This is a genomic window from uncultured Porphyromonas sp. (assembly GCF_902489635.1).
Classification (GTDB): Bacteria; Bacteroidota; Bacteroidia; order Bacteroidales; family Porphyromonadaceae; genus Porphyromonas.
Genome location: NZ_CABUAN010000016.1, coordinates 1 through 43,404 on the forward strand (window position 1 = coordinate 1; position 43,404 = coordinate 43,404).

General features: G+C 54.2%; 33 protein-coding genes and 1 tRNA gene. 18 read left to right on the forward strand and 16 right to left on the reverse strand.

Going from position 1 to position 43,404, the window contains the following annotated elements; genetic code table 11:
- The first annotated feature begins 203 nt into the window (after positions 1-203).
- The 14 genes from feoB (at position 204) to RDM37_RS04535 (ending at position 21,704) form a co-directional block, all read left to right on the forward strand.
- On the forward strand, positions 204-2,726 hold the full coding sequence (gene feoB / locus RDM37_RS04470; RefSeq protein WP_308555429.1) for a ferrous iron transport protein B: 2,523 nt from the start codon (positions 204-206) through the stop codon (positions 2,724-2,726).
- An 11-nt stretch (positions 2,727-2,737) separates the two neighbouring features.
- Positions 2,738-2,920, forward strand: coding sequence for a FeoB-associated Cys-rich membrane protein (locus RDM37_RS04475; protein ID WP_308555373.1), 183 nt, complete (start codon positions 2,738-2,740; stop codon positions 2,918-2,920).
- 305 nt (positions 2,921-3,225) lie between these two features.
- Positions 3,226-4,185 carry a FimB/Mfa2 family fimbrial subunit gene (locus RDM37_RS04480; RefSeq protein WP_308555375.1) on the forward strand — a complete coding sequence of 320 codons (960 nt, stop codon included), beginning with the start codon at positions 3,226-3,228 and terminating at the stop codon, positions 4,183-4,185.
- Positions 4,186-4,218: 33 nt separating this feature from the next.
- Complete coding sequence (locus tag RDM37_RS04485; RefSeq protein WP_308555377.1) at positions 4,219-5,442, forward strand: hypothetical protein; 1,224 nt, start codon at positions 4,219-4,221, stop codon at positions 5,440-5,442.
- A 43-nt stretch (positions 5,443-5,485) separates the two neighbouring features.
- Positions 5,486-10,105 carry a hypothetical protein gene (locus tag RDM37_RS04490; RefSeq protein ID WP_308555379.1) on the forward strand — a complete coding sequence of 1,540 codons (4,620 nt, stop codon included), beginning with the start codon at positions 5,486-5,488 and terminating at the stop codon, positions 10,103-10,105.
- A gap of 78 nt (positions 10,106-10,183) precedes the next feature.
- Positions 10,184-10,342: a FeoB-associated Cys-rich membrane protein gene (locus RDM37_RS04495; protein WP_308555381.1), complete on the forward strand. Its 159-nt coding sequence runs from the start codon at positions 10,184-10,186 to the stop codon at positions 10,340-10,342.
- Positions 10,343-10,468: 126 nt separating this feature from the next.
- Positions 10,469-11,716, forward strand: a complete 1,248-nt coding sequence (locus RDM37_RS04500; protein ID WP_308555383.1) for an MFS transporter — start codon at positions 10,469-10,471, stop codon at positions 11,714-11,716.
- 113 nt (positions 11,717-11,829) lie between these two features.
- The gene (locus RDM37_RS04505; protein WP_308555385.1) at positions 11,830-13,296 is read left to right on the forward strand and encodes an MFS transporter; all 1,467 of its coding nucleotides are present in this window, start codon (positions 11,830-11,832) and stop codon (positions 13,294-13,296) included.
- A gap of 29 nt (positions 13,297-13,325) precedes the next feature.
- Positions 13,326-14,477, forward strand: coding sequence for a M20 aminoacylase family protein (locus RDM37_RS04510; protein WP_308555388.1), 1,152 nt, complete (start codon positions 13,326-13,328; stop codon positions 14,475-14,477).
- 44 nt (positions 14,478-14,521) lie between these two features.
- Positions 14,522-15,874, forward strand: coding sequence for a tRNA (N6-isopentenyl adenosine(37)-C2)-methylthiotransferase MiaB (miaB, locus tag RDM37_RS04515; protein WP_308555390.1), 1,353 nt, complete (start codon positions 14,522-14,524; stop codon positions 15,872-15,874).
- A gap of 230 nt (positions 15,875-16,104) precedes the next feature.
- The gene (locus RDM37_RS04520) at positions 16,105-16,269 is read left to right on the forward strand and encodes a DUF362 domain-containing protein (protein ID WP_004331495.1); all 165 of its coding nucleotides are present in this window, start codon (positions 16,105-16,107) and stop codon (positions 16,267-16,269) included.
- A gap of 695 nt (positions 16,270-16,964) precedes the next feature.
- A complete protein-coding gene (gene dxs, locus RDM37_RS04525; protein ID WP_308555392.1) occupies positions 16,965-18,866 on the forward strand; it encodes a 1-deoxy-D-xylulose-5-phosphate synthase in 1,902 nt (633 codons plus the stop codon).
- Entirely contained in the window at positions 18,857-20,200 is a 1,344-nt protein-coding gene (gene trkA / locus RDM37_RS04530; protein ID WP_308555394.1) for a Trk system potassium transporter TrkA, read from the forward strand. The genes dxs and trkA overlap by 10 nt, the downstream gene beginning before the upstream one ends.
- Positions 20,201-20,249: 49 nt before the next feature.
- The gene (locus RDM37_RS04535) at positions 20,250-21,704 is read left to right on the forward strand and encodes a TrkH family potassium uptake protein (protein ID WP_308555396.1); all 1,455 of its coding nucleotides are present in this window, start codon (positions 20,250-20,252) and stop codon (positions 21,702-21,704) included.
- An 8-nt stretch (positions 21,705-21,712) separates the two neighbouring features.
- Here RDM37_RS04535 and RDM37_RS04540 read toward each other — a convergent pair whose 3' ends face one another.
- The 4 genes from RDM37_RS04540 to RDM37_RS04555 all read right to left on the reverse strand — a co-directional run bounded on the left by RDM37_RS04540 (position 21,713) and on the right by RDM37_RS04555 (position 25,364).
- Positions 21,713-22,798, reverse strand: coding sequence for an LptF/LptG family permease (locus tag RDM37_RS04540; RefSeq protein ID WP_308555398.1), 1,086 nt, complete (start codon positions 22,796-22,798; stop codon positions 21,713-21,715).
- 108 nt (positions 22,799-22,906) lie between these two features.
- Positions 22,907-24,535, reverse strand: coding sequence for a ribonuclease Y (gene rny / locus RDM37_RS04545; protein WP_374043027.1), 1,629 nt, complete (start codon positions 24,533-24,535; stop codon positions 22,907-22,909).
- 173 nt (positions 24,536-24,708) lie between these two features.
- Positions 24,709-25,041, reverse strand: a complete 333-nt coding sequence (locus tag RDM37_RS04550) for a cell division protein ZapA (RefSeq protein ID WP_308555400.1) — start codon at positions 25,039-25,041, stop codon at positions 24,709-24,711.
- On the reverse strand, positions 25,041-25,364 hold the full coding sequence (locus RDM37_RS04555) for a hypothetical protein (RefSeq protein WP_299369435.1): 324 nt from the start codon (positions 25,362-25,364) through the stop codon (positions 25,041-25,043). The genes RDM37_RS04550 and RDM37_RS04555 overlap by 1 nt, the downstream gene beginning before the upstream one ends.
- Before the next feature lie 209 nt (positions 25,365-25,573).
- Between RDM37_RS04555 and RDM37_RS04560 the strand changes: the two genes are divergently transcribed.
- Positions 25,574-25,645, forward strand: a tRNA-Met gene (locus RDM37_RS04560).
- Between the two features lie 289 nt (positions 25,646-25,934).
- Here RDM37_RS04560 and RDM37_RS04565 read toward each other — a convergent pair.
- Complete coding sequence (locus RDM37_RS04565; protein WP_004330764.1) at positions 25,935-26,198, reverse strand: type B 50S ribosomal protein L31; 264 nt, start codon at positions 26,196-26,198, stop codon at positions 25,935-25,937.
- A 422-nt stretch (positions 26,199-26,620) separates the two neighbouring features.
- Between RDM37_RS04565 and RDM37_RS04570 the strand changes: the two genes are divergently transcribed.
- Positions 26,621-27,184: a peptidylprolyl isomerase gene (locus RDM37_RS04570; RefSeq protein ID WP_297168481.1), complete on the forward strand. Its 564-nt coding sequence runs from the start codon at positions 26,621-26,623 to the stop codon at positions 27,182-27,184.
- 11 nt (positions 27,185-27,195) lie between these two features.
- Positions 27,196-28,284, forward strand: a complete 1,089-nt coding sequence (gene aroC, locus RDM37_RS04575) for a chorismate synthase (protein WP_308555402.1) — start codon at positions 27,196-27,198, stop codon at positions 28,282-28,284.
- Here aroC and hemG read toward each other — a convergent pair.
- The 7 genes from hemG to upp form a co-directional block, all read right to left on the reverse strand.
- Complete coding sequence (hemG, locus tag RDM37_RS04580; RefSeq protein WP_308555404.1) at positions 28,261-29,634, reverse strand: protoporphyrinogen oxidase; 1,374 nt, start codon at positions 29,632-29,634, stop codon at positions 28,261-28,263. The two genes, aroC and hemG, sit on opposite strands and share 24 nt — an antisense overlap.
- Positions 29,635-29,646: 12 nt before the next feature.
- Positions 29,647-30,960, reverse strand: a complete 1,314-nt coding sequence (bioA, locus tag RDM37_RS04585; RefSeq protein WP_308555406.1) for an adenosylmethionine--8-amino-7-oxononanoate transaminase — start codon at positions 30,958-30,960, stop codon at positions 29,647-29,649.
- A gap of 3 nt (positions 30,961-30,963) precedes the next feature.
- Positions 30,964-31,968 carry a biotin synthase BioB gene (bioB, locus tag RDM37_RS04590; protein WP_308555408.1) on the reverse strand — a complete coding sequence of 335 codons (1,005 nt, stop codon included), beginning with the start codon at positions 31,966-31,968 and terminating at the stop codon, positions 30,964-30,966.
- Between the two features lie 143 nt (positions 31,969-32,111).
- Positions 32,112-34,151 (reverse strand): peptide MFS transporter, encoded by a 2,040-nt coding sequence (locus tag RDM37_RS04595; RefSeq protein WP_308555410.1) that lies wholly within the window; start codon positions 34,149-34,151, stop codon positions 32,112-32,114.
- Between the two features lie 39 nt (positions 34,152-34,190).
- Positions 34,191-35,300: a DUF4831 family protein gene (locus tag RDM37_RS04600; protein ID WP_308555412.1), complete on the reverse strand. Its 1,110-nt coding sequence runs from the start codon at positions 35,298-35,300 to the stop codon at positions 34,191-34,193.
- A gap of 361 nt (positions 35,301-35,661) precedes the next feature.
- On the reverse strand, positions 35,662-37,599 hold the full coding sequence (locus tag RDM37_RS04605; protein ID WP_308555415.1) for a U32 family peptidase: 1,938 nt from the start codon (positions 37,597-37,599) through the stop codon (positions 35,662-35,664).
- Positions 37,600-37,612: 13 nt separating this feature from the next.
- Positions 37,613-38,272 carry a uracil phosphoribosyltransferase gene (gene upp / locus RDM37_RS04610; RefSeq protein WP_308555417.1) on the reverse strand — a complete coding sequence of 220 codons (660 nt, stop codon included), beginning with the start codon at positions 38,270-38,272 and terminating at the stop codon, positions 37,613-37,615.
- Positions 38,273-38,362: 90 nt separating this feature from the next.
- On the opposite strand from upp, the gene RDM37_RS04615 reads away from it, so the two are divergent.
- Positions 38,363-39,127 carry a porin family protein gene (locus RDM37_RS04615; RefSeq protein WP_308555419.1) on the forward strand — a complete coding sequence of 255 codons (765 nt, stop codon included), beginning with the start codon at positions 38,363-38,365 and terminating at the stop codon, positions 39,125-39,127.
- A 16-nt stretch (positions 39,128-39,143) separates the two neighbouring features.
- Here RDM37_RS04615 and lpxB read toward each other — a convergent pair whose 3' ends face one another.
- The 4 genes from lpxB to RDM37_RS04635 are packed head-to-tail and all read right to left on the reverse strand — an operon-like array spanning position 39,144 to position 43,187.
- Entirely contained in the window at positions 39,144-40,280 is a 1,137-nt protein-coding gene (gene lpxB, locus RDM37_RS04620) for a lipid-A-disaccharide synthase (RefSeq protein ID WP_308555421.1), read from the reverse strand.
- Between the two features lie 19 nt (positions 40,281-40,299).
- Positions 40,300-41,064 carry a 5'/3'-nucleotidase SurE gene (gene surE, locus RDM37_RS04625; protein WP_308555423.1) on the reverse strand — a complete coding sequence of 255 codons (765 nt, stop codon included), beginning with the start codon at positions 41,062-41,064 and terminating at the stop codon, positions 40,300-40,302.
- A 34-nt stretch (positions 41,065-41,098) separates the two neighbouring features.
- Positions 41,099-41,644: an FKBP-type peptidyl-prolyl cis-trans isomerase gene (locus tag RDM37_RS04630; RefSeq protein ID WP_308555425.1), complete on the reverse strand. Its 546-nt coding sequence runs from the start codon at positions 41,642-41,644 to the stop codon at positions 41,099-41,101.
- Positions 41,634-43,187 carry a glycine--tRNA ligase gene (locus RDM37_RS04635; protein WP_308555427.1) on the reverse strand — a complete coding sequence of 518 codons (1,554 nt, stop codon included), beginning with the start codon at positions 43,185-43,187 and terminating at the stop codon, positions 41,634-41,636. The genes RDM37_RS04630 and RDM37_RS04635 overlap by 11 nt, the downstream gene beginning before the upstream one ends.
- Positions 43,188-43,404 lie beyond the last annotated feature (217 nt).

The following is a 43,404-nucleotide window of genomic DNA, read 5'->3' on the forward strand; positions in this document are numbered from 1 at the left end:
GATTAGAAGTTAGAGATTAGAGATCCGATCACTCTGATAGCTCCGATGGTTCCGATAGCTAACAGCCAATAGCTAACAGCTAACAGCCAATCCATGGGCTGACACATTTTATATATAATGAGCCCCTCAGAAAAAGAAAGTACCTACTATTAGGTAGTATCTAGATCTGAGCACTCGGTCAGCTTTTGCTAACTTTGTGGCACATGAAATTGTCGGAGTTACATAATGGCGACCGGGCTCGTATCCTATCGGTCGGTGGGCATGGAGCCTTTCGCAAGCGTATCCTAGAGATGGGCTTCGTGCAGGGGCAGGTCGTGGAGGTGATCCAAGCGGCTCCGCTGAGGGATCCTATCTACTATCGACTGATGGACTACAACGTCTCGCTGCGTCGCAAAGAGGCGGGACTCATCACGGTAGAGCTCATCGACCAGTCGTCCCCTGTGGAGGAGCTGCCGCCGCTGGCACATGCGTTCGTACATAGAGGTGCGGGGTCATCACTTACAGAGAGTGCAGCCTCCGATCGTGTCGCCATCTCTCGCTCGATACGTGTCGCCCTCATAGGCAACCCGAATAGTGGCAAGACGACCCTCTTTAACCATGCCAGTGGGGCGCATGAGCGCGTCGGCAACTACAGCGGGGTGACCGTCGAGGCAAAGGAGGCACACTTCGACTATCAAGGCGTTCGCTACGAACTGATAGATCTCCCCGGCACCTATTCGCTATCGCCCTATTCGCCAGAAGAGCTTTACATACGTGACTATTTGACCAACGAGGAGACACGTCCCGATGTGGTCATCGATGTGCTCGACGCGACCAACCTAGAGCGTCAGCTATACCTAGCTGTGCAGGTACGCGAGATGGGCATCCCAATGGTTACGGCGCTCAACATGTGGGACGAGTTCGAGCAGAAGAAGAATCAGCTCGACATACAGCAACTCTCCCACCTTCTAGGTACCCCGATGGTACCGACCATCTGCCGCAAGGGTGTGGGTGTTTTTGAGCTTTTTGATAAGGTGCGTCAGCTCGTTGATGAAGATCTCTATGCCGATCGGCGCTTCCTGCAGATCAACTACGGGACAGACCTCGAGCAGAGCATAGCAACCCTGCAGACGAAGCTCACCGAGCATGCGACCTTCCCCGACCACCTGTCTCCGCGCTACTTAGCGGTCAAGCTCCTCGAGGACGACCCGCACACGCAGAGCTTTATCAAGCAGCAAGCAAAGGGTGAGTACCTCCTCACCGCCACAGCCTATGAGGAGGACAGACTGCGCAAGAACCACTTCAGCGAGGAGGATCTGGAGAACTATATCATCAATCAGCGGTACGGCTTCATAGCAGGCGCGCTCAGAGAGACCTACCGTCCGAACAAGCGGCGCATACGCACCATGACGGATCGTATAGACAACCTCCTCATACACCCCATCTGGGGCTATCCGATCTTTCTCGTCTTCCTCTTTATCATGTTTGAGGCGACTTTTGCCTTGGGAGCCTTCCCGATGGACTGGATCGAGGCGGGCGTAGATGCTTTTGGCGCTTGGATCCACGGGTTGATGTCGCCAGGGCCTCTACGTGACCTCCTGGTGACGGGCGTCATAGGCGGCGTGGGCGGTGTGCTCGTCTTCCTACCAAACATCCTCATCCTCTACCTCTTTATATCTATCATGGAGGACACGGGCTATATGGCTCGAGCCACCTTCCTGATGGATAAACTAATGCACCACATGGGACTGCACGGCAAGTCCTTCATCCCACTCATCATGGGCTTCGGGTGCAACGTCCCTGCCGTGATGGCATCCCGCACGATCGAGAGCCGGCAGAGCCGCATCATCACGGTGCTAGTCACCTCGCTGATGAGCTGTAGCGCTAGACTACCAGTTTACATCCTCATTGCGGGGACCTTCTTCCCACAGAGTGCTGGGCTGGTACTCTTCGGGCTGTACGCACTGGGTGTGCTACTGGCCTTCCTACTGGCGAAGCTTTTCCGCCGGGTACTCTTCAAGTCGGAGGATCTCCCCTTCGTCATGGAGCTACCTCCGTATCGTATCCCGATGGCGCGTGCCGTGGGCATACACATGTGGGACAAAGCGCGTGAGTACCTCCACAAGATGGGATCAGTGATCCTCGTGGCGTCGATTGTCATCTGGGCACTGGGCTACTATCCTCGTGAGGAGGTGATGTCTCGGGCTGATGAGCAGATAGCTCAGGTGCAGCAGCAGAGCACGCTCTCTGAGAGTGAGCGCAGTGAGCAGGTCGCCGAGATAGAGCGTCAAGCGTACATGGAGCAGCAAGAGGGCTCTTACCTAGCACGCATCGGGCAGACGGTGCAGCCGGTCCTAGCACCACTCGGCTTCGACTGGAAGCTCAGCGTGGCGCTTGTGGCTGGTCTACCGGCCAAAGAGGTGGTCGTCAGTTCCCTCAGCGTCATCTACACGGGCAATGAGACGGTAGACGAGGATAGCGAAGACTTTGCCGTGGGTAGCTCAGCACTCTCCCGACAGATGCGCCAAGAGAAAGATCCCGTCACGGGAGAGCCACTCTACACACCGCTGATAGCGATCTGCTTCCTCATCTTCGTGCTCATCTACATGCCTTGTGTTGCCACTGTGGTCGCTGTCTCAAAGGAGCTCAACAGTGCCTGGTGGGGACTCTTTGTGGTCGTCTACACCTGCGTGCTGGCCTGGATCGTTGCTTATCTGGCACGACTGATAGGGCTACTCATTATATAATAGGTGTCGCTATGGATCTGCAGACAGTCATCGTACTACTCATCATCGCTGTCACGCTGCTCTACATCATTCGTAGCGTGTGGCGACTGATACGCCGACCGCGAGGAGCCGCAGGCTGCGCCGGATGCTCTGCCTGCCACCATAGCAAGCCCGCTACGCCGAAGAAGTCTTCCAAGAGAGACTGCTGCGCTTAAGTCTGCACAGCATCTCGCAACTCTTCCTTCGGAGTCCTATTGAGGCTGTTGCATAAAGGCGAATCGCTGTGTTGCTTTCGGGGTTCGACTTCGGTCACTCCGATAGCTCTGCTCTCTAATCGCTATTCCCGTGAGGGAATACCGATTATGTCAAAAGAAATACCGATTATGTCAAGTCTTTTAAGGAAGAACTCGCTACATTATAGCTAACTTTGCACGGATACTCCCCAATGGCATCTTAGCCTTGCGATCTACTCTTTTCCTCTAAACCGACATCCCTGATCTCTCAATCTCAGCTACAACTCATGAAGCGACACACTATATATAGTATACTCCTGCTGCCCCTCCTCCTCTTATCACTCGTCAGCTGTGATAAGTTTGTATATGATCGAGGCGAGTGCCCTACGATACTGGTCTTCACACCCTATATGCAGACGCCCTGTATGTCTGACTCGGCTTACATAGGCAAGGCTGCAGATCTACACTTACTCATCAGTGACCCCTCATCAGGAGAGATCGTCGCTTATAAGCATCTAGAGTCTGTCGATCTGACTGCAGCCTCTAGGATAGAGGTCCCCGTATCGAACAAGGACAGTGAGACCTATCGCTACACCATCTGGGTGGGAGCTACCCCCCAGCACTACACCATGAGTGACCTGGCTCCAGCCTCAGGCAATAAGCATCCCGACTGCCGCCTAGCACTCCAGCTCACTGAGCAAGATAGACACGAGGGTCTACTGCCCGAGCCACTCTACTTTGCCACAGACACCTTCGTTTGCCCCGCTTCACCAGAGGGCTCAAGTATCAGAGTGCCTGTCGCGCCAAACCTCACGCGCTACAGCAACGACTTTGACATAAGCCTTACCGAGCTACCCAGCAAGATCATCTATCCGCTCCATATAGAGATCGAGGATAACAACGCTGCTTACGACTTCATGGGTCAGCTGACCAATCCTACGAAGCATGTCATCTACCAGGCGCCACTACCCAACGAGGGTACGACGCGCAGCACGCGTCTGAGCACGCTACGACTAGATGATCCTAAGACCCTTCCTCAGCTGAGCCTCGTGCGCTCCGATACGGGTGCTAAGATCTTTACCTATGATCTCAAGAAGCTGCTCGCTAAGAAGCCTGACTACCGCCCCGAGTGCCAGTTTGAGTACGGCGTAGAGATACGTCTCAAGACGCTTCCCGACAACACGCACTACGCTGTCGATATCTTTGTCGATGGCTGGAGGGTACACTCCTACGAGATAGAACTTTAAGCATTTCCCCCTAATCAACGCTGTCACATCACTATGAATAGACTACGACATACCAACATATATACGCTCCTCCTCATCTTGGGGGCACTCCTCACCAGCACCAGTTGCGTGCGGGACTACAACAGTCTTGAGGGAGAGGATGAGACAGGTTATGTATCGATTCAGTTTGACTTACTTCATGCCCTGCACTCCAACGGTCTCAGAGGAAACTCGATGGAGGAGCTAGACAACAAGCTCCAGGAGCTCCGTATGATCGTCTTCCCTGAGGGTGAGAATGCCTCGGTTATCAATCTCCTAGCGACCAACCAGCAACGAGAAAATAAGCGCATTATCTTCAAGCTTAGCAAGCTACAGAAGTATGACTTCTACTTCATCGCCAATGAGTCTGCTTCAGGACAGAAAGGCTCTGACCTGGCATTTCTCGACAATCAGGAGGTGATACTGCGGAGTCAGCTCGAAGAGATGAAGACGGTAAAAGCTCCCAACATTGTCTCCGAAAAGGAGTTGACCGGTGTCGGCACTTCGATTATGATGACGGCACTGTATAAAGGGGTGCTCATCTCGGAGTCTCTGCAAGGAGCGGGCACTCAGAGCTCTCCCTATATTGTTGACCTGACTAAGTTCAATGAAGTCCAGCGCCCCAATCTTACCGCCACAAATAGAGCTCCTGCCGAGCTGATGCGCTCCCTAGCCAAAGTGGAGCTAACACTCAAGGGGATCGTAGCTATCCGCACTAAGCCAGGCTCCACAGCCAGCAACCCTCAGTACAACTACTCTTGGGTACTTCCATACGGCTACAAAGAAAGTTCGAAGCTCCTCATCGAGATCCTCAATATGCCGAAGAGCTACACGCTCTTCCCGAGCAATCGGCTGACTGATATAGCGACGGTGGGTACACAGCCTCCTTATCAGTTTAGCTTTAATGGAGATCCCAATCCAGATTATATCGTTCCACCTACTATGACAGGCCCCTCTATCGGAGGTATCTATATGGGCGACTACAAGATCACGCTCTATCTACCCGAGTATCTAGCCTCTTCACAACTCGCAGAGGCGCAGAGACCCGCCATCAAGATCACCTATCAGGTGGCAGGCTCCGACGATAAGCTGAGCAAGATCTACCCCATTCAAAACGGCACACCTGCTTCTACCGACTACGAGACGGTGCTGGCTGGGTTGACTGATCGACCCGACTGGAACGTCTACCGCAATCGCTTCTACCAGATTCAGGTCAATATAATGGGCAAGCAGTTCTAAGTCGCCCATATCTCTAACACCTATGTTCGCTTGTACTATGATTATGAATACCCCTTCACCACATATTACGCTCAGTGCCGTAGCTAGACGCTTTAGTCTAGTCTGGCTGATGCTCCTCTTGGGTACGCTCTCCATCTTTGCGCAGAGTGCCTCCGACTTTTCCGTTACGGTGGTCTCGACTCCGTCTACCTGCGTACAAAATGGTCAGGTCGAGATAAAAGTAAGCAAAGTCCCTGGGGCTCCTACCAACTATACTTACAAAGCTTACTACGATCTCCTCAATTCTAAGGGAACCTCGGTTACGACACCTCAAGGCTATGTTGCAAACAATGTCATCACGAACCTCTATCCAGGCACCTATACGGCTCTCGTACGGATCGAGGTACAGGAGACAGGCCTTAAGATAGATTTGCCATCTAAAAAGACTACAGTCACCTCCACTTACAAGAATCCAACCATCAAGGTTCGTGAGGTGCGTAAGTCTCTTAACAACTATCGCCCCAATGGTAGTAGTACGCCCGTTCCTACCGGCATCCTCTCCGTCACGGTGCTGGATGGCAATGGCCCCTATACGCTCACGATCGAAGCGGCACCGACAGCTTATAAGGGAAAGAAGGAGTTCTCCTTGGAGAAGGGTAAGGAGCTCTTCTTCTACGAGGTGCCCTCAGGGCAGTATCGCCTCAAGGTCACTGATGCTTGTGGAGTCGCTCCTGTTCAGACATTTGAGATGACGAACGTTCGTAGAGATCTGCCCAACGCCAACATAAGTTATTATAATATGCCATTTAGGAAATGGCTCACTATGACATCCGATATGCGTATGCGTCAGTGCGGATGGTTGAGACTTAACTATGAGAGTACGGAGAGTGATACGAATGAGCCTGACTTAAGGCCTTATTTTGATCATAAAGATACCTTGGCACGTTACTATGAATATGCTTGGCAGACTTGGTCTGATTGGAAAGCTAGTAAGCCGAGAGTGTATCATGAGTTCCAAAAGACAGCACCTTTTGGTGCCACTAATTATGGCTCTGACGAAAATGCTATTTACTATAAGCTTCCCGATGGAGTGACCTATAAGATGATGGGTCAACAATCTAGTTTATATCATCCTCTAGCATTCATCCGTGTCAAGGGTTCTTCAGAGGAGTTGCCCAGAGGTTATTCTGCGGAGAATTATAGATGGTATGATGTTGACGTTGATTATGAAAGAGTTTCAGATCCTTGTAGTCCTACTTATGTACTTCAAGTAAAACCTCGTGGGGATCATGATAGACTCTCATGTCTCCCCATCACCGTTCGTGTAGTCTCTAAGACAAATCCTAATGATAAGCAGGAGCTCACGCTGACCGAAGATGTTTCTTCCTATACCGATTTTCCTAAACCGCTAAAGTATAGCGAGAACTATACATTGACTACGATCGCTGGCAATGGACAGACCAAAACCGAAACAATAGAGGCCATAACATGGCGGTATGGATTTTCCATCTCTACTAGTGACGATCATTGTATGGGTATAAAAAAGTATGCATCCCTCATAAGGAGACTCCCTTCTACTACTTCGCTTGCTGGATATAAAATACGGTTCGTGTCGGCACCAGCAGATTTTACACCAGAAGAGGGAGCCTTAGCCGTCGGGGAGGAGTACACAATACCTAAAAACATGACGAGTAGTTATGTTTATCCATTCTCACCCAAAGCGAAAATAAATAGTGGTATCTACTACTATCTACCCGTAGGTGAGTACCGCTTTGAGCTTACGGATCCTTGTGGTACTAAGTACGATGTTAGACTGACTATAGGTTCGAATAAAGTACCACGCTATGCTGGAGATATAAGTCGCTTTGCCCCTCGCACTGTCAAAGAGGAGTGTGGTCGTGTACGTATCTATCCATTTGCAGGTGGATCGGAGGGGATACTTACTTGCGATGGAGTTTCTGCGCAACCTTACTTTAAGATAACAAAACTCCCAAAGGGCGTTTCATATAGTGATATTAGATCCAATATTTCAGATGATTATGCTGAGTGGCGTAACTACAAGACATTTACCTCTTCCTATAGTAATATAGCTGATTCGAAGTCGATCTATATAGACTTCCCTGCTACGGATGGAAGTGTAGATATCAAATTGTACTATGAAAAGTATTCTTCAGCACCTTGTCTACCAGCGACACAGCTGTCGCTAGAAAATCCTCCTCTGACTTTTGATCGAGACTCTTATATTGGTTATAGCTGTCCGTCTGGCACTTCGGGCTTGTTGCATATCGTCCCAGTAAACTGCGTAGGAAATGCGACCATCGAGATCTACGATACTGAGACCGGAGAGCTGAAGTATAGCTATACTAACGTGGATAAGACTGCGGGAATCACTCAAGAGCTCAAAGGTACTGCCGAGAATCCTGTCCCATCAAGTTACCGCATTAAGATTACCGATCAGCAGTGTGACAACACCTCAGAAGAGGTTATCGCCATATACTCTCTGGCATCGCCATCAGCCATACGCTCTAAAGAGCAGCAGCGTAAGTTCTGCGTTGGCGATCGGATACAGTTAGAGGTCATCAACTTAGGCGATAAAGTTTACACGTGGACCTTGCCTAATGGTGAGCAGAGGACTGGCCGTAAGCTCGTCATAGATCAAGCTGAGCTAGGGCATACTGGTACGTATACAGTCTCGGTATCAGCGGTCAAGTGTGATGGGGCTGAGACTAAAATCACTCTTACCACCGAGATCTCTGTCTCTCCTCGCGAGCTGTGGTGGAGACAAGAGGCTGAGGATCAGAACTGGAACAATCCTAACAACTGGTCTCAAGCTGATGGCACAGTCATCCAGGCTGTTCCCACCTCCTGTACTGATGTTCATATCCCAGCACAGGTAGACAAGGGTTACCCCGACCTATCAGCACAGGGCACTGATAGAGATGTCTTTGGTGATCCAGTATGTGGTGATATCTACTTCCACTATGGAGCGCAGCTAGGTAGTCCTCAGTTACTTACTTATGAGCGAGCTTTCGTCGATTACAACTTTGGTAAGATGAGTAATGGTGGCACTGTCGTAGCGCATCAACAAACTGGTCATACGACTGCCGATAGTAAGCTCCTAGATCGTGATCGCTGGTACATGATAGCTACCCCGCTAAATAATATGGTCTCAGGAGACTTCTCTCTAGCAGGCTACCCGAAGACCTATCAGCGTTACTTTGTTGCATCACAGAGTCCTAGTAGTGCTACGGACGTAGCTTTTACACAGCCCTTTAATACTATGACGCAGACCTTTGCTCCCACAGCATATTACCACGGATTCGCACTCAAGGTGGCTGGCTGGGAGTCTGGACGTAAGGGCTATGATGATCATAAGTATCTGAATCAGATCGAGGGTATCATACGCATCCCCTTCTTTGCAGATGCTAGTCGTGCTGCAGCTTATCCGCTGCACAGCTACGATGAGGCTGCGGGGGTTAGCACCTTCCGATATTACAATGAGGAGACGCTTGCTCCACTAGCTTATACAGAGCAGGCCAATCGAGGCAAGGGAGTCTATCCCTACCGCTTCGTATATGAGCGCTACAACGCGGCGAAGCCTACATCCAGCCAGATCGCCACGATTACGGATGGTGGCGTGACGATGCAGGGATATGCGTTGCCAATCAGTGGCGTTGCTGCTGGATCCTACTTTATGGTAGGTAATCCCTTTATGACGCCAGTAGACTTTGACAAGCTTTGGGAGTTCAATAAGGATGTCATCTATCCTTACTACTACGTATTTGAGGGTAATCAGTGGCGGGTCTATAGCCTCGAGGCTTCTATCGCCTCGACCCGCGGTAAGATCATAGCTCCACTGCAGGCCGTCTTACTACGCAGTAAGTCTGGTAGCTCGTCACAGCTACGCTTCCCCACTTCAGGAGACAAGTCCGTACTACTCGCTTCATGGAGTTTTACTAGTGGAGATCTAGTCTCCGTACAGAGTGCAGAGATGCCTCACAAGAGTACCACGCTGCCTATACATCTCCAGATGGGACATGGTAGCGATGCGCCACTAGCCTCAGCCTATGTCATGTGGGATGCCGAGGGCGACAATGTCCCAGCACTAGGCAATAATGAGTATAGTGAGTCTCCTCTTGTGTACGTTGTCGACGCAGACTGCGGTGAGGGTGAGATGGTCCTCTATCCCAAGAGAGAGACCGGGCGACTAGATGTCGGTGTACGCGCTAGTTACGCATCTGAGATGGTGCTAGACTTCAGTGACATGGATAGGAGTCTCTACGAGTATATGACACTGACCGACCGCAAGAGTGGTCGCGAGCAAGACCTCTTGCGTCAGCCTCAGTACCGCTTCGTGCACGAGCTGGGCGTCGCCGATCCTCGCTTCAGCTTGCAGCTCAAGCGCTATGGCGTACCCACGGCTGTAGAGGAGCCTGCTCATGCAGTTGTCACGCCAGAGATCTCTATCCACGCGGTCGAGGAGAGCTGTATAGTCCAGGCCAATCAGCCTATTGCGCTCATCGAGGTGTACGATCTCTCAGGGCAGCAAGTCTACCGCTATGCCTCAGAGGCCAATGCGCAGACCCTCGAGCATGCGATCTCACTACGTGAGTTGCCGCGCTCTATGGTGGTCAAGGTCTATCTAGAGAATGGATTTATGGATATCCGTAAAGTCCAGTTCTAGCCGACTGAGACCTCAATAGGTGCCAGTCTCAATCGATTTCATTACGCTCCGATAGCAGTTATAGAGCTAGAAAAGTCTATGGATCTACAGGCCATCGTCGTACTCCTCATACTGCTTGTCGCGCTACTCTACATCGTCCGTAGCGTGTGGCGACTGATACGCCGACCGCGAGGAGCCTCAGGCTGTGCCGGTTGCTCTGCCTGCGATCACAAGCCGAGAGCGAAGTCGAGAGACTAGCAGAGAGTGCTACAAATAGTGCTGTCAAGGTGGAAGGTATAGGATTATAGTCGTAACTTTGACCTCGCGATGTAATCAGACAGCCTAGCAGGTCAACTACTAGACTGAGCACTAGTAGTATAAGCAGTGACTAAGCAACGAAGAAAGATAGGTTTGCGGGGTAGCTCTCCTGCGCTGACGATCGTACTCCTCTTTGGGGTAATCAGCATGCTGGGAGATCTCGTGCATGAGTCCGCTCGCAGTGTCAACGGGCAGTACCTCAGCTTGGTAGGGCTCTCGGCGACACAGGTGGGGCTAGTCTTCGGGCTGGGTGAATTCCTAGGCTATGCGCTGCGCCTGCTCTCAGGTGCCTGGCTGGACAAGAGCAAGCGCTACTGGCTCTTCCTCTTTGTGGGCTATGGGGTGCATCTGGTGATTCCGTTGATGGGCTTGACCACCTCGTGGGGGTGGCTCTACACCTTTATCCTACTCGAACGAATAGGCAAAGCTTTACGCAGCCCAGCTAAAGACACGATCCTCTCAGCCGTCGCAGAGAATCAGATCGGCTTGGGATACGCCTTCGGCATTCAGGAGGCCCTGGATCAGTTGGGCGCATTCTTGGGACCTTTGATCTTTACGGTACTCTTCTACTTCGTGGGGAGTAGTGGCCTAGAGGTCTTTCAGTTAGGCTACCAGCTACTAGTCATCCCCTTTATCATCTTGATGGTGGTCCTCGTCTTGGTGCATCGTAAGTTCGTACGAGAGGCACTCACCCCGCAGGTAGACACCTCCCAGAAGCCTCCTCGCCTACAACCGATCTTTTGGATCTACTCGGCATTTACCTTTTTCGTTGCCTTCGGACTGATCAACTTCAGCTTGATAGGCTATCATCTTAAGACGCAGCAGATCGTCTCTGATGGGATGGTGCCGATCCTCTACGCTGTCGCTATGGCGGTGGATGCCCTCGTCGCGATCTTCATCGGAAAGGGGTACGATCGCCTGAAGCGCCAGCTGGGACACAAGACGGGCGGCGTGCTGATCCTGCTCATTGTTCCAGTCTTGACAGCCTTTGTGCCACTGCTGACCCTGTCTCACTCTGTGGGGATGCTTTGGGCTGGCATGGCACTGATGGGGGGCGTGCTGGGCGCGCACGAGACGGTCATGAGGTCTGCCATTGCCGACATCACACCATTCGGCAAGCGTGGCATAGGGTTCGGCATCTTTAACACGATCTACGGTCTGTCGTTACTCTTCGGCTCCTTCCTCATGGGGTGGCTCTACGACCTAGAGCAACAGCCGATCATCATCGCTATGACGATCGGCTCTGAGGGTGTAGCGATCGCTCTATACGTCGTCCTCTACAAGCGGATCCGGAGGGAGCGCCTCAGCAACTAGTCACGTCTCCCCCGTTGGGCGGAATTTGTCTACGCAGCGATGATTGGAGAAAACAAGGAAAAAGCGTACTTTAGCCATCGAGAAGCGAGCTAATACGCTTCTCCCACTACACTATGCAACAGACCTCCTCCACAACCTACCAAGGCAACGATCGAGTCCTCTTCGGATTTATCTTTGGCTTGCTCTCTTTCTGGCTCTTTGCCATGACGCTCCTCAATATCCATGTGGATATGAATAAGGAGCTGGGACTCTCTATCTCGACGCTCAGCTTTGCGGTGTCTGTCACCTCGCTGGTGAGCGGCCTCTTTATCGTCGTCTTCGGAGGCTTGGCCGACCGCTTCGGACGCGTCAAGCTCATTCGCTGGGGCTTTTACGCAGCTATCCTGGGGGCTTTGTGCATTGCGCTGACACCCGCTCAGAGCGCCCTGACAGCACCAATCCTTATCGTAGGTAGAGCCTTGCAAGGCGTCTCGGGAGCCTGCATCATGCCCGCTTCGCTAGCCCTCCTCGGTGTCTACTGGAGTGGCAAGGGGCGACAGCGCGCAGTCAGTCTCTGGAGTATGGGTACATGGGGTGGCTCTAGCTTTGCAGCCCTCTTCGGAGGCTTTATGATCAGCACTTTGGGGTGGCGAGCTATCTTCTACGTTTGCGCCTTATTTGCGATAATAGGGCTGCTGCTCATCAAGGGGCTCCCCGAGAGTCGTGCCGAGCAGCAACAAGCTAAGCGATTTGACATCTTCGGCTTTGTCACCTTCTTTGTGGGTATCTTGTCGCTACAGCTTTTCATCGCCAATGCGCCCGTCTGGGGCTGGCTCAGTCTTTACTCGCTATCCAGTATAGCTATTTCGGTCATTGCTATAGTGATCTTTATCAAGGTCGAGCAGGGACAAGCGGGAGCCTTTATGAACTTTGCCCTCTTTCGCAATAAGACCTTCACGGGAGCAACCATCTCAAACCTGATCCTCAATGCCACTGCGGGCGTACTCGTCGTGTCGCTCAGCGTACTACAGCAGGGCGGTCGCATCGATCCCGCCACGGCGGGCTACCTGACCATCGGCTATGGGGTCTCCATCCTGCTCTTTATCCGTGTGGGGGAGAAGCTCCTCCAGCGCTTTGGGCCTCGCAAGCCGATGATCTGGGGCTGTATGCTGATCATCGTCTCAGTCATTCTGATGTCGCAGACGCAGCTCATGACGGGCGTCTATATGATCCTGACGGGTGTGGCTTACGTCCTCTTTGGTACTGGGCTAGCCTTCTATGCGACACCCTCGACCGATGCGGCACTCTCGAGCCTACCACGAGACCTCTCGGGACAAGGCTCCGGCATCTACAAGATGGCTTCGTCCCTTGGTGCAGCCTTCGGACTGGCCATATCACAGGCTATCTACAATGGCATCCAAGTGTCGGGAGAGCCGATCGAACTTCTAGGCAATCTGATCAACTTCGTGGGGCAGCAGGGCAACCTCAACTTCCGTCACGCAGCGATGGTGACCATGTACTTCAACATTGCCCTGCTCCTCCTCGCTATCCTCTCCATAGCTCTGACAATACCCAAGCAGAAGAAGCAGGCTGAGGCATAGACACAACTAATATATAGACACACACGACTATGAAATCTAAGATAAGTGAAGCCATCTGCCGAGATATGGAGCAGTGGTTCGAGAGCTTTCATCAAGCTCCTGAGACAGCTATGCAAGAGTACGACACCTCCCGCATCATCGCCGAGAGGCTACGCGACTTTGGCTACGAAGTGACGGAGGGTATCGGTAAGCTCGGTATCGTGGCTACGATGCAGCGTGGTGAGGGAACGCGCTCCCTAGGCATCCGCGCAGAGTTTGACGCACTAGCTATACAGGAGGAAAACGACCTGCCTTACCGCAGTCGCATCCCAGGGCATGCCCACCTCTGCGGGCACGATGGACATACGACGATGCTCCTCGGAGCTGCCAAGCAATTGGCCGAGAGTGGTCACTTCAATGGCAAGCTCACGCTCATCTTCCAGCCTGGCGAGGAGACGATGCAGGGAGGTGCTGCAATGGTCGCCGATGGGCTCTTCGAGCGCTTTCCCGTGGACGCTGTCTATGCGATGCACAACCTGCCTGGACTGCCTCTGGGCACGCTACACTTCTGCTCAGGCGAGATGATGTCTGCCGTGGATAACTGGGAGATCAAGCTCATGGGGCGTGGCTCTCATGGCTCTATGCCTGAGCTTAGCATCGACCCCGTCGTCGCAGGAGCCTCGCTCGTCTTAGCTCTGCAGAGCATCGTCTCACGCAACGTTTCCCCTTGGCATCACAGCGTGGTGACTATCGGAGCTTTTCTCGCAGGGGATACGGGGAATACTATCCCCGACAGCGCTACCCTCAGACTCTCTATCCGCAATATGGAGCCAGAGACGCGCGTCCAGGTGCTGGAGCGCATCCGCACGATCACGCAGCACCAAGCCGAGAGCTATGGCTGTGCCTATGAGATCACCGAGGGGCAGCCTGGAGCTGTCCTGATCAATAGCGAGGAGGAGACGCGCTATGCTGCCGAGGTGGCGCGCAAGACCTTTGGCGAGGAGCGGGTCGTCTACCCCAGCGCACGCTATATGAGTAGCGAGGACTTTGCCTTCATGCTGCAGAAGCAGCGGGGCTGCTACCTAATGATAGGTAATGGCGAGACCCCGATGGTACACAATCCTAAGTTTATCTTCAACAAGCAACTGCTCCCGATCGGCGCCTCCTATTGGGTTGCGCTAGCTGAGGACTACCTCCGCTAGTGGCTCACAGCTCTACGTGGTAATTTCGTACCTTTGCGCCTGTTATGACCGAGAGAGTAGAGCAAGAAAACAAGCGGGTCTATATCGAGACCTATGGCTGTCAGATGAATGTGGCTGACAGCGAGATCATAGCTGCGCAGATGCAACTGGCGGGCTATCAGCTCACCGATCAGATCGATGAGGCGGACGCCGTGCTCATCAATACCTGCTCGGTGCGCGACAATGCGGAGCAGCGTATCATACGTCGTCTGGACAATCTCAATGGTCAGCGCAGACGCTCGGGGCATCCGCAGATCGTCGGTGTGCTGGGATGTATGGCAGAGCGTGTGCAGGAGACGCTCATACAGGATCATGGCGTGGATCTGGTGGCAGGTCCTGATGCTTACACCGATCTGCCGCACCTGATTGCTGCGGCTGAGGCGGGTGAGCCGGCTATTAGCATTGAGCTGTCGAAGAGTGAGACCTACAGCGATGTGATCCCAGTGCGTCTCCCTGGCTTGCATATCAGTGGCTTTGTCTCGATCATGCGTGGGTGTAACAACTTCTGCACCTACTGCATCGTCCCCTACACACGAGGTCGTGAGCGTAGCCGTGATCCCGAGAGTATCATCCGAGAGGTGCAGCGTATGGCGCAAGAGGGCTACCGTGAGGTGACTCTCCTAGGGCAAAATGTCAACTCCTACTGCTGGCAGTCTGAGACGGGCACTGGCTACACTTTCGCCGATCTGCTACGAGAGGTCGCTGAGGCGGTGCCGACGATGCGCATTCGCTTTACCTCGCCTCACCCCAAGGATATGAAGGACGAGACGCTTGAGGTGATGAGCCGTTACCATAATATCTGTAGTCATATCCACTTCCCTCTGCAGAGTGGTAGTAATCGTATCCTAGAGCGCATGCGTCGTCGCTATACGCGTGAGTGGTACCTAGAGCGTGTGGAGCGCATCCGCGACTATATGCCCGACTGCGGGCTGAGTACCGATGTCTTCTGTGGCTTCTCGGGTGAGACGGAGGAGGACTTTCAGGAGACGCTGGAGGTGATGAGGCTGGCACGGCTGGATAGTGCCTTCATGTTTAAGTACTCGGAGCGTCCCGGCACCTACGCCTCGCGTCATCTCGTCGATGATGTCCCCGAGGAGGTCAAGGTGGAGCGGCTCAATCGTATGATTGCCCTGCAAAACGAGCTGAGCCTCGAGAGTAATGAGCGTGATGTGGGCAAGAGCTTTGAGGTACTCATCGAGGGTTATAGCAAGCGCTCGCGCGATGACTTCTTCGGGCGTACCCAACAAAACAAGGTAATCGTCTTCCCCAAGGGACATAACCAGATCGGCAAGCTAGTGACCGTGCGTGTGGAGCGTGTTACCTCGGCAACGATGATCGGTAGCGAGGTCGAAGGGTAGGGGACAACCTGGAGAGACATCCCAACAAGCAGGTATCAGCGGGGAAGTTTGCCATTCACCTTCGCTCTTTATGAAGAAAAAAACACCATTCCAATACCTAGAAGTAGGTATTCTCAGAAGTTTGTTGTATCTTTGCACTACCAAAGCATGAGAGACGTCCTATTTGGTGTCCCAAGGCGGTGGTAACATCATAGATAATCTTAATACGCAACTTAAAAACCAATAGAATTATGGCACACGTAATCACTGACAGCTGTGTAGCTTGTGGCACTTGTATCGATGAGTGCCCCGTAGGCGCAATCTCTGAGGGCGATATCTACTCTATCGACGCTGATACTTGCATCGATTGCGGCGCATGCGCTGCTGCTTGCCCTGCAGGTGCTATCGAGGGTTAAGACCTACACGGAGATGCTAGCCTTAGAGCTGTGCTCTCTCCGCTCCCTCTAGCTAGGGACCGTCACACTCGGTCGCTACACTCTTAACTAGACAGAAAGCCGTCCCCCATCTGAGTGCTATGCACTTGGGTGGGGGACGGTCTCGTTTGAGGGTTGATACATTACAATAATTTAGAGCTGGCTACATATCGACACGGTGCTCTGTCGGGGAAAAGTGATTTCCACGTGGATATTTCGAAATTCCCACGTGGAGAATTTTTATTTCCCAGGTAGGAAATAAAAAATTCCTCGGAGGAATGAAATGAAACTTCGGAAGAAATGAATGACGCCCACGTGGAAAATAAAAAATATCCACGTGGAGATTTGAGATTTTCCACGTGGATATTCGAGAAAGGAGGGAATCGGACGAATTTCCCCGTAAAGATATGTAAATAGAGATTAGAGGCTAGAGATTAGAGGACGGGTCTGACACATTTTATATATAGTGAGCTCATCTATTCCTCGCTTTGTCGCTAATGTGTAGCTTCTGAAAGAGCAATTATAATGCGTCAGCCCTGCGGTCTCGTTTGAGGTGTTGTCGCATATTAGTATCTTTGCATAAGATAAGAAGGGTAGGCACCTGGCGGGAGCTTGCTGCGTAAGTCAGCGATTGCCGACGCGGAGGAGCTACTCTTCGAATAGATACACACGACATCATGAATGCTAGCGACTACCCGATACTCTCGCAGATCGATACACCTCATCAGTTACGTCAGCTACCTCTCTCGCAGCTCCCAGAGCTGTGCCGTGAGTTGCGCCGCTATGAGCTAGAGGTGCTCTCGCATGTGCCGGGGCACCTGGGCTCTAGTCTAGGTGCGGTAGAGCTCACGGTGGCTCTACACTACGTCTGTCGCACCCCCTACGATCGTATCGTCTGGGATGTGGGGCATCAAGCTTATGGGCACAAGATCTTGACAGGTCGACGCGATCGCTTTGAGACGCTACGACAGTGGGGCGGGCTCTCGGGCTTTCCACTACCGAGCGAGAGTGAGTACGACACATTCCCGGCGGGGCATGCCTCGAACTCAATCTCCGCAGCGCTGGGTATGGCGATCGCCGCTAAACTCAAGCAGGAGGAGCGTCACGTCGTAGCTGTCATCGGCGATGGGTCGATGACGGGCGGGCTAGCCTTCGAGGGGCTAAACAATGTGAGCTCTTATCCCAACGATCTGCTTGTGGTGGTCAATGACAATAACATGTCGATCGATGCCAATGTGGGTGGGCTCAACAAGTATCTTGTCGATCTCAACACCAGCCATGCCTACAATACGATCCGCTACGACCTCTACCGAGGCTTGCGACAGATGAATCTGATGAACGATCGTCGCAAGAAAAACATCCAGCGGATCAACAATAGTGTCAAGTCTCTCTTGACGCAAAATCACTCCTCCTTCTTTGACGGCCTAGGGATTCGTTACTTTGGTCCCGTCGATGGACATGACGTAGAGCATCTCGTGGAGACGCTACGACGTATTCTCCCGATGCGAGGACCGAAGATCCTACACCTCAGGACGATCAAGGGCAAAGGGTATAAACCGGCTGAGGAGAATGCGACCGTATGGCACGCTCCTGGGTGCTTTGACGTGAAGACGGGAGAGCGCATCAAGAGCGAGCGAGGCGCGCATCCACCGAAGTTTCAAGAGGTCTTTGGAACGACGGTCACCGAGCTGGCTGCCGAGGACAAGCGGATCGTTGGGATCACGCCAGCGATGCCGTCGGGCAGTTCGCTGAATGTGATGATGCAAGCTTTCCCTGAGCGAAGCTATGATGTGGGCATTGCGGAGGCGCATGCGGTCACCTTTAGCGCAGGAATGGCGCGTGAGGGGATGATCCCGTTTTGTGTCATCTACTCTTCCTTCCTACAGCGTGCTTACGATCAGCTGATACACGACGTTGCCCTGCCTGGCTACCACGTAGTTCTTTGCATTGACCGTGCGGGCTTGGTCGGTCAGGACGGAGCGACCCATCAGGGAGCCTTCGACCTAGCTTATCTCTGTACCATCCCGAATATGACGGTGGCAGCTCCGATGAATGAGCACTACCTGCGTCATCTGATGCGTACCGCTTACGAGGGGCAGGAGGGCCCTATGGCTATCCGCTACCCGCGTGGTGAGGGGTCGCTAGTTGACTGGAACTGTCCTGCGGAGCTTCTACAGATAGGCAAGGGACGTGCACTGCACGAGGGCGGACGTATCGCTCTGCTCTCTATCGGCACCATCGGTGTGACCGCCGAGGAGGTGCGTGAGCGTCTGCTCGCTGAGGGTGTCGAGGTAGCGCACTATGACTTGATCTTTGCGAAGCCTCTAGACGAAGAGCTGATCACGACTGCTCTAGAGCGTTACGACTGCATTGCCACGCTTGAGGAGGGTACGCTCATCGGTGGGGTAGGCGAGCGGATCGCTGCCCTGGCGCAGCGTCAGGGCTTCCGAGGACGGATGATACACTTTGGTCTGCCCGACACGTTTATCGAGCAAGGCACTGTCGCTGAGCAACGTCGCTACTGCGGCATCGATGCCGACACAATATATAATAGAATCAAAGCTGAGCTATGCGAATAGTTATTGCTGGTGCTGGCGAGGTGGGCACTCACCTTGCTTATAAGCTATCGGGCGAAGAGCAGCAGTCCACGACACTCATTGACTCTGACAAGGAGCTGCTGCGTCGTGTACAGCGCAAGTTTGACGCCTACACGATCGTGGGCGACCCGACGAAGCTGGAGGATCTGCAGCTGACGGAGGTGCATGACTGCGATCTCTTTGTGAGCGTGATGCCCGGCGAGGCGGAAAATCTACTCGCCTGTATGCTCGCGGCGCAACTTGGTGCCAAGCGAACCATAGCTCGTATCAATAATCACCGCTACCTGGCGGATCACTATCGTCGCTTCTTCGGGAGTCTCGGTGTGGATCAGCTAATTTACCCAGAGGAGCTGGCCGCTGAGGAGATAGCCAACAGCTTCAAGCATCCCTGGGCGAGAGTCTATGTGGAGCTACTCAACGGGGCTTTCGTCCTCGTGGGTGTCAAGGTGCGTAAGGGTAGCATCCTCGTGGGGCGCCCGCTGAGCTGGACGAAGGGGCTGGACGACAAAGCCTTTCACGTGGTCTCTATCAAGCGTGGCGAAGAGACGCTCATACCTGATGGTCAGACGATTATAGAGCATGGCGACGTTGTCTTCTTCACCTGTCTCAACAAGGACATAGACCTCGTCCGTCAGTACTGCGACAAGGATCAGCGTCCTGTGAAGCGAGTGGTCATCCTCGGGGGGAGCCTCATCGCGCTTCGCACCGTCTCCAAAGCACCGAGCAATATCGACTTCTACCTCATCGAGCGTGATCTAGAGCGCATCAAGGAGATCGAAGACGAGATCCCCTCTAATGTCAAGCTCTACGATGGCGATGGGCGTGACCTTAACCTCATCTCCGAGATAGGACTGGACGAGGAGAGCATCTTTGTGGCACTAACGGAGAACTCGGAGACAAACATCCTCGCTTGTCTCGCTGCTAAGCGCTTTCAGGTGGCTAAGACGATTGCAAAAGAGGAGAACATCGACTACATCCCCCTGGCTGAGAAGCTCGACATCGGCACGATCATCAATAAGAAGGTGATCGCTGCGGGCAACATCTTTCACGCACTCCTCGGCTCCGACACGAAGACTGTCAAGTCGCTCACCATCGCTCACACCGATGTGGCGGAGCTACAGGCTAAGAGTGGATCTACCATTACAGAGCGTCCGGTCAAAGAGCTGGACCTCCCGAAGGGTATCACCCTCGGTGGTCTCGTACGCAATGGCGTGCCGATGCTGATCGATGGTGATATGGAGATACAGCCCTACGACAGCGTCGTGGTCTTCTGTACCAATACGCCTATGGAGCAGCTCTCTAAGCTCTTTGACTAAAGCCCCACCGCTATCTAGTTTTACTATTCCTATTTTGACTCCATCAAGCATGAGACGTATCAATCTACCCTTCGTCGGGAGCATCGTGGGGGGTATCTGTCTGATCGAGTGTATCTTCCTCCTCCTCAGTGTCGTCGTATCGCTCCTCATGCGAGACTACACTGTGGTGCCACTCTTGGTCACGCTAGGCATATCCCTGCTGGTAGGCATAGTGCTACTCCTCTGTGGACGGCTGAAGCATAGCGACAAGCTCGGGCGTCGTGAGGCTATGCTCGCCGTGTCGATGACGTGGCTGGTGGTGGCACTGATCGGTATGATTCCCTTCCTCGTGGGAGGCTATCTGCCACGCTTTAGTAATGCGCTCTTTGAGTCGGTCTCAGGCTTTACCACTACGGGTGCCTCGACCTTTACCTCTGTGGAGCATCTTCCCAAGGGGATCCTCTTCTGGCGCTCTATCATGCAGTGGCAGGGCGGTATCGGGGTCGTCGTTTTCTCTCTGGCATTGAGTCCTGTGCTGGGCAAAGACATCGGACTACTTTACCGGGCTGAGGTGACGGGCGTGGATCATGACCGATTCATGCCTCGTATTAAGGAGGTCGCCACACGACTGGCGGCTGTCTACAGTCTCCTGACGGTGGTGCTCATCGTGTTACTACGGCTTACACCGATACCTTTGTTCGATGCTACTTGTATGGCTTTCACCTGTCTCTCGACAGGTGGCTTCTCGATCTATGATCAGCCCTTTGAGGTAATCAATAGTCCGTACTTTGAGACGATCCTGATGATCTTTATGGTGATCGGTAGCCTTAACATGACACTCATCTACTTTGCCTTCAAGGGGCAGGTCAAGCAACTCTTCCGAGACGAGCAGACCCGCTGGTTCCTCGGCATCATCTTCGTCACAGCCTCTCTCGTCGCCCTGCACCTTGTCCTCAACAGCATACAGCCTCACCTGGGGAAAGCACTGCGAGACGCCTTCTTTCAGATCATCTCGCTCATCTCCACCACGGGATATATCTATGCTGACTACGCTAGCTGGGGCCCCTTCTTTATGCTGTGCGGACTCTTCGTCATGCTCATCTGTGGTTGCGCGGGGTCCACGGCGGGCGGTCTCAAGGTGATCCGCTTCGTCATCATGTCCAAGACACTCCCCAAGGAAATCGCCCACCGCGTCTCTCCAAACCTTGTGGCACCACTACGGATCAATGGCAAGAGCGTCCCCGAAGAAGCGGTTTATAAGGTGATGGGCTTCTTCTTTGGTTACATCGCGCTCATCTTCTTAGGCACCTTCTGTCTCACCTTCACGGGCAACGACTTTATCTCTGCCAGCACTGCCTCTGTATCGGCCATCGGCAACATAGGACCAGCCTTTGGCGACTATGTCTTCAACTTTTCGAGTGCTTCTTCTTTTGACCTGATTGTGCTGAGCTTCCTCATGCTGGCGGGTCGTCTAGAGCTTTTCACCGTGCTGAGTCTCTTCGCGCCTGCTTTCTGGCGCCACTAGTCTCTTCGCTAGCGTGGTGCAAGACGGTAGAGTACGAAGGAGATGGCTAGGTAAACCAAGTTTGGCAGCCACGCTGCTACCACTGGTGCCATAGCTCCCGTGACCGCAAAGGAGGAGGTGACCGTCATGAAGAGGATGTAGAGGAAGCTGAGCGACAGTCCCACGGCGAGGGCTAGTCCCATGCCACCCTTGCGCTTGCGAGCCGAAAGCGAGACGCCCATGAGCGTTAGGATAAACGAGGCGGGGATCATCGCTATGCGCTTGTGTAGCTCGATAGCGTAGAGCTGTGTCGCCGCACCTCTCATACGCTGCTGCTGTATGGAGTGGTATAGCTGTGGGGTGGTAAGCATCTCGACATCCCCCTCGGTGACGAGGAAGTCCTTGGGCGTGATCGGTATGATCGTGTCTAGCTGATTGCCCCTACGGAGCGTGTCTTGTCGCTCGCCAAAGTATGTGATCGTATAGTCCTGCAGCTGCCAGTTGTGGAGGGTGTCGTAGACGATACTATTCGCGATCACGCGACTCTTGAGGTCTTTGCCCTCAAAGCGATCCATCGAGAAGGTGTATCCGACCTTGCTCTCATCATTGTAATAAGACATAAACATAAAGGTCTCAGGAGCCACCTGCATCTGGATCGCATTGGCGTAGGTGATGCGCTTGTCCTTGATATATTTATTCTGAAAGTCTATTCTGATGCGATTACCTGGCGGTATGACGAAGCTACTCAAGAGGAAAGTCAGTATCGCGATCACGGCAGCGCCCATCATGTACGGCTTGAGAAGCCTACGGAAGCTCACGCCGCAGCTCAGGATAGCAATGATCTCACTATTCTCTGCTAGACGAGAGGTGACGTAGATGACCGCTATGAAGACAAAGAGCGGACTAAAGAGGTTTGCATAGTAAGGGACGAAGTTAGCGTAGTAGTCCCATAAGATAGCTCGTAGCGGGACCTCCGGCTGTAGGAGCCGGTCTAGCTTTTCGGTCACGTCGAAGGCTATCGCCACTGCCAAGATCAGGACAATGGAGAAAAAGTAGGTCGCCAGAAACTGGGTAAAGATGTACCTATCGACCGTAGAGATTACCTTGCGACGCATCTGTCTCTAGATGTTTAGCTTTACATCGTAGCTTGCGCCCTCGGAAGGATCTCCTTCCGAGGGCTTATGTTATGGTATAGATCGATACTAGAGCTGCCCATAAGCCCACTACTTAGCATAGCTTACGGCACGAGTCTCACGGATCACCGTAATCTTGACCTGCCCTGGGTAGGTCATCTCGGTCTGTATCTTGTGAGCGATATCTGCCGAGAGCGTCTCGGTAGCCTGATCATCGATCTCATCGGCACCAACGATGACACGCAGCTCACGACCCGCTTGGATCGCATAGGTCTTGACCACGCCTGGATAAGAGAGTGCCAGTTGCTCGAGGTCTTTGAGACGCTTGATGTACGCCTCGACGATCTCGTGACGAGCTCCTGGTCTAGCACCGCTTATGGAGTCACAGATCTGCACGATAGGTGCTAGGAGCGTCTCCATCTCCACCTCCTCATGGTGAGCACCGACAGCGTTGCAGATGTCGGGCTTCTCCTTGTACTTCTCACAGATCTTCATGCCGAGTATAGCGTGTGGTAGCTCAGGCTCCTCGTCAGACACCTTGCCAATGTCGTGTAGCAAGCCTGCACGACGAGCTTTCTTAGCATTAAGCCCCAGCTCAGAGGCCATCGTAGCGCAGAGGTTGGCCGTCTCACGCGCATGCTGCAGGAGGTTCTGTCCATAGGAAGAGCGGTACTTCATCTTACCCACCAGACGCACCAGCTCAGGGTGCATACCATGTATGCCGAGGTCGATGATCGTCCGCTTGCCCGTCTCGATGATCTCCTCCTCGATCTGCTTGCTCACGCGATCTACCACCTCCTCAATGCGAGCCGGGTGGATACGTCCGTCCTGTACCAACTGGTGCAGAGCTAGGCGAGCTATCTCACGGCGCACTGGGTCAAAGGCTGAGAGCACGATAGCCTCTGGCGTATCGTCTACGATGATCTCCACACCCGTGGCAGCCTCTAGAGCGCGTATGTTACGTCCCTCACGACCGATGATGCGCCCCTTGACCTCGTCATTGTCTATGTGAAAGACTGAGACTGAGTTCTCTACCGAGGTCTCCGTAGCGATACGTTGTATCGTCGCTACGATCAGTCGTCGAGCTTCTTGCGAAGCATTCATCTTAGCCTCTTCGATCACCTCTGCTGTGTAGGCAGCCGCCTGATCACGAGCCTCTAGGCGTAGGGACTCGATGAGCTGCTCGCGAGCTTGCGCTGCGGATAGGCCACCTATTTCCTCCAGCTTAGCTTGTTGTGTGAGGATGGCGGCGCTTAGCTCCTCTTGCTTCTGAGCAACTAGCTGCTCCTGCTGAGCCATCTGCTTGCGCTCACGCTCTAGGTCAGACGAGGCATCTTCCAGCTGCTTGGTACGTGCTGTGAGCGTCTGCTCGAGCTGCTGTAAGGTTGTCTCTCGGCTCTGTACCTGTGCGGTGCGATCGGCTAGGCGCTCCTCCAGCTCCCCTTTGAGCTGCAAGGCGTATTCCTTAGCCTCAATCACCTTCTGTTGCTTAATTATCTCAGCATCCTGCTTAGCTTTCTCTAAGATGCTGTCAGCCTCATGTAGCTCCTTCTTTTTAGTCTTATGAGCCTCGAGGATAACCTGGTCGGCACTCTCCTGGGCCTCCTTTAGGATGCGCTCCGCTCGCTGCTTGTAGAGGCGCATCACGGCAAGCCATACGGCTCCACCGCCTACGACGAGGGCTAATAATATGAATAGTATCAGTAGGTATATGCTAATCTCCATAAATCGTTATCACTAAAGTGTGTATATCTAATCCGTTACAATGTCTCTGACATGATTGGTAGAGATACAGACTCACCCTAATGAGAGAAGTCCTAGTGGTCAAACGCGTGGATCCCAGCTATACATCCAGTCCTTTCTAACAAAGGAAAGAGACGTCCTCCCGCAGCCTACAATTGTCGCTCTAGTAGGCTATTTACCTCAGAGAGACGCTTCAGCAGCTCTGTCGTGTCTTTACTCTCCTTGAGCACCTCACACTGTACGGCTATATCTACAGCCGCCATAAGCCAGTGCAACTGCTCATCGCCCTCCGCAGGCTGCGGGTAAGCTGCACGATACTTCTTGACGAGAGCCGATATCGTATGCTGTGCACGACGATAGTAAGGCTCCTCGCAGCGCGGCACGTCGATGGGGATAGCAATACCATCGACAAGTAGCGTGATACTCTGTATCTCGTCCTGACGATGCTCTGGTTTAGTGCTATGCTGATCCATTTGTGCCATTAGTGTGGCTGAGTTGTAGCTGTACTATGCTGTAGCTCTAGGAGAGCTATACTTTGGTCCATTCGTTTGATCATCTGAGACAGTCGCTCCTTAGCGATGCCCATATCAGTACCACTGACGATAAGCGCACGCGCCATCAAGAGTTGCCGGTTGCGACTCTCGAGTCCCTCCAGCTCATCACACTGCTCACTGAGCCGTGCTTTGAGGTCTGCGATCTCCCCGCGCTGCGCCTCTATCTCTTGTTGCAGCGCATCACGCTGCTCGATGAGTCGCAGAGCGTTCTGGTAGAGTGCATCCACCTGTAGTTGCTCGTCGTGCGTCATTTTGTCACCATGTGTATCACAAAGGTACAGAAAAAAAAGACTCATCCCAAGATTTTGTTGCACCCAGACCCGCAACGACTGCTCCACACACCTATCCCAGCATCTCCAAAACAGGAGTTGGCCGTTTGTAATGCGGTTTGCGGAGTTGAAGGTCGGGTTGACGTTTGGCGGTCTCAGATATTCTTCGTACCTTTGCAGATACAAACGATCGCGGAGTGGAGCAGTGGTAGCTCGTTGGGCTCATAACCCAAAGGTCACAGGTTCGAGTCCTGTCTCCGCAACTAATGATAGACGCATTCCTCATTTGGAGTGCGTCTTTTTTGTTGTCCATACGTTATGACGTGCTCCATACGCTATGGCGTGCGATGAGCTGGGTGGGGCGAAGAGGAATGGGGCAGCCGTCGCTTCAGGCGTTTGCTAGCAAAAGTGGCTAAATGAGACTGTTGCAAGAGTCAACAGTCTCAAATACGAAAAGCACGCTACACACCCCTCTCAAGGGTCTGTAGCGTGCTTTGTGATTTAGGTGAGGCCGAGAGACGCAGACGGCGCTCTCAGACTGCGATGTGTGGCTTACTTGTCAGCCTTCTTACCACGATTGCCGTAGCGGCTCATGAACTTATCGACACGTCCTGCCGTATCAACGAGCTTAGCCTTGCCCGTGTAGAAGGGGTGAGACGTGTTGGAGATCTCTATCTTGATGAGCGGATAGGTCTCGCCATCGATCTCGATAGTCTCCTTAGCGTTGGCAGTACTCTTCGTGATGAAGACTTCGTCGTTGGACATATCTTTGAATGCCACTGGACGGTAATTCTCAGGATGTAGATCCTTTTTCATTGCTTTGTTGCGTTTAAGTAGTTAATAATTTGCAGGGGCGTGGCTCTCCTTCCTCCTAAACAGTCATGAAAGAGGGCTAGCGAAGGGCCTATCCTATCGTCTAGCACCACGTGGATACCGCAAGGGCTTGTCTCGATCAAGTAGCAATCGGTGAGCTGCTCACACTTGGGAGATAAGCTTCGGAGGGCAAAGGTACAATAAATATCTGAATCTTCAGAATCTGGCTGTTGGCTGTTAGCTGGAGTGATCGGAGCTATCAGAGCTATCGGAGCCATCGGGACTCCGATATCTAGTCTCTAACTTCTAACTTCTAATCTCTAGTCTCTAATCTCTAAATTCGTACCTTTGCGGTAACACCGATGCGATGTGACAGTCGCTGCGGTGCCTGAACCGCATTTTATCACGAACAAAGTATACCTAACATGAAGATTACAAAAGATAGCTACGTAACCTGCGAGTACGAACTCTACACAGGTGAAGGAAAGGAAGACATCGTCGAGAAGGCTACTCCCGAGGCTCCTCTAGCTCTGATCGTCGGAGCTGGATTTCTACTAGAGGCTTTCGAGAAGCAACTGATGGGTCTAGAGGCTGGCGACAAATTTGACTTTACCCTCAAGCCCGAAGAGGCGTATGGAGAGGTCTCTGACGCTTACATCCTGGAGCTGGAGAAGGATCTCTTCAAAAACGAGAAGGGCGAATTCCACTCAGATGTCGTTTTCGAAGGCAACGCAGTCCCTATGCTCGACAACCAAGGCAATCAGCTGGTTGGTATCGTCGAGAAGATCACGGACGATACGGTGACGATGGACTTTAACCATCCGCTGGCTGGTCAGACGCTACACTTCATCGGATCTGTCCTAGAGGCACGTCCTGCCACTGAGGAGGATCGTCAGAGACTGACGGCACAGTTCTCGGGCCATGCGGGCGGTTGCTGCGACGGCGACGACCACGAGGGTGGCTGCTCTTGCTGCAGCGGTTGCCACTAAGCAATCATACGATGAATAGCTTCGGACGGCATCTGCGACTGACCACCTTTGGGGAGTCGCACGGAGTGGCCATGGGGGGAATCCTCGATGGTATGCCTGCGGGCTTCCGGATCGATCGGGAGGCTGTGCAGCACTTTGTCAACCTACGTCGTCCGGGCTACTCACGATCTACGACAAAACGCCGAGAGCCAGACGAAGTGGTCTGGCTCTCAGGCTTGACTGACGAGGGACGGACGCTGGGAAGTCCGATAGCCTTCGTGATACAAAATAGGGATGCTCGCTCGCAAGACTACGCCACCGCCACGAGTGAGCTAGGAAAACCCTTTAGAGCAAATCATGCCGACCTGACTTACTGGCTTAAGTATGGCCTCGAGCCACAGCCTGGTGGAGGTCGGTCAAGTGGTCGTGAGACGGTCGCTCGTGTGGTGGCGGGAGCCATCGCTCAGCAGTGGTTAGAGCAGCTGCGAGGCGTCACAGTGCAGGCTTTCATACAGCAGGTGGGCACTCTGTCGCTAGCTGGCGACTACACGACCTACCCTCTAGAGCATACTTACGACCGCCTCTGCTACTGTCCTGATGAGACACTAGATGAGGAGATAGCCACTTACCTGACTAAGGTACAAGCCGACCGAGACAGCGTGGGCGGTGTCGTGGGCTGTGTGGTGCGTGGTGTGCCCGCAGGCCTTGGAGCCCCCGTCTTTGACCGTATACCAGCACTCCTGAGCTATGCCGTGATGAGCATACCGGGGAGTCGTGCTTTTGCCTTTGGCGATGGCTTTGACCTAGCGGGGCAGTGGGGTAGTGAGGTGCTAGACGAATTGCTCGCGATGAGCGATACGGGCATGGTGACCTTCGGCAGCAATCACAATGGCGGTGCACTCGGCGGCATCACGACGGGACAGGATCTGGTGATGAAGGTAGCGTTTAAGCCGACCCCGACCATTGCCCGTCCGCAGCAGACGCTCACGACCGAAGGTAAGCGCGTGACACATACCTTCACGGGCCGTCACGACCCGTGCATAGCACTACGGGCGGTGCCTGTCGTGCAGTCTATGGTCGCTCTGACTCTTGCCGACCTACTGATCGCTGTCGGTGATTAGTTGCTGGGCGACCTGCGTCGCTTGTGTGATGCGGTGCGCCATGCCGATACCATCCCGACAATTGCCCGCAATGATGAGTCCCGGGTAGCGATGCTCTACCTCCGCAATGGCTGCGCAGCGTCTCTCGCTGTCGGCACCATACTGCGGGATCGCATGGCGGTGGCGCGAGATATGCACCATACTAGGCACTATGCGTGGGTCGATGTCGAGCACTTTGTATAGCTCTTTGAGTGCCAAAGCTTGCAGCTCTTTCTCTTCCATATCGATTAAGTCGGGGCGTCGTGCGCCTCCCATGAAGATGCTGTAGAGCACCCCTTCGGCAGTCGGTGTGCGCTCGGCAAAGCAGTCCGACGGGAAGAGAACCCCGAGGATGTCGACCGGCTCTGACGAAGGCATGAGCGCACCGAAGCCACGATAGTTACTGACCTTATGGTCAAAGCCGACAGCCACCTCGACGATCGGCGCATAGTAGAGACTTGTAATGGGCGATAAGAGTTCGTCTGGGAGGGTCTCCCCGAGGAAGCTCGCCAAGGCGTGGGCACCTACGGTCGAGACCACCTGCTCGGCTGAGACTTCGTGTAGCTCTCCGCCTTGCTGGTAGGTGACAAGCCAGTCGCCCGCTGCACCCTGTCTGACTGAGGTGACGGGGGCTCCCGTGCGGACATGCTCCGTGCCGATCTGCTCGACCATCTCGTGGATCATCGTCTCCAGTCCGTGGCGTCCGGAGTAGACCTCTTTGGTGGCTAGGCGATCACGGTCGCTCTTGGGCTCTTTGGCTTTAGCCATAGCTCCACGGATGAAGCTCCCATACTCCTGCTCTAGGTTGTAGAGCTTGGGTAGTGCGTGGCGGGTCTCTAGCTTCATCGGATCGCCAGCGTAGATGCCCCCGACGAAGGGGTCGACGGCATACTGCAGGAAGCTCTTGCCTAGACGTCGCTTCGCAAGAGAGCCGACAGACTCGTAGGGATCGTTGCCTTTCTTGCGCCACGGCTCACCGAGCAGGCGAAACTTATCGCCTAGCGTAAAGAGCGGTGTCGTGAGCCCGCTCCAAGGACCCGAAGGGAGCTGGTGCAGCCGTTCTTTCTTATAAATGTATCGACAGTTGCCCGCTGGTGTGGCGGCCTCGTAGCCTGAGGGCAAGAGCGCAAAGAGCTCGGCAACTTCGGGAAAAGATATCGACCCTGTGTTAGGTCCCGTCTCGAAGGTGTAGCCCTCCTCCCGCAAAGTGCGTATTTGTCCACCAGCGCGCTCCGCCTCCTCGAGGACGAGTACGGGCAGTCCCGCTTTTCGTAGGTAGAGTGCCGTGGTGAGTCCTGTGATTCCTGCGCCAATGACTATCGTTTGTTTCATACTGCGTGACTGTTATCGTGATTGTCTAGCGACCATCTCCTGGACGACTGTGAGCAAGCCAGCCGTGAGGCGGGAGAGGTCGTCGGGTTGGATAATGTATGGGGGCATGATGTAGCAGAGCCGGCCGAAGGGTCGTACCCAGATACCGAGCTCTACGAAGCGGCGCTGCATGAAGGCCATATCGACTGGCTCGTCTAGCTCGATCACGCCGATAGTGCCGAGGACGCGCACCTCAGTGACCCCTGCGAAGGTGCTGGCGGGTGCTAGCTCACGCTTCAGTTGCGCCTCGATCTTGGCGACACGTTCTAGCGTTGGTTCACGCTGGATGAGCTGCAAGCTGGCGAGAGCTACGGAGCAAGCCAGAGGGTTGGCCATAAATGTGGGGCCGTGCATAAAGCAGCCCGCCTCACCACGGCAAACGGTCTCAGCGACGCGCTGCGTTGTGACAATGGCGGAGAGCGTCATATAGCCTCCTGTGAGTGCCTTGCCGAGGGTCACGATGTCGGGCAAGACGCCCGCATGCTCCATCGCAAACATACGTCCCGTACGTCCGAAGCCTGTGGCTATCTCGTCGAAAATGAGCAGCACGCCATACTGATTGCACAGCTTACGCGCCTCCACGAGGTAGTTGGGGTGGTAGAAGTACATACCGCCGGCTCCCTGCACGATAGGCTCTAAGATGAGTGCTGCGATCTGCTCGCCGTGCTGAGCAAGCACTTGGCGGAGAGGCTCCATAGCGTCATCACGCCACGGCTCGCCCCACTTGACCGAGGGCGGTGCAAGGAAGTGTTGTTGTGGTAGTGCCGTGCCGAAGATACTATGCATCCCCGTTACAGGGTCGCAGACGCTCATAGCGTGCCAGGTGTCGCCGTGATAGCCTCGACGAATGGTGACGAAGTGATCTCGCTGCGTCTCACCGAGAGACTGCTGGTACTGGATCGCCATCTTGAGCGCCACCTCGACAGCCACCGAACCGCTGTCTGCGTAGAAGATCCAATCGAAACCCTCGGGGAGCATCTTCAGAAGCTCCTTGCCGAGTGCTATGGCAGGCTGATGCGTTAGCCCGCCAAACATGACGTGGCTCATCTTCCCTATCTGCGTCTCCACGGCAGCATTGAGCACAGGGTGGTTGTACCCATGCACAGCGCACCACCAGGAGCTCATGCCGTCGATCAGCTCTGTGCCGTCGGCTAGGTAGATGCGTACCCCCTCGGCGTGCGAAACGGGATAGACTGGTAGCGGATCTTCCGTTGAGGTGTAGGGGTGCCACAGGTGCTTGCGGTCCCACTCTAAGGCTTGCTGGACTGTTGGGTCGTATTGCTTCATAGTTTAAGCGGTTTCTTCGGTACGCCAATCCTTTTCGTTGGTATTGCAATAGCCCATCTCAGCGATGAGCTGCATATCTTCGCGCGCCTGCATACCGCTGGTCGTCAGCATGTCGCCCGTGATGGCGCTATTGATGCCGATGTACATAGCTTGGCGCATCACCTCTGGCGAAAGCCTCAGCCGCCCCCCACTAAAGCGCAGGAAAGCCGTCGGATTGATCAGACGAAAGAGTGCCACCGTGCGCAGATACTCCTCGTCCGTCAGGCGAGGCTCGTCGGCTAGTGGCGTCCCAGCGATCGGCTGGAGTATATTAATAGGTATGGAGCGTATGGCGAGCGAACGGAGATAGCAGGCGAACTCGATGCGCTGTGCCATCGTCTCGCCCATGCCGATGATCCCTCCCGAGCAAACCTGCAACCCTACCTCCCGAGCCCAACGAATGGTCTGCTCTTTCTCTGCCTGCGTGTGGGTCGTGCAGAGCTTGGGAAAGTGTGACGGAGCACTCTCCAGATTGCAGTGATAGGTGGTGACACCCGCCTCGTGCAGGCGTCGGAGTTGCTCCTTCGTCAGCAGTCCCATAGAGGCGCAGAGCTTGATGTCGCTCGCCTGGTGCATCGCCTCATAGTGCTGTGCGATACGCTCTATCTCCCGGTCACTCTGTCCTCGTCCACTGGCAACGAGTGCTATGCGCCCGATGCCCGCCTGACGATTAGCTCGTGACTCAGCCACGCACGGCTCGACATCCAGCAGTGGATAGGCATCTGCCTGCGTATGGTAGTGAGCACTCTGAGCGCACCAGTGACAATCCTCGGAGCAGTGTCCGCTCTTGACATTGATGATCGAGCAGGTGTCGAAGGCGTCTCCCATACAGTGCCGCGTCACGCGGTGGGCTGCCTCGTAGAGCTCCTCGCTAGTCGCTTCTTTGGCGAGTTGGAGCGCTTCTTCTTGTGTTACCTCCACGGGTTCTGGAGAGCAGAGAGAGGTGACGATGTCTGATAAAGGTCTCATGAGCATTCTATTGTATATCTATAATCGAATGGACGCATCGCCCACCCCTTGCTTAGTAAAGGAGTCTGCGATACGTCCATCGTTATTGGTGGAGAATTGATACAGTCTTTTGTTGGAGACTGTTATCTCATAGTACAGCCTCTTTAGTCTGCCGTAGCGCGCTCGAGTCGCTTCATAACAGCAAATATGAAGGCGGCAGAGAGGAGACAGCAGATGATTAGCACGCCCCAGAACCAGCCCATAGGCATCTTGTCCCAGAGAGAGCCCATCACGCCGACGAGCAGGTTACCGATAGCGGTTGCTGCGAGCCATCCACCCTGCATAAGACCAGCGTACTGTGGAGGAGCTACCTTAGAAACGAAGGATAGACCCATCGGGCTAAGGAAGAGCTCAGCAAGTGTCAGTACGAAGTAAGTACCGATCAGCCAATTAGGCGATACGAGCGTATCACTGGTGCCATGGATATGAGCAGGTGCGGGTAGTGCGTACATGATCGTTGGGATCAGTAGTACGCAGAATCCGATAGCTGCTAGGAGCATACCGATACCTATCTTGCGAGGAGCTGAGGGCTCCTTGCCACGATTGGCTAGATAACCAAAGAGACCTACCGTGATAGGAGTTAGCAGGATGATGAAGAATGGGTTGAACTGCTGGAAGATCTGAGGTGTAATGTTTCTCAGAGCATCACCGATAGGCTTGATGTCTACGAAGTATCCACCAGCGAGACCAGCGATACCTAGCACGACGAGGACTAAGCCTGTCTTGACATTTTTCTTACCACCCAGTAGTCCAAAGGTAGAGAGGTAGATACCATACATAAAGCAGATGAAAGGTATCAGCATCAGTAGACTAAACGGCATATAGCCCGCAGCGTCTACACGTGATACGGTATAGTCTCGTGCGAAGAAGGTCATCGTCAAGCCGTTCTGGTGGAAAGCCATCCAGAAGAAGATCACAACGAAGAAGACCAGTCCTAGTGCGATGAGACGCTCCTTAACCTCAGCCTTAGACATCTCGACGACATGCGCTGAGCTGTCGCCCTGTGCTGCCATAGCCTTAGCTTGCTTGACGGTTACGTCTGCTGCCTTCCAGGTCTTACGACAGAGTACGAAGATCAAGATAGATATGATCAAGCTGATACAAGCCACAAAGAACGAGAGACTATAAGATTGTGACAAGGTCGTCGACACATAGTGCTCACCGAAGGCACGCTCGAAGCTTAACTCTTGAGCTGCTTCACCTCTGTCTACGCGCTCCGCATTGAGCTTACTGTTTAGATCAGCCGTCCACTCAGCTGGGATCTGCAGCATAGCCACGCGCTCATTGATAGCAAACTTGGCCGGCTCGTCCTTTGCATCGCGACTGATGAGGATCTCATGGTCGGCATCCGTGATCTGCAGTTGAGGATCACTCACTAGCCCAGCTTTAGTATACTGGCGGAGGGCTGCTATACGTAGGTCGTGAAGAACCTGTGCCTCGTCCTCGGGGAACATGACACCAGCCTTCTTCTTAGCCGCTGAGATCTTTTGATCCAGCTCCTTAGTTGCTAGCTGAGCATACTCAGGGTGCTTAGCTTTCAGCTCTGCGATAAAGGCATCAGCATCGACCGTCTCATCGTTGAGCTTATTGTAGTTTGCGGGAATGGTTGCATCGTAGAAGTAGTTCTCCTTAGCTAGTACATTGTTCGTAATCCAGTTACCCATGCTAGGAGCAAAGAAGGCACCGATGTTGATGAACATGTAAAAGATAGAGAACGCCATATCACGTCCCTTAGAGAACCTGGGGTCATCATATATCTTACCCACGAGTGCCTGTAGGTTACCCTTGAAGAGTCCCGTACCAGCAGCAATCAGGAAGAGGGACAAGAGCATGATCGTGATACCTGCACTTCCAGAGCCAAAAGGTAGCCCCAGGAGGAGGTAACCAGCGAACATGATCGTGACACCTGCAAAGATGGTCTTACCATATCCGAGCCATTTATCAGCTATGATACCACCGAAGATTGGGAGGAAGTAGACCAGCGCTAAGAAGGTTCCATATAGCATACTAGTCGTTGCCGAGGAGAAGCCGAACTTCGCCTGTAGGTAGAGCGTCAATATGGCCAGCATCGTGTAGTAGCCGAAGCGCTCTCCCATGTTCGTTAGGGCCAATACGATGAGCCCCTTAGGGTGTTTATTTTCCATATGAATGGTTCGTTTATAGATTAGTGTTTTTTCAAGTTATTACTGCTGCGGCAGCTCGATCAGCTTGATAGAGCCACTCGTGAGGTCGAAGTATATCGTGTAGGGCAGCTGGCCTAGCTTGTCAGCACCGAGCTTGTGCTCTAGGAGAGCTGTGCGTCCCCACTGAGCCACCGAGAGTTCTAGCATGATCGCCTGGCTCCGCTCGGGCAGCTGTAGTGACACGCGAGCTCGTCCTGGCTCGATGTAGCGGAGCGCCTTGCTCTTGGCCAGTTTGTGCAGCTCAGCATCGCTCTGCTGCGTGGGATGATCTAGAGCCTCGACACTTATATATATAGGAGCACCTGAGAGATCTGCCTTGTCGACCAAGCCGTACTGCGGTGCAAAGCGAGCCACCACCTGCTGTGAGGCCGGCTCGTCAATGGGGACGTCCACGATCTCCTCGTAGTATCGTCTCGTAGTACGACCAGCGAAGAGTGCCTGCAGTGCTGCTATCTCTTTGTCCAGTCCGTCTAGGACCATCTTGAGTGCTGGTCCATCGCACGGCATTGTCTCGACTTGACCCGAGAGCAGCTCCACACGGCGCTCTCGTAGCTCGAAGAGTCTACTGGCCGCCACCTCAGCCTGCTTGGCACGTGAGGTCGCTAGGGCATACTCTTGAGGTAGTGCCTGACTCGCCTCCTGTTGGGTTACCCCCTTAGGATAGTCTGCGAGGTAGTCCGTCGTGGTAGGCTTGTACGCCTTGCCGTGGAGTGAGTAGAGCAGACCTTCGGGCGTTAGTGCCGCCAGCTGCTCGACAGAGGGTGTCGTCACTGACTGGATCAGATAGCTCTGTGTCGTGTCGGGGACTCCATGAGCGTGCATCGCCACACGCTCTATCTGGTAGCGTGTCGTGGGCTGCGTCGCATAGCTCTCACCTAGATACCTAGAGGCGTAAGAGACCAGTGCACCAGGCTCAAACTGCTCCTCTGAGATGACAAAGTGTATACGTAGTTGTGTCTTCGGTAGATAGTAAACGACCCCGTTCGCAGGCTGTTCGCCAGCCACGTACGGAGTCACAGTCGCCTGACGACTAGCGCAGCTCGTGAGCCACACCATCGTCATCGCAAGTACCCATCTAATTAGTCGGGTAGGGGTCTTAGGTCTGTGCATAATCTACCAGTGAAAAATAGACTTGGGACAAAGATACGAAAAAGAGATTAGAGGGGAGTTAGAGATTAGAAGTTAGAGATTAGAGATCGGAGTGCTAGTGCCACTAGTAGCACTAGTGCAACTAGAGAGGCTAGCCAATGGCTAACAACCAACGGTCAACAGGGTAAATAGCTCGGAATGGTCGTCCCATACTGATGGGACAAAAAGATCCCACCTGCGTTGGGACGAAAAAATCCCAAGGGAGGGATTAAAAAATCCCCACGGAGGGACGAAAAGATCCCAAGGGAGGGATCAAGAAATATCCACGTGGGGATTTGAGACTTCCCACGTGGATATCGAATTAGAGGGTAGAAGTTAGAGATTAGAGGTTAGTTTGAGGGGGATCTAGCCACAGGGTCATCATGCAGTGGAGACAGTCGTTTGCGACACGCAGTCGATCTCGCCCACGCACTAGATAGAGTGGCAGCGCAAAAGGTGGCTTGCGCCCCGTCCGTGTGCAGTAGCCGAGCTGATGCAGCAGGCAGTGACGGGTAAACATCACGGGGATCGATCCCTCGGGGCGCTCGACCTCCAGGGCAGGAGCGATGCTCCCGGAGACGCCTAGCTGGCGGTAGAGCTGACGTGCCGACTCATTGGCTACATTGTAGGTAAAGTCTAGCGTGTCGGGCAGACCATACCGCTGACGTGCCGTAGGGTCTGACGTGCGGAGTCGGTCGAGGCGCTGCTGCAGTAGGGGCTTACCGATGGCGTCTCTGCGTTGTAGTGCTAGAGCGAGGCATTGACGCTGTAGCTCCTCCGCGAGTTCTCGTCGCAGCTCCGCAACGAGCGAGGGCGGGACGAAGAGTCCGTCTAACTTTATGGTCTCCTCTGTAGCTCTGTATGGTGTGTCGCCGAGCTTGCGGAGGGTGCGCTCTACGTGAGCCGTATTGTCTCGCTGCGCAGGCTCTAGCGTGACCGATCGGCTACGTGTGACCGACAGCTCGGCTGCCTCCGTGAGTTGCATTTGTAGTGTGAGCCGGTCGGGAGTTGCCTCTAGATGTAGCGACACCGGTATGGTGCGGGTAGAGGCATCGGGACGTAGGAGCTGAGCCTCTAGGAGATGGTTGAGATTGCGCCAGAGCGTCGTCCCCTGCGGTAGCTCGAGCGCTTGGGAGAGACGCAGACGATAGTGTCCTGCTCGCCTAGCGGGCGTCACTTGGTTGATCTGCGCTCCGATGAGCTTCTTGTCGATAGCGTAAGCGACCACCCCGTCGCCATTAGCAAGCGCGATGTCGTCGCTCAGGAGTGCTATCTCTAGCTCTTTGCCTCGACTCTGGATTACCGTGCCGATCGGCTGGCCGAGGCTTTTGCTGCTAAAGGGTGTGATGCTATCGGTGGGAATAGGCGAACCGAGGGGCGTATTGTAGCTGGTAAAGGGGCGGGCAAAGGTCGCCTCAGGCTGAGGCGTGAAGGTGTACTCCGCCGCTCCCCATGAGGGACGTCGCAACTCACCACTACGACGAGTCAAGATCTCGTCTAGCACTCTACGATAGTGAGCGATGACGTTGCGCACGTAAGGGATCGCCTTGAGTCGGCCCTCCACCTTGAAGGAGCTGACGCCCGCATCGATCATCTCTTCGATGATCTCGGTGCGGTTGAGATCTTTCAGAGAGAGTAGGTGTTCGCCCTGGCGTAGCTTTTGTCCCTGAGCATCGACGAGATCATAAGTCATGCGACAGTACTGAGCGCATTGCCCCCGATTGGCACTGCGCTGCGAGAGTGCCTCGGAGATAAAGCAGCGACCACTGTAAGAGACGCAGAGAGCCCCGTGGACGAACGCCTCCAGTCGCAGCGGGGTCTTGTCGCGCACCATCGCAATGTCCTGACAGCTCCACTCGCGCGGCAAGACAGCCTGCTCGAATCCTAGATCGGAGAGCATCTGCAGCTGCTCTAGCGAATGGTTGTGACACTGCGTGCTAGCGTGTAGCGGGATAGGCGGTAGCTCCTGGGTGAGTAGTCCGAGATCCTGTATGATGAGTGCATCAGCGCCCGCCTCGTAGAGCTGATGCGCCATCTCGACGGCGTGAGTTAACTGACTATCGGTGAGGATCGTATTGAGTGCTACATAGACTCGTGCGGCATAGCTGTGGGCTGCATCGCAGAGCTGCCGTATATCTTCGAGCGAGACCCCGACGGCACTCCTAGCACCATACTGAGGAGCGCCCACGTAGACCGCATCGGCACCCGCCGAGAGCGCTACCAGACCGCCCTCGAGCGAGGAGGCTGGAGCCAAGAGCTCTATGTCGCGTAGTGTAGTCAACGGAGCCTCCCTTTTAGAGCTTACTACCGAAGGCTAGATCGCCCGCATCACCCAGTCCTGGGACGATGTAAGCATGCTCGTTGAGTGTTGGGTCGATGACAGCCACCCATAGTGTGACGGGTGCCTTGTCGTCAAACTGAGACTGGAGAAAGTCAATAGCTTGCTGGCTAGCCACGATGGCGACCATGTGGGTGTGGCGAGGTGTGCCACAGCTCTTGAGGAGTGCTTGCCAGGAGAGATGCATAGAGCCTCCCGTGGCGAGCATCGGGTCAACGAGAAGTAGCTCCTTGCCGGTCAGGTCTGGCGCAGCAACATACTCGACATGTATGTCAAAGTCTTCGTCATCCTTGACCTTGCGATAGGCGGAGATGAAAGCATTTTCGGCACGATCGAAGAAGTCTAGGAAGCCGTGATGAAGGGGTAGTCCAGCACGGAGGATCGTTGCCACGACGAGCTGCTCATCTAGTACGGCTGTGGGGGCGGTGCCGAGTGGTGTCTCCACGGGACGTGTCTGGTAGTGGAGCTGCTTGCTCAGTTCGTAAGCCATGATGTGGCCGATGCGCTCGATGTTTGCTCTAAAGCGTAGGGGATCTCTCTGGATCTCTCGGTCTCGTATCTCAGAGATGAAGTGGGTCAGGAGTGAAGGTCTCTCGGATAGATTGTATACCTGCATGAGCTTTACTATGTTTGGGTGCTTAAATCAAGCAAATATACAATATCTTTGCCGGATAGACGTTTGAATCACGTAGTCAATTACTCTTTTGTGAAGCAAGACGTAAGTACATATCATACCTATTCACTAGGTCGTCGCCATGGGTTGGTGGGGCTCCTGCTCCTGCTGCTCCTGGTGCCAATGGCTACCACGCTCTCTGCGCAAACGGCACGACCGATGACGCGACCCTATGCGGATCATAGACGATTCAACTGGGGGTTTCACGTGGGAGTGCATGTGGAGGATCTGATCATCGACAACCTGGGCCCGACGGAGGGGGAGGCGCAAACGCTCTATGCAGCAGTGCCGAGCTATAGCCCAGGCTTTAGCGTAGGGGTCATAGCCAACTACAACCCGCACATGGATTGGAGTATACGACTGCTCCCGACACTACACTTTGGGGAGCAGCGATTGCTCTTTAGGTCTTGGGAGGCAACGGGCGACGAGGCTTTTGAATCGATGCCGATGCGCACCAGTCAGATCGAGTTGCCGCTACTGGTCAAGTACAGCTCTGTGCGCTTCAACGACACCCGCCCTTATCTCGTGGGGGGCGTCTACGGCTTGCTACACATGGGTCAGAAAAAGGGTGCTCCCTTGCAGTTCGCACCGCTCTCAGCGGGCTGGACCTTTGGCGTCGGGTGCGACATTTACCTGCGCTACTTCAAGCTCTCGCCGGAGCTACGCTTTGACTTTGGCTTTACGGACCTGATCCGTCACAATCGCCCCGACCTGGATGATGGGGCTAGCATGCGCTACACCAATGCGCTACGTCGTGGCACGGGACGGATGATCATGCTCACCTTCTGCTTCGAGTAGGCGCGACAGCACACCGCTACGCCTCCGACTCCCACTGCGTAGACAACTCGTGGTAGATTCTCTCGGCTGCCACCTGCGAGGCTACACGTGACGGTTCTAGTCGCTGGCGCACCATACGATATTGCGCTTGCTGCGTCTGATAGGCTGTGCTCTCACGATCGAGCAGCGGGGTTAGCGCTTGAACTAGTCGCTGTGGCGTCACAGCGTCGCCCAGCAGCTCCTCGACAACGGGAGACTCGGCAATCAAGTTGACCAATGAAAAGTAGCGGATCGGCAGGATATGGTCGAACGCCCAACGCGCTAAGCATCCTGCGGGGAGCCGGTAGGCGACCACTTGTGGGGTACCTATGAGTGCTGTCTCAAGCGTGGCTGTCCCGGAGGTGACCAACGCTGCCGAGGCTCCAGCCAAGAGCGGAAGCGTCTCATCGATGACGAGCTCTATGCGCTCACTGAGATAGGGAGTGTAGTGCGCTGGGTCGATGCTCGGTGCTCCTGCGATGACGGCTCGCCAGGGAGCGGGTAGGAGGTCTATCGCTCGGCACATGATCGGTAGGTTGCGGGCTATCTCCGCTTCGCGACTCCCTGGGAGGAGTGCTATGTAAGGTCGTGCCGTATCGCACAGCTTAGCATTGCTATCCAGCAGCTCGCCCACGCTCTGTATGCTCGGATTGCCCACGTAGCGGGCATTGACGCCACGCTGCGAGAGGTAGTCCGCCTCAAAGGGGAGGATCGTCAGGCAGAGGTCCGTGTAGCTCCGGAGACGCTTGATGCGCCTACGACGAGAGGCCCACACCTTAGGCGGAATGTAGTAAACCACTGGCACGCCGTGACGATGCGCCATCGGGAGCGTGTAGCGCAGGTTAAAGCCTCCGTAGTCGATCGGGATGACTACGTCGGGAGGATTCGAGCGCAGCTCCTCTTGTAGTAGGCGTGCAGCTAGTCGTATCTTGCTCATACTGCGCAGCACACTCGTGAAGCCCATGACCGCTATCTCATGGTAGTGGTATAGTGGGGCTACACCCGCCTGCTGCGCCATCTTGTCCCCCCCAATAAAGGCAAAAGCGGCCTTCGCATCGACCGCTTTGAGTGAAGCGATGAGCCGTGCACCATGCTCGTCGCCAGAGGCTTCGCCAGCTATGAGGAGGTATTTCATAGCTTGTCTGTCTATTGCTCTAGAGATGTAGCGGCCACTGCTGGGCGACCTGCTCTAGGAAGGGGTGATCTGTCATATCGATCTGCAGGGGTGAGATCGTAGCGTAGCCCTCGATGAGCCAGTAGTGATCCGTCCCCGTACGTTGATCGGGATCGACCTGATCGCCCTGCATCCAGTAGACAGGAGTGCCGTGCGGTGTCTCGGCACGCATATACTCATTGACGAAGCGTCCCGTACCTTGTGGTGCCCACTTGATACCCTTGGCAGGAGTCTTCGGGAAGTTGACATTGAGCATCGTCGTATGTGGTAGCCCATGCTCGACCACCTGCGGGATGAATTGCTTGGCAAAAGCGCACACCTCGCTAAAGTCGCACTTGTCGCTGTGGTTAGCGAGCGAGAAAGCGACCGCTGGTATACGTGCTATGGCGGCCTCTATGGCAGCTCCCACGGTGCCGGAGTAGATAGCGCAGATGCCGTCGTTGCGCCCATGGTTGATCCCTGAGACCACCAGGTCTGGCAGCTCAGAGGCAAAGAGCGTATTAAGAGCCAGCTTGACACAATCTACGGGCGTACCCGAGCAACTGTAGAGCTGATAGGAGAGTTGCGTACTCTCCTCCATAAAGGAGAGCCGTAGCGGTGTGCGGGAGGTAATCTGCGAAGAGGCTCCCGAGCGGGGCTCCGTGGGGGCGACGACCGTCACCGTCGCTATCTGGGCAAGCGTCTCCGCCAGCTCACGAATCCCCTGCGCATGGACGCCATCATCGTTAGTCAGTAGTATCTTCATAGTGTGTAGATTTAAGGTTTACAGTAGGACAAGCCTAGTCCTCAGAGACCGCTGAACGCTGGCTCTCGGGGATGATCTCCTCGAGCTTGACACGAAACTTCAGTGCCGAGTAAGGATTGATCTCGCCAGAGCGTCTCTCGCCATAGGCTAGGTACCAGGGGATGATGATCTCCGCCTCATCGCCTACGACCATCTGCTGGAGACCTATGCGGGCTCCCTCGACGAGCTGATTTTTCGGGCCACGATTGATCGCAAACTCGGCCGAACGCTCCGACCCGTAGTTACCGTCGACCACCTTGTCGCCTACGAGCAGGCGCATCTCGTAGTGGCACTTGATGCGTGAGGTCTCGATGGGGTACTCCTTGCCTTCGCCATGAGTCAGCCACTTCATATAGACGTAGGCTGAGGAGCCTTCGATAGAGGCTTTGGTATACTCCTCCTTAGAGCCATACTCATTGAAAGAACTCTCATTATTGATCCGCCACTGAGTGGTCGCATCAATAGGATCTTGGCAAGCTGTGAGTAGGAGCAGCGAGAGCAGTGCTAGGAGGCTCGCTCTCAGGGATAGATTATATTTCATCTTCGATCTTCTTGAGTAAGGTGTTGATACTGGTGCGCTCAGCGATGAGGTCATGTAGCGCAGAGATAGGAATACGCTCCTGTTGCATCGTGTCGCGGTCACGTAGGGTGACCGTGTTATCGTCGAGCGTCTGATGATCCACGGTGATACAGTAAGGCGTACCGATAGCATCCTGACGGCGGTAGCGCTTGCCGATGCTATCCTTCTCGTCATACTGGCAGGTGAAGTCGAGGTGCAGGAGACGGACCACCTCCTGAGCCTTCTCATCCAGCCCATCCTTGCGTACGAGTGGCAGGACAGCCAGCTTGACCGGTGCTAGCGCAGGTGGTAGCGAGAGCACGACACGGGTCTCCCCATTCTCTGTCTGCTCCTCCTTGTAAGAGCCACAGAGCACCGAGAGGAACATACGATCCACACCGATACTGGTCTCCACGACGTAGGGGACGTAAGACTCCTTCGTGTCGGGATCGTAGTAGCGGAGCTTCTTGCCTGAGAACTCCTCGTGGCGTGATAGGTCAAAGTCCGTACGGCTATGGATCCCCTCGACCTCCTTGTAGCCAAAGGGCATGAGGTACTCGATATCGGTCGCAGCGTTGGCATAGTGCGCCAGCTTCTCGTGATCGTGGTAGCGGTAGTCGCTCTGCGGGAAGCCTAGAGCGTAGTGCCAGTGCAGGCGCAGCTTCTTCCAGTACTCAAACCACTCCAGCTCAGTGCCTGGCTGTACGAAGTACTGCATCTCCATCTGCTCAAACTCACGCATACGGAAGATAAACTGACGTGCTACGATCTCATTGCGAAAGGCCTTACCGATCTGTGCGATACCGAAGGGGAGCTTCATGCGTCCCGTCTTCTGCACGTTGAGGTAGTTGACAAAGATCCCTTGCGCCGTCTCGGGGCGTAGGTAGATCGTCGAGGCACCCTCGGCCGTCGAACCCACCTCGGTGGAAAACATTAGGTTAAACTGACGCACCTCCGTCCAGTTTGTCGTGCCGCTAATAGGGCAGACGATCTTCTCATCGATGATGATCTGGCGTAGCCCCTCGAGGTCGTTATCGTTGAGTGCCTTAGCCATGCGCTGGCGCAGAGCCTCCGCCTGGTCGAGGTACCCCTTGACACGTGGATTGGTCGTGCGGTAGAGTGACTCGTCAAAGGAGTCGCCAAAGCGCTTGCGCGCCTTCTCGATCTCTTTCTGCGCCTTACCCTCGATCTTAGCGATCTGGTCCTCGATGAGGACGTCCGCGCGGTAGCGCTTCTTGGAGTCTTTATTGTCGATCAGTGGATCGTTGAAAGCATCTATATGTCCCGATGCCCGCCAGATGTCTGGGTGCATAAAGATCGACGAGTCGATGCCGACCACGTTGGGGTGCAGGCGTGTCATCGCCTCCCACCAGTAGCGCTTGATGTTGTTCTTAAGCTCTACACCGTTCTGACCATAGTCGTAGACGGCACTCAGTCCGTCGTAAATATCAGATGAGGGAAAGACAAACCCATACTCCTTACAGTGGGATACAATCTTCTTAAAGAGGTCTTCTTGTGATGCCATAATGATTTCTTGTACTAATTATTATGCTTACAAAGATACGAAAAAGAGGTTAGTTGCTGGCCTTTGGCTGTTAGCTGTTGGCTGTTGGCTGGAGTCATCGGAGTCATCGGAGCCATCGGAGAGATCGGAGCTATCGGAGTGGATCGGAACTGTCGGAGCGATACGACCGCTTGCGGTCGGACGAATCATAGCCCCCAGTCGGAGGGGCTACGCCCCG

What these genes read in the sequence shown, in the direction of transcription:
- feoB (WP_308555429.1), top strand. Translation starts at nt 204, where the DNA reads ATGAAATTGTCGGAGTTACATAATGGCGACCGGGCTCGTATCCTATCG.
- RDM37_RS04475 (WP_308555373.1), top strand. Translation starts at nt 2,738, where the DNA reads ATGGATCTGCAGACAGTCATCGTACTACTCATCATCGCTGTCACGCTG.
- RDM37_RS04480 (WP_308555375.1), top strand. Translation starts at nt 3,226, where the DNA reads ATGAAGCGACACACTATATATAGTATACTCCTGCTGCCCCTCCTCCTC.
- RDM37_RS04485 (WP_308555377.1), top strand. Translation starts at nt 4,219, where the DNA reads ATGAATAGACTACGACATACCAACATATATACGCTCCTCCTCATCTTG.
- RDM37_RS04490 (WP_308555379.1), top strand. Translation starts at nt 5,486, where the DNA reads ATGAATACCCCTTCACCACATATTACGCTCAGTGCCGTAGCTAGACGC.
- RDM37_RS04495 (WP_308555381.1), top strand. Translation starts at nt 10,184, where the DNA reads ATGGATCTACAGGCCATCGTCGTACTCCTCATACTGCTTGTCGCGCTA.
- RDM37_RS04505 (WP_308555385.1), top strand. Translation starts at nt 11,830, where the DNA reads ATGCAACAGACCTCCTCCACAACCTACCAAGGCAACGATCGAGTCCTC.
- RDM37_RS04510 (WP_308555388.1), top strand. Translation starts at nt 13,326, where the DNA reads ATGAAATCTAAGATAAGTGAAGCCATCTGCCGAGATATGGAGCAGTGG.
- miaB (WP_308555390.1), top strand. Translation starts at nt 14,522, where the DNA reads ATGACCGAGAGAGTAGAGCAAGAAAACAAGCGGGTCTATATCGAGACC.
- RDM37_RS04520 (WP_004331495.1), top strand. Translation starts at nt 16,105, where the DNA reads ATGGCACACGTAATCACTGACAGCTGTGTAGCTTGTGGCACTTGTATC.
- dxs (WP_308555392.1), top strand. Translation starts at nt 16,965, where the DNA reads ATGAATGCTAGCGACTACCCGATACTCTCGCAGATCGATACACCTCAT.
- trkA (WP_308555394.1), top strand. Translation starts at nt 18,857, where the DNA reads ATGCGAATAGTTATTGCTGGTGCTGGCGAGGTGGGCACTCACCTTGCT.
- RDM37_RS04535 (WP_308555396.1), top strand. Translation starts at nt 20,250, where the DNA reads ATGAGACGTATCAATCTACCCTTCGTCGGGAGCATCGTGGGGGGTATC.
- RDM37_RS04540 (WP_308555398.1), bottom strand. Translation starts at nt 22,798, where the DNA reads ATGCGTCGCAAGGTAATCTCTACGGTCGATAGGTACATCTTTACCCAG.
- RDM37_RS04550 (WP_308555400.1), bottom strand. Translation starts at nt 25,041, where the DNA reads ATGGCACAAATGGATCAGCATAGCACTAAACCAGAGCATCGTCAGGAC.
- RDM37_RS04555 (WP_299369435.1), bottom strand. Translation starts at nt 25,364, where the DNA reads ATGACGCACGACGAGCAACTACAGGTGGATGCACTCTACCAGAACGCT.
- RDM37_RS04565 (WP_004330764.1), bottom strand. Translation starts at nt 26,198, where the DNA reads ATGAAAAAGGATCTACATCCTGAGAATTACCGTCCAGTGGCATTCAAA.
- RDM37_RS04570 (WP_297168481.1), top strand. Translation starts at nt 26,621, where the DNA reads ATGAAGATTACAAAAGATAGCTACGTAACCTGCGAGTACGAACTCTAC.
- aroC (WP_308555402.1), top strand. Translation starts at nt 27,196, where the DNA reads ATGAATAGCTTCGGACGGCATCTGCGACTGACCACCTTTGGGGAGTCG.
- hemG (WP_308555404.1), bottom strand. Translation starts at nt 29,634, where the DNA reads ATGAAACAAACGATAGTCATTGGCGCAGGAATCACAGGACTCACCACG.
- bioA (WP_308555406.1), bottom strand. Translation starts at nt 30,960, where the DNA reads ATGAAGCAATACGACCCAACAGTCCAGCAAGCCTTAGAGTGGGACCGC.
- bioB (WP_308555408.1), bottom strand. Translation starts at nt 31,968, where the DNA reads ATGAGACCTTTATCAGACATCGTCACCTCTCTCTGCTCTCCAGAACCC.
- RDM37_RS04595 (WP_308555410.1), bottom strand. Translation starts at nt 34,151, where the DNA reads ATGGAAAATAAACACCCTAAGGGGCTCATCGTATTGGCCCTAACGAAC.
- RDM37_RS04600 (WP_308555412.1), bottom strand. Translation starts at nt 35,300, where the DNA reads ATGCACAGACCTAAGACCCCTACCCGACTAATTAGATGGGTACTTGCG.
- upp (WP_308555417.1), bottom strand. Translation starts at nt 38,272, where the DNA reads ATGCAGGTATACAATCTATCCGAGAGACCTTCACTCCTGACCCACTTC.
- lpxB (WP_308555421.1), bottom strand. Translation starts at nt 40,280, where the DNA reads ATGAAATACCTCCTCATAGCTGGCGAAGCCTCTGGCGACGAGCATGGT.
- surE (WP_308555423.1), bottom strand. Translation starts at nt 41,064, where the DNA reads ATGAAGATACTACTGACTAACGATGATGGCGTCCATGCGCAGGGGATT.
- RDM37_RS04630 (WP_308555425.1), bottom strand. Translation starts at nt 41,644, where the DNA reads ATGAAATATAATCTATCCCTGAGAGCGAGCCTCCTAGCACTGCTCTCG.
- RDM37_RS04635 (WP_308555427.1), bottom strand. Translation starts at nt 43,187, where the DNA reads ATGGCATCACAAGAAGACCTCTTTAAGAAGATTGTATCCCACTGTAAG.